Origin of the sequence: Saccharothrix sp. (assembly GCF_031180885.1) — a bacterium.
GTDB lineage: Bacteria > Actinomycetota > Actinomycetes > Mycobacteriales > Pseudonocardiaceae > Actinosynnema.
In genome coordinates this window covers 57,672-115,342 of the sequence record NZ_JAPSLK010000018.1, presented here as the reverse complement: position 1 = coordinate 115,342, position 57,671 = coordinate 57,672, and the positions used below count along the sequence as shown (strand labels likewise).

The 57,671-nt window shown below is 71.1% G+C and carries 50 protein-coding genes and 1 tRNA gene (1 of these 51 only partly in view); 22 read left to right on the top strand and 29 right to left on the bottom strand.

The features are described 5' to 3' along the window. Positions 1 to 131: 131 nt before the first annotated feature. Together RIN75_RS21825 and RIN75_RS21820 are read left to right on the top strand one after the other, a co-directional pair. On the top strand, positions 132 to 875 hold the full coding sequence (locus RIN75_RS21825) for a DUF5919 domain-containing protein (protein WP_309113845.1): 744 nt from the start codon (positions 132 to 134) through the stop codon (positions 873 to 875). Positions 876 to 887: 12 nt separating this feature from the next. Further along, a complete protein-coding gene (locus tag RIN75_RS21820) occupies positions 888 to 1,358 on the top strand; it encodes an NUDIX domain-containing protein (protein ID WP_309113844.1) in 471 nt (156 codons plus the stop codon). Here the strand turns inward: RIN75_RS21820 and RIN75_RS21815 are convergent. Together RIN75_RS21815 and RIN75_RS21810 are read right to left on the bottom strand one after the other, a co-directional pair. Beyond that, complete coding sequence (locus RIN75_RS21815; protein WP_309113843.1) at positions 1,351 to 1,911, bottom strand: HD domain-containing protein; 561 nt, start codon at positions 1,909 to 1,911, stop codon at positions 1,351 to 1,353. The two genes, RIN75_RS21820 and RIN75_RS21815, sit on opposite strands and share 8 nt — an antisense overlap. A 400-nt stretch (positions 1,912 to 2,311) precedes the next feature. Further along, on the bottom strand, positions 2,312 to 3,088 hold the full coding sequence (locus tag RIN75_RS21810; RefSeq protein WP_309113842.1) for a hypothetical protein: 777 nt from the start codon (positions 3,086 to 3,088) through the stop codon (positions 2,312 to 2,314). A gap of 628 nt (positions 3,089 to 3,716) precedes the next feature. On the opposite strand from RIN75_RS21810, the gene RIN75_RS21805 reads away from it, so the two are divergent. From RIN75_RS21805 to RIN75_RS21795, 3 genes are all read left to right on the top strand, one after another. Beyond that, on the top strand, positions 3,717 to 3,983 hold the full coding sequence (locus RIN75_RS21805; RefSeq protein ID WP_309113841.1) for a PLD nuclease N-terminal domain-containing protein: 267 nt from the start codon (positions 3,717 to 3,719) through the stop codon (positions 3,981 to 3,983). Positions 3,984 to 3,986: 3 nt separating this feature from the next. Further along, entirely contained in the window at positions 3,987 to 4,325 is a 339-nt protein-coding gene (locus RIN75_RS21800; RefSeq protein WP_309113840.1) for a VOC family protein, read from the top strand. 145 nt (positions 4,326 to 4,470) lie between these two features. Further along, positions 4,471 to 4,809: a histidine triad nucleotide-binding protein gene (locus RIN75_RS21795; protein WP_309113839.1), complete on the top strand. Its 339-nt coding sequence runs from the start codon at positions 4,471 to 4,473 to the stop codon at positions 4,807 to 4,809. A gap of 22 nt (positions 4,810 to 4,831) precedes the next feature. Here the strand turns inward: RIN75_RS21795 and RIN75_RS21790 are convergent, their stop codons facing one another. Then, on the bottom strand, positions 4,832 to 5,551 hold the full coding sequence (locus tag RIN75_RS21790) for a maleylpyruvate isomerase family mycothiol-dependent enzyme (protein ID WP_309113838.1): 720 nt from the start codon (positions 5,549 to 5,551) through the stop codon (positions 4,832 to 4,834). Between the two features lie 91 nt (positions 5,552 to 5,642). On the opposite strand from RIN75_RS21790, the gene RIN75_RS21785 reads away from it, so the two are divergent. Together RIN75_RS21785 and RIN75_RS21780 are read left to right on the top strand one after the other, a co-directional pair. Next, positions 5,643 to 6,851, top strand: coding sequence for a GNAT family N-acetyltransferase (locus RIN75_RS21785; RefSeq protein WP_309113837.1), 1,209 nt, complete (start codon positions 5,643 to 5,645; stop codon positions 6,849 to 6,851). 75 nt (positions 6,852 to 6,926) lie between these two features. After that, positions 6,927 to 7,670, top strand: a complete 744-nt coding sequence (locus tag RIN75_RS21780) for a hypothetical protein (RefSeq protein ID WP_309113836.1) — start codon at positions 6,927 to 6,929, stop codon at positions 7,668 to 7,670. Positions 7,671 to 7,733: 63 nt separating this feature from the next. On the opposite strand, the gene RIN75_RS21775 is transcribed toward RIN75_RS21780, so the two are convergent. The 7 genes from RIN75_RS21775 to RIN75_RS21745 are packed head-to-tail and all read right to left on the bottom strand — an operon-like array spanning position 7,734 to position 12,903. Then, on the bottom strand, positions 7,734 to 8,372 hold the full coding sequence (locus RIN75_RS21775) for a pentapeptide repeat-containing protein (RefSeq protein ID WP_309113835.1): 639 nt from the start codon (positions 8,370 to 8,372) through the stop codon (positions 7,734 to 7,736). Continuing rightward, entirely contained in the window at positions 8,347 to 9,987 is a 1,641-nt protein-coding gene (locus tag RIN75_RS21770; RefSeq protein WP_309113834.1) for a hypothetical protein, read from the bottom strand. The genes RIN75_RS21775 and RIN75_RS21770 overlap by 26 nt, the downstream gene beginning before the upstream one ends. Next, positions 9,984 to 10,289, bottom strand: a complete 306-nt coding sequence (locus RIN75_RS21765) for a type VII secretion target (RefSeq protein ID WP_309113833.1) — start codon at positions 10,287 to 10,289, stop codon at positions 9,984 to 9,986. The genes RIN75_RS21770 and RIN75_RS21765 overlap by 4 nt, the downstream gene beginning before the upstream one ends. Before the next feature lie 9 nt (positions 10,290 to 10,298). Next, complete coding sequence (locus RIN75_RS21760; RefSeq protein ID WP_309113832.1) at positions 10,299 to 10,793, bottom strand: YbaB/EbfC family nucleoid-associated protein; 495 nt, start codon at positions 10,791 to 10,793, stop codon at positions 10,299 to 10,301. A gap of 56 nt (positions 10,794 to 10,849) precedes the next feature. Beyond that, positions 10,850 to 11,653: a DNA-formamidopyrimidine glycosylase family protein gene (locus tag RIN75_RS21755; RefSeq protein ID WP_309113831.1), complete on the bottom strand. Its 804-nt coding sequence runs from the start codon at positions 11,651 to 11,653 to the stop codon at positions 10,850 to 10,852. Next, complete coding sequence (locus RIN75_RS21750) at positions 11,646 to 12,422, bottom strand: hypothetical protein (RefSeq protein WP_309113830.1); 777 nt, start codon at positions 12,420 to 12,422, stop codon at positions 11,646 to 11,648. Before RIN75_RS21750 ends, RIN75_RS21755 begins: the two co-directional genes overlap by 8 nt. Before the next feature lie 13 nt (positions 12,423 to 12,435). Further along, on the bottom strand, positions 12,436 to 12,903 hold the full coding sequence (locus RIN75_RS21745) for a ribose-5-phosphate isomerase (RefSeq protein WP_309113829.1): 468 nt from the start codon (positions 12,901 to 12,903) through the stop codon (positions 12,436 to 12,438). Between the two features lie 28 nt (positions 12,904 to 12,931). On the opposite strand from RIN75_RS21745, the gene RIN75_RS21740 reads away from it, so the two are divergent. Continuing rightward, entirely contained in the window at positions 12,932 to 13,645 is a 714-nt protein-coding gene (locus RIN75_RS21740; protein ID WP_309113828.1) for a 2-phosphosulfolactate phosphatase, read from the top strand. Between the two features lie 2 nt (positions 13,646 to 13,647). On the opposite strand, the gene RIN75_RS21735 is transcribed toward RIN75_RS21740, so the two are convergent. The 3 genes from RIN75_RS21735 to RIN75_RS21725 all read right to left on the bottom strand — a co-directional run bounded on the left by RIN75_RS21735 (position 13,648) and on the right by RIN75_RS21725 (position 18,228). Continuing rightward, the gene (locus tag RIN75_RS21735) at positions 13,648 to 15,927 is read right to left on the bottom strand and encodes a LuxR C-terminal-related transcriptional regulator (protein WP_309113827.1); all 2,280 of its coding nucleotides are present in this window, start codon (positions 15,925 to 15,927) and stop codon (positions 13,648 to 13,650) included. A 280-nt stretch (positions 15,928 to 16,207) separates the two neighbouring features. Beyond that, positions 16,208 to 17,563: an aldehyde dehydrogenase family protein gene (locus RIN75_RS21730; RefSeq protein ID WP_309113826.1), complete on the bottom strand. Its 1,356-nt coding sequence runs from the start codon at positions 17,561 to 17,563 to the stop codon at positions 16,208 to 16,210. 56 nt (positions 17,564 to 17,619) lie between these two features. Beyond that, the gene (locus tag RIN75_RS21725; RefSeq protein ID WP_309113825.1) at positions 17,620 to 18,228 is read right to left on the bottom strand and encodes a DsbA family protein; all 609 of its coding nucleotides are present in this window, start codon (positions 18,226 to 18,228) and stop codon (positions 17,620 to 17,622) included. Between the two features lie 219 nt (positions 18,229 to 18,447). Between RIN75_RS21725 and pepN the strand changes: the two genes are divergently transcribed. Continuing rightward, complete coding sequence (gene pepN, locus RIN75_RS21720; protein WP_309113824.1) at positions 18,448 to 21,009, top strand: aminopeptidase N; 2,562 nt, start codon at positions 18,448 to 18,450, stop codon at positions 21,007 to 21,009. Between the two features lie 142 nt (positions 21,010 to 21,151). Here the strand turns inward: pepN and RIN75_RS21715 are convergent, their stop codons facing one another. From RIN75_RS21715 to RIN75_RS21705, 3 genes are read right to left on the bottom strand one after another with little or no spacing between them, the layout of a single operon-like run. Continuing rightward, on the bottom strand, positions 21,152 to 21,631 hold the full coding sequence (locus RIN75_RS21715; RefSeq protein ID WP_309113823.1) for a DUF5130 family protein: 480 nt from the start codon (positions 21,629 to 21,631) through the stop codon (positions 21,152 to 21,154). Next, positions 21,618 to 21,860, bottom strand: coding sequence for a hypothetical protein (locus RIN75_RS21710; RefSeq protein WP_309113822.1), 243 nt, complete (start codon positions 21,858 to 21,860; stop codon positions 21,618 to 21,620). The genes RIN75_RS21715 and RIN75_RS21710 overlap by 14 nt, the downstream gene beginning before the upstream one ends. A 27-nt stretch (positions 21,861 to 21,887) precedes the next feature. Continuing rightward, positions 21,888 to 23,084 carry an MFS transporter gene (locus RIN75_RS21705; RefSeq protein ID WP_309113821.1) on the bottom strand — a complete coding sequence of 399 codons (1,197 nt, stop codon included), beginning with the start codon at positions 23,082 to 23,084 and terminating at the stop codon, positions 21,888 to 21,890. A gap of 372 nt (positions 23,085 to 23,456) precedes the next feature. Here RIN75_RS21705 and RIN75_RS21700 point away from each other — a divergent pair, with 372 nt between their 5' ends. Then, a complete protein-coding gene (locus RIN75_RS21700) occupies positions 23,457 to 23,978 on the top strand; it encodes a hypothetical protein (RefSeq protein ID WP_309113820.1) in 522 nt (173 codons plus the stop codon). A gap of 16 nt (positions 23,979 to 23,994) precedes the next feature. Here the strand turns inward: RIN75_RS21700 and RIN75_RS21695 are convergent, their stop codons facing one another. After that, entirely contained in the window at positions 23,995 to 24,651 is a 657-nt protein-coding gene (locus RIN75_RS21695; RefSeq protein WP_309113819.1) for an HNH endonuclease, read from the bottom strand. A 186-nt stretch (positions 24,652 to 24,837) separates the two neighbouring features. On the opposite strand from RIN75_RS21695, the gene RIN75_RS21690 reads away from it, so the two are divergent. The 4 genes from RIN75_RS21690 (at position 24,838) to RIN75_RS21675 (ending at position 29,966) form a co-directional block, all read left to right on the top strand. Next, on the top strand, positions 24,838 to 26,928 hold the full coding sequence (locus RIN75_RS21690; RefSeq protein WP_309113818.1) for a prolyl oligopeptidase family serine peptidase: 2,091 nt from the start codon (positions 24,838 to 24,840) through the stop codon (positions 26,926 to 26,928). Positions 26,929 to 26,952: 24 nt separating this feature from the next. Beyond that, a complete protein-coding gene (locus RIN75_RS21685) occupies positions 26,953 to 27,849 on the top strand; it encodes a mechanosensitive ion channel family protein (protein WP_375295999.1) in 897 nt (298 codons plus the stop codon). A 67-nt stretch (positions 27,850 to 27,916) separates the two neighbouring features. After that, the gene (locus tag RIN75_RS21680; RefSeq protein WP_309113817.1) at positions 27,917 to 28,300 is read left to right on the top strand and encodes a globin; all 384 of its coding nucleotides are present in this window, start codon (positions 27,917 to 27,919) and stop codon (positions 28,298 to 28,300) included. A 70-nt stretch (positions 28,301 to 28,370) separates the two neighbouring features. Further along, positions 28,371 to 29,966 (top strand): glycoside hydrolase family 13 protein, encoded by a 1,596-nt coding sequence (locus RIN75_RS21675; protein ID WP_309113816.1) that lies wholly within the window; start codon positions 28,371 to 28,373, stop codon positions 29,964 to 29,966. A 53-nt stretch (positions 29,967 to 30,019) separates the two neighbouring features. Here the strand turns inward: RIN75_RS21675 and RIN75_RS21670 are convergent, their stop codons facing one another. The 5 genes from RIN75_RS21670 to RIN75_RS21650 are packed head-to-tail and all read right to left on the bottom strand — an operon-like array spanning position 30,020 to position 34,605. Next, complete coding sequence (locus RIN75_RS21670; protein ID WP_309113815.1) at positions 30,020 to 30,646, bottom strand: hypothetical protein; 627 nt, start codon at positions 30,644 to 30,646, stop codon at positions 30,020 to 30,022. Beyond that, the gene (locus tag RIN75_RS21665; protein WP_309113856.1) at positions 30,639 to 31,070 is read right to left on the bottom strand and encodes a thioesterase family protein; all 432 of its coding nucleotides are present in this window, start codon (positions 31,068 to 31,070) and stop codon (positions 30,639 to 30,641) included. The genes RIN75_RS21670 and RIN75_RS21665 overlap by 8 nt, the downstream gene beginning before the upstream one ends. A gap of 48 nt (positions 31,071 to 31,118) precedes the next feature. Further along, complete coding sequence (locus RIN75_RS21660) at positions 31,119 to 32,060, bottom strand: DNA glycosylase AlkZ-like family protein (RefSeq protein ID WP_309113814.1); 942 nt, start codon at positions 32,058 to 32,060, stop codon at positions 31,119 to 31,121. Then, positions 32,057 to 33,043 (bottom strand): LacI family DNA-binding transcriptional regulator, encoded by a 987-nt coding sequence (locus tag RIN75_RS21655; protein ID WP_309113813.1) that lies wholly within the window; start codon positions 33,041 to 33,043, stop codon positions 32,057 to 32,059. The genes RIN75_RS21660 and RIN75_RS21655 overlap by 4 nt, the downstream gene beginning before the upstream one ends. Positions 33,044 to 33,054: 11 nt before the next feature. Next, the gene (locus RIN75_RS21650) at positions 33,055 to 34,605 is read right to left on the bottom strand and encodes a glycoside hydrolase family 13 protein (RefSeq protein WP_309113812.1); all 1,551 of its coding nucleotides are present in this window, start codon (positions 34,603 to 34,605) and stop codon (positions 33,055 to 33,057) included. A 113-nt stretch (positions 34,606 to 34,718) separates the two neighbouring features. On the opposite strand from RIN75_RS21650, the gene RIN75_RS21645 reads away from it, so the two are divergent. Next, the gene (locus RIN75_RS21645; protein WP_309113811.1) at positions 34,719 to 36,368 is read left to right on the top strand and encodes a carbohydrate-binding module family 20 domain-containing protein; all 1,650 of its coding nucleotides are present in this window, start codon (positions 34,719 to 34,721) and stop codon (positions 36,366 to 36,368) included. A 457-nt stretch (positions 36,369 to 36,825) separates the two neighbouring features. On the opposite strand, the gene RIN75_RS21640 is transcribed toward RIN75_RS21645, so the two are convergent. The 4 genes from RIN75_RS21640 to RIN75_RS21625 all read right to left on the bottom strand — a co-directional run bounded on the left by RIN75_RS21640 (position 36,826) and on the right by RIN75_RS21625 (position 48,402). After that, positions 36,826 to 41,790, bottom strand: a complete 4,965-nt coding sequence (locus RIN75_RS21640) for an NAD-glutamate dehydrogenase (RefSeq protein WP_309113810.1) — start codon at positions 41,788 to 41,790, stop codon at positions 36,826 to 36,828. 207 nt (positions 41,791 to 41,997) lie between these two features. Continuing rightward, positions 41,998 to 45,624 (bottom strand): hypothetical protein, encoded by a 3,627-nt coding sequence (locus tag RIN75_RS21635; RefSeq protein ID WP_309113809.1) that lies wholly within the window; start codon positions 45,622 to 45,624, stop codon positions 41,998 to 42,000. A 17-nt stretch (positions 45,625 to 45,641) separates the two neighbouring features. Further along, complete coding sequence (ettA, locus tag RIN75_RS21630) at positions 45,642 to 47,318, bottom strand: energy-dependent translational throttle protein EttA (RefSeq protein ID WP_309113808.1); 1,677 nt, start codon at positions 47,316 to 47,318, stop codon at positions 45,642 to 45,644. Between the two features lie 463 nt (positions 47,319 to 47,781). Continuing rightward, entirely contained in the window at positions 47,782 to 48,402 is a 621-nt protein-coding gene (locus RIN75_RS21625; protein ID WP_309113807.1) for a single-stranded DNA-binding protein, read from the bottom strand. Positions 48,403 to 48,570: 168 nt separating this feature from the next. On the opposite strand from RIN75_RS21625, the gene RIN75_RS21620 reads away from it, so the two are divergent. The 3 genes from RIN75_RS21620 to RIN75_RS21610 are packed head-to-tail and all read left to right on the top strand — an operon-like array spanning position 48,571 to position 50,919. Further along, on the top strand, positions 48,571 to 49,179 hold the full coding sequence (locus tag RIN75_RS21620; RefSeq protein WP_309113806.1) for a TetR/AcrR family transcriptional regulator: 609 nt from the start codon (positions 48,571 to 48,573) through the stop codon (positions 49,177 to 49,179). Beyond that, positions 49,176 to 50,105: an ATP-binding cassette domain-containing protein gene (locus tag RIN75_RS21615; protein ID WP_309113805.1), complete on the top strand. Its 930-nt coding sequence runs from the start codon at positions 49,176 to 49,178 to the stop codon at positions 50,103 to 50,105. The genes RIN75_RS21620 and RIN75_RS21615 overlap by 4 nt, the downstream gene beginning before the upstream one ends. 13 nt (positions 50,106 to 50,118) lie before the next feature. After that, a complete protein-coding gene (locus tag RIN75_RS21610) occupies positions 50,119 to 50,919 on the top strand; it encodes an ABC transporter permease (protein ID WP_309113804.1) in 801 nt (266 codons plus the stop codon). Positions 50,920 to 51,336: 417 nt separating this feature from the next. Here the strand turns inward: RIN75_RS21610 and RIN75_RS21605 are convergent, their stop codons facing one another. Next, positions 51,337 to 53,289 (bottom strand): cytochrome c oxidase assembly protein, encoded by a 1,953-nt coding sequence (locus RIN75_RS21605; RefSeq protein WP_309113803.1) that lies wholly within the window; start codon positions 53,287 to 53,289, stop codon positions 51,337 to 51,339. Positions 53,290 to 53,369: 80 nt separating this feature from the next. On the opposite strand from RIN75_RS21605, the gene RIN75_RS21600 reads away from it, so the two are divergent. Next, positions 53,370 to 53,939: a DUF3558 family protein gene (locus RIN75_RS21600; protein ID WP_309113802.1), complete on the top strand. Its 570-nt coding sequence runs from the start codon at positions 53,370 to 53,372 to the stop codon at positions 53,937 to 53,939. On the opposite strand, the gene RIN75_RS21595 is transcribed toward RIN75_RS21600, so the two are convergent. Then, positions 53,905 to 55,086 (bottom strand): MFS transporter, encoded by a 1,182-nt coding sequence (locus tag RIN75_RS21595; protein WP_309113801.1) that lies wholly within the window; start codon positions 55,084 to 55,086, stop codon positions 53,905 to 53,907. The two genes, RIN75_RS21600 and RIN75_RS21595, sit on opposite strands and share 35 nt — an antisense overlap. Positions 55,087 to 55,148: 62 nt before the next feature. Here RIN75_RS21595 and RIN75_RS21590 point away from each other — a divergent pair, with 62 nt between their 5' ends. Next, positions 55,149 to 56,201 carry a LacI family DNA-binding transcriptional regulator gene (locus tag RIN75_RS21590; RefSeq protein WP_309113800.1) on the top strand — a complete coding sequence of 351 codons (1,053 nt, stop codon included), beginning with the start codon at positions 55,149 to 55,151 and terminating at the stop codon, positions 56,199 to 56,201. Positions 56,202 to 56,324: 123 nt separating this feature from the next. Further along, positions 56,325 to 56,397, top strand: a tRNA-Arg gene (locus RIN75_RS21585). 98 nt (positions 56,398 to 56,495) lie between these two features. Here RIN75_RS21585 and RIN75_RS21580 read toward each other — a convergent pair. Continuing rightward, complete coding sequence (locus RIN75_RS21580; RefSeq protein WP_309113799.1) at positions 56,496 to 57,089, bottom strand: TetR/AcrR family transcriptional regulator; 594 nt, start codon at positions 57,087 to 57,089, stop codon at positions 56,496 to 56,498. A 102-nt stretch (positions 57,090 to 57,191) separates the two neighbouring features. Between RIN75_RS21580 and RIN75_RS21575 the strand changes: the two genes are divergently transcribed. Beyond that, positions 57,192 to 57,671 carry the 5' portion of an SDR family NAD(P)-dependent oxidoreductase gene (locus tag RIN75_RS21575; RefSeq protein WP_309113798.1) on the top strand. The gene runs 309 nt beyond the window's last position, so only the first 480 of its 789 coding nucleotides appear in the window; it begins with the start codon at positions 57,192 to 57,194; its stop codon lies beyond the right edge, outside the window.

The following is a 57,671-nucleotide window of genomic DNA, read 5'->3' as shown; positions in this document are numbered from 1 at the left end:
CCGTCTGCCCGGCATCTCGACAACGACCACTCTCCGCAAATCAGCGGGACGCAAGCACCGCATAGCGGGACTTCCAAGGACGTCTGAGGTACGTTGAAGACGTCCCTACTCGTCTCCACCTGGGGGTCTACATGGCCAACGAACGTCTACGCGAAGCCCTCCTCCGCAACGGCCTGGACCTCGACCACGTCGCCCGCGCAACCGGCGTAGACCCCAAGACCGTCGAGCGCTGGATCACCAAAGGCCGCATCCCCTACCCGCGCCACCGCCACACCATCGCCTCGATGGTCCGCGAGACCGAGAACTACCTCTGGCCCGACGCAGTCGCCACCGAACGCAAGGCCGAGATCGCCGAATCCGAGGTCGTCAAGGTCTACCCCCACCGCAACAACGTTCCCGCGGACCTCTGGGACCGCCTCCTCAACGACGCCACCGAGCACATCGAGGTCCTGTCCCTAGCGGCCCTGTTCCTGGTCGAAAGGCCCACCTTCGCCAAGGAGCTACGCACCAAAGCCGAGAACGGCACCCGCGTCCGCCTCCTCTTCGGCGACCCCGCCGCACGCGAAGCAGCCCGCCGCAGCGAGGAGGAGCAGCTAGGCAAGGGCACCGTCGCCGCCCGCATCCGCAACGCCCTGGCGTTCGTACGCCCGCTGGCCGAGGTCCCAGGCATCGAGGTCCGCCTACACAAGACGACCCTCTACAACTCCGTCTTCCGCTTTGACGACGAGATGATCGTCAACACCCACGTCTACGGTTTCCCCGGTGCCCACGCCCCGGCCCTACACCTGCGCCGACTGTCTGCCGGCGACCTCTTCGAGACCTACTCCGAGAGCCTGGAGACCGTCTGGGCCGGCGCGAAGCGCGCCACCTTCTGACAAGGTCGAACCATGAGCCGGACCGACTACCTCAACGACCCGAACGCCCCGAAGCCCAACAGCATCCGGGTAGCCGTCAGCGCCATCGTCCAGGACCCCACCGGCCGCCTCCTGATGATCCGCCGCACCGACAACGGCAAGTACGCCATCCCCGGTGGCGGCCAGGACGTGGGCGAAACCCTCGCCCAAGCTGTCGTGCGCGAGGTCGAGGAGGAAACCGGCATCCACGTAGAGGTCACCGGCCTGGTCGGCCTGTACTCCAACCCCAACCACGTCATCGCCTACGACGACGGAGAGGTCCGCCAGGAGTTCTCCATCTGCTTCCGCGCTCAACCCACCGGGGGCGAGCTGCGCACAAGCAACGAGTCCAAGGAAGTCCTCTGGGTCGAACCCGACCGCCTACCCGACCTAGACATCCACCCGTCGATCCGCCTACGCATCGAACACGGCCTAAGCAACCACACCGAGCCCTACTTCACCTGACCTCAATCCCAGCGGCCCGCAACCGAGCCTCCGTACGCTCCACCGCCGCCACCAACTCAGGCTCCGCCTGGCGAATGAAGAACGTCACCAGGTCTTCCGGCCCATACCGCGCCTGAATCTCCGCGATACGCTCACGCACCCCGGTCGTGTCCCCGTCTGGCCCGGTGGTCATGTCCGCCCACCACAGCGCATCCCGCAGCGGTGTCTGCTCGTCCACCCAACGCGCCAGCTCAGCCGAGCACCCTCTCAACTCTGCCTCCCGATAGGCACAGGAGTGATGAGCCACAAGCGCACACAACCGCTCAGGAAACCCCTGGTCTTCGAGGTACCGCGCCCCATCAAGCGGATGAAATCCAGTCTCTGCGATCTCCGGCGCGTACCCCATATCGTGAAGAACAGCCGCAGCCGTCAACAGCTCCCGTTCCGCTTCCGGAACGATCCCAGCCGCCACCCCAGCCCGCTTAGCAACCCCCTGCACATGCGCCCACCGCCGAGGCAACGACAAGGCAAGCCGACCTTCAGCCACCGAGGAGGCCCGCGCGACCAGATCCACACCCACACCCTAGGCAGACCGTTCGCGCTGCAACACTACGACGGCACCCAACCTGCTGCGTTGCCGAATTCCGCTCTACGGGATCAAGGCGCGCCGCCTGCGGCAACGCGCAGCCAGTCCCGCCCCACGTCTGCACCGACTCCCGCATCGCGGCACGCCGGGCTCCCGCTCCGCTCCGCCCGTCGGCCGCGCGCGGAGTCGGTGCACGTGGCCGGGAAGGCGACGCGCCACACAGACCCGAACTGCCCCCAGGCTACTTCCAGCCACCAGGCTCCGGACGATCGCGCGGTCACACAGCTTCCAGCGCTGGGCACGGCGATCGGCTGCCGCGACGGCTTCGCCATCTTGCCAACGGGCCGTGCTCATACCGGCCCAATCCAGCCGAGAGCGCGAACAGCAGCTAAAACAAGTTCTTCGTCAAAGCCCTCACACCTTCGAGGAGCTCCTTAACGTCCTCCCCCTTAGGCTCCACATCTTTACTGTGACTGCACGCATTACGAACATCTGCCAAATATTGAACTTTGCGCCAATGTGCAACACTGATCACATCTGCCGACTTAAGCGCATCATTGTAGTCCGCAATAGTGGGATTTTTCTTGGAAGGCTTGAGATCATGACGTTGAACAACAACCTTCAAATGGGACTCAAGAACGACTCCGGCCAAGGCCCCTGCAGCGCGGACGAATCCGCGCTTCAACAGCTCCCCGGCCGCATCGATTTCATTATCGAACAGATCAGCCTGAAGCACTGTCTTTAGGTCATACAACGAACTGTCGAACCTATTCACAAGCGACTCGACAATGCGCACCTGTTGTTGGAACTTTCCGAACGCGGCATCGAGCCCCACAACCACCTCGCCCAGACGACGGACTTGCAACCGCTGCAGGTAGTCACTTACAGTGTAGTTTTCGTAATTTACTTCCTTTCTTGCTCGACGAGGCTTGTAGTAGTCGATGAAGTCCTCGACCCTGGACGGCAGAAGCTGCATCAGCGTTACCAGCGCCTCCGAATACCACGATTGATAGCCCCTACTGAACTCAACCTTGTCCTTGAGGTTCAAATGTTCACGAACCTCTTTCACTTTCTCCGGGTGAATTTCAACAAGAAGCGCGATCTCTAGTCGCACTCCCGTCTTCACAAGTTTTTTCACATCTTGTTGAAGCTTTTCTACGTTCATGCCCTCAATCTACAACAGAAGATTCCGAACCGAGGCGTGACACGGCGACCTTGGGAACGAATGCAGCCACACATCTGCCCAGCCCGCCAACAGACGAGGGCGCGCGACGGCTCCAACCGCAGGGCGCTTCGACCGCTGACAGTCCCACGACGTCTGAGCAGCTACCCACCCTGGATGTCAGGCCTGCCAACAGTGCCCGCCCGCCAATCATGCGATTAGCGTGCGATAGGCCCAGGTCGAACAGGGTCATTGGCGGTCAACCACAACCCGCTTGAACGCAGGTGAGCGGCCGTGGGCTGGGGTTGACGCCGCACTTCCAAGCTGGTCATGCGGGTTCGATTCCCGTCACCCGCTCTGTCTCGTCACCGCTGGTAGTCACCTCGTAGACCGTCCTTTGTGGACGGTCTTTTGCTTGTCCCGACCCCCGCTTTCCCGAGTCCGGTCGGTGGGGAGTTGGGCAGGAGCTCGGGGTCGCGCCGCTCGTCGATCAGGCCAAGGGCGCCGAGTGCCAGCGCCGGGGTGGTTCGGTGGCCGGTCTGGAGGGATGGGGCCGTCCGGTTGGGATCGCCTTCACTCGGGTGGGTGGCTTGGCGGGCGGAATGGGGTGGGGGTCGTAGCGTGGGGTGGCATGGTGACATGGGTTGCGCAAGAGACCGCTGACGACGCCCTTGGGATTGGGGTGTTGTTGTTCCTCGTCGGGCTTGCGGTGGCGTTGTTCGTGTTGTGGGTGGCGGCCGTGGTGTCTGTGTTGCGGCATCCCCGGTTGACGGGCGGGGGCAAGTTCCTGTGGATCGTGGTGATCTTCGGGTTCCCGCTCCTTGGCAGCATCGGGTGGTTCGTGGCGGGTAAGGACGCTCAGTTGGTGAAGACGCCGGTGGCGCCGCCGATGATGTGAGCCATGAGACTCGACCAGTTTGTCGTGGACTGCCTTGAACCTGCCAGGCTCGTCCGGTTCTGGGCGGGGTTGTCGGGTGGCGAACCGGTGCTGCGGGGGCAGGGGTGGGCGCATGTCCAACCACCCGGGTGGCCGCGGATCTCGTTTCAGCCGGTGCCGGAGGGGAAGGCCGTGAAGAACCGGCTGCACCTGGACATCCTGGTGGACGACATTCCGGCGGCCGTGGCCAAGGCGGAGGGGTTGGGGGCGCGAGCGGTGGGGGGCGTGGTGACGGACGAGCAGGGGAGTTTCCAGGTGTTGCAGGACCCCGAGGGGAACGAGTTCTGCTTCGTCCACCCTTAGGTGGTGACGGCGCGCCACAGGGCCTCGCCGAAGCGGATGGCCAGCAGCACCATGAGGAACCCGATCCCGAACGTCACCAGGCATCTCACGATCAGTCGCAGCTTTCCGCGCGTCATCGGCACAGTGTGCGCCCTACGATGTCGCCGTGACCGCGGATTGCCTGTTCTGCCGCATCGTCGCGGGCGAGGTGCCTGCGAAACCGGTCCTCGAAACCGACACGGTGTTGGCGTTCCACGACATCAACCCCCAAGCCCCCACGCACGTCCTGGTGATCCCCAAGGAGCACTTCCCGGCCGCGGGCGACATGGACCCGGCGACCGCCGGCGAAGTGCTGCGGGTGGCGCACCTGGTGGCCAAGGCGGAAGGGGTGGCCGAGGACGGGTACCGGCTGGTGTTCAACACCGGGCGCAACGGTGGGCAGACGGTCTTCCACGTGCATTGCCACGTGTTGGGTGGTCGCCAGTTGAACTGGCCGCCGGGGTGACCAAGCCGGGGTGACCGAAGGGTCAGCCCGTCGCGGCGGCTACGGCGGTCCGCAGGGCGCGGACCACGGACAGGTCGCCCTCGACGGACAGCTCCGACTCCGGCACCCTCCCCCACAGCCACAGGTCCACCGCCGACGCCGAACCGGACACCACCGCCGCGGGATCGGCCGTGGCGCAGAAGTCCACGACGTGTTCGTGCAGGGCGACGGTCCACTCACGGCCCGGCACGCGAAGCGTGATGGCCAGGCCGTCGCGGTGCGCCGCGGGCGGTAAGTGGCAGCCGAGCCACAGGCGCAGGACCTCCTCGATGCCGTCCACGGCCAGGGCGTGGTCCAGCGGCGCGGCCAGTCCTGCCGCCGCCTGGGCGTCCACGCGGTGCACGGCCGTCTCGTGCGCCATGCGCCGCAGCCAGAACCCGAGCGTGCGGTCCCAGGGACACCACGTCGCGGCGGGTTCCGAAGCGCGGGCCGGGTCGAGCACGGCGATCAGGGAGGCCGCCCCGATCCGGTACCAGTCCACGGGGTCGGCGCCGTTCGGGTCCCGCGGCCACTCCCTCGGCCGGCTCCCCCGCGTCACCCACCGGGTCACCAGGCGGTGCACCGAGCCGACGTGCCGGACCAGGTCGTCCACGGTCATCCCGGGGCACCCCGGCACCGGCCGGTCCCACGGCACGAGGTCCGCCGCCACCGCGAGCGCCGCCGCCTCGGTCCGGAGTGCGCCGCCCAGCGCGTGCGGGTCCACCCGTGCAGCATGTCCGAGCCCGTCCTCCCGACGCGACCCCTGAAAGAAACCCGTTCGCGCGGACGGACGGGTCGGCGTATGAAGAACGGTCATGGCGCTCACCCTCCGCACGCTCCGGCACGACGAGCTGGCCACCTACCAGCACGTCTTCAACCAGGCGTTCCTGTCCGACGACCGCGAAGGCTTCATGGAGCGCTGGCGGGACATCTTCGAACCCGACCGGCACCACGGCGTCTTCGAGGACGGCGAGATGCTCGCCGGCGCGGGCATCCAGACCCGGGAGATCACCGTCCCCGGCGGCGGACCGCGGCCCGTAGCGGCGGTGACCGGGGTGTGCGTGCGGCCGGGCCACCGCCGGCGCGGGCTGCTGACCCGGCTGATGACCGCCCAGCTGCACGGCCTGCACGAGGACGGCCGCGAGGCGATCGCCGCGCTGTGGGCGTCGGAGGCGGGCATCTACGACCGGTTCGGCTACGGCCCGGCGGCCGAGTTCGCCCGGCTGTCGGTGCCCCGGGGCGCGGCGTTCCGGCCGGACGTGGTCACCGGGGACGTGAGGGTCCGCGAGGCGCCCGCCGCCGAGGCGATGCCGCTGATCAAGGCCTGCCACGACCGCATCCGGCCGACCCGGACGGGCTGGCTCAGCCGCACCGACGGCATGTGGAACGCCCACCTCGCCGACGAGGAGCACGACCGCGGCGGCCTCACCGCGTACCGGTACGCGCTGCACCCGCAGGGCTACGCGGTCTACCGGATCAAGGGCGACTGGCAGGACCGCGGCCCGCGCAACGAGCTGCACGTCCGCGAGATCGCCGCCGAGACCGACGAGGCCTACGCCGCGCTCTACCGCTACCTGCTCGACCTCGACATGGTCGGCGAGCTGAAGTTCTTCACCGCCTCCGACGACCCGGTGGTGCACCTGCTGGCCGACCAGCGGCTGGCGCTGCGGTCGCGCACGGACTCGCTGTGGGTGCGGCTGGTCGACGTCGACCGCGCGCTGCCGCTGCGCCGCTACCTGTCGGACGTGGACGCGGTGCTGGACGTGCGCGACGCGTTCTGCCCGTGGAACGCCGGCCGCTGGCGGCTGACCGTGAAGGACGGCGACGCGTCGGTGCGCCGGGTGGACGACGAACCGGACGTCGAGCTGGACGTGCAGGCCCTGGGCGCGGCCTTCCTCGGCGGCACCCGCCTGGCGACCCTGGCCCGCGCGCAGCGGGTGCGGGAACTCACACCGGGCGCCCTCAACGCCCTGTCGCACGCCTTCCTGGGCGACCGCGAGCCGCACTGCCCGGAGGTGTTCTGACCCGGGCCGGGAACCCGGAGCGGCGGTGGGTTCGTTGACAGGGTCGTAACGCCGTCGCTCCCCCGGGAGGCCCCTGTGGACGCCACCATCGTGGTGCTCGTGCTGATCGTCCTGGTCGTGGGCGGCGGTTGGTACCTCGCGAAGACCCGGGCCGCCGCGCGCCAGCGGGAACTGGAAGACGCCCAGGCCGAGGCGCGGCGGTGGGTGGAGCGCCTGGGCGGCCAGGTGATGAGCCTGACCGGCACCGACGTTGCCTCCACCCAGGCCCTGGCCGACGCCTCGGAGCGCTTCACCGCCGCCGGTTCGCAGATGGAGCAGGCGAAGACCCTGGAGCAGTGCCGCCTGGTCACCCAGACCGCGATGGAGGGCCTGTACTACGTCCGCGCCGCCCGGACCGCCATGGGCATGGACCCCGGCCCCGAACTCCCGGACCTCAACGGCCAGGGCCGCGCGGGCAAGGTCTCCGAGGACCGGCAGGTCACCGTGCAGGGCCACAACTACGCGGCTTCTCCCCACCCCGGCGCGGGCACGCCGCACTACTACCCGGGCGGGATGGTCGCCGGCCGGCCGGTGCCGCAGGGCTGGTACAGCGAGCCGTGGTGGAAGCCCGCGCTGGTCGCGGGTGTGTGGGGCGTGGGCACGTTCCTGCTGTTCGACGCCATGTTCACGGGCATGGCTGGGGTCGCCATGGCGGACGCCTACTCGGACGGGTACGCCGACGGCATGGCCGCGGACGGCGGGGACGCCGGTGGCGACGTGGGCGGGGACATGGGTGGCGACTTCGGCGGCGGCATGGACTTCGGCGGCTTCGACATCTAGCCCGATCCAGCCGAACGCCCCGCTGCCGACACACCGGCAGCGGGGCGTTCGTTCAAAGCGCGACTAGACGGACTGGGTGCGCAGGACGGAGACGGCGGCTCCGCGCGCGCCGAACCACTGCTCCAGCTCCGACCCGTCCAACTTCACTCCCGGCACGACCTCCACCGGCCCCCGCACGGTCCCCCGCATCCCCGTCACCGTCGCGTCCACCAGCACCGCGTCCAGCAACGACGTGGACTCCACCACCGCGTCGGACAGGTTGGCGCGGCTGAAGTCGGCGCGCAGGAACGTGGCGCCGGCCAGGGTGGCGCGGGTCAGGTCGGCTTCGGTGAACCTGGCGTCGGTCGCGTCGGCCTTCCTCAGGTTCGCGCCGACCAGGGTGGCCCGGACGAAGCTCGCGCCCCGCACCACCGCGCGCACCAGGTCCGCGTCGGTGAGGTCGGCGCGGATGAAGCGGGTCCCCTCGCAGTGGGCGGCCCACAGCTCGATGCCGCGCAGCGTGGTGTCGGCCAGGTTGGACCGGCTGAACCACGACTCCACGAACGGGCCGCCGGACAGGTCCGCGCCGCGCAGGTCGAGGTCCAGGGCGTACAGCGGCTGGGACGGGTCGCCCAGCCAGTCGCGGAACGCCTCGGCGCCCTCGGCGGAGGTGGGCCAGCGCGGCGGCTGCCACTGGTCACGGGTACCAGATGATGCGGTCACCCCAGCCCTCCTTCGCGACGACGGCCTTCATGTTCTCGATGTCGGCGGCGCTGGCGTTCCGCGTGTCCATGATGACGTTACGCCCATCGTTGAACTGGCCCTGGACGGTCTCGCGGAACCACTGCTCGGTGTAGGCGTTGGGGAACGGGCCGCTGTTGCGGACCTTGTCCGGGACGCCGGGGGGCCAGTCGGAGTGGGCGCCCTTCATGTCCCACTTCTGGCCATTGGCGTCCACGAAGTCGCCCCGGTCGGGGATCAGCTTGCCGTCCGCGTCCTTCGGCCGGTCGAACGGGCCGAAGCCGCGTTCCTCCAGGTCCAGCATGACCCGGGCCTCGTCCTGCGAACCGGGGCGGACCTTGCCGTTGTGGTCGGGGTCGCGGGCGACGTCGGCGAAGCGCTCCGAGTTCTTCGCCTCCAGCTCCCTGAGGTGCCGGTCGAGTGCCGCCTTCTCGGCGGGCGTCAGCTCCGGGTGGGGCTGGGACAGGTCCGTGGGCCTGCGGGGCAGGGCCGGGTGCGGGTCGCCGCCCGGCGTCGGGGGCGGCGGGTTGTTGTCGCCGGGGGGCTTGCCCGAGCCCCCGCCGCTGCCGCTCCCGCTGCCGTCGGTCGGCGGGTTGCCCGAGGTGGGCGGGTTGCCCGACGACGGCGGCGGGTTGCTGCCCGAGGTCGGCGCGTCCACGCCGGAGGTGTTCGTGGTGCCGCCGTTGACCTGCGGCGGCTGGGACACGGGGGCACCGGACGTGTTGGTGTTGCCGCCGGTCGGGGTCCCGTCCGTGCCCTGGGGCTTCACGTCGGTGTTGCCGGGCTTCTTCACCGGGTCCGGCGTGCGCGGCGCGCCGGGGCCGTCGGGGGCCTTGCGCAGGGCCTTGAGGCCGCGCTTGATCAGGTCCCACAGCTCGTCCAGCCGGGACAGCAGCGGGCGCAGCTTCGCGATCGACCGCATCAGCAACGTGATCTTGTCGGCGATCTTCGCGACCCACTTGGCGATGATCGACGTCGCCGCCGCCACCACGTGCGGCGTCGCGAAGCCCAGGGTCACCGCCTCCTCGGCCAGCCACTGCGGGATGCGGGCGAGCAGGGTGGCCACGCACTCGGCGATCAGGTCCCGGACCAGGCCGCGGACCGTGCCGACCAGCACGCCGCTGACCTCCACCACCGCGCTGACGATCCCCGCGCAGTTGGCGGCGGCGGTGATGTGGTGGGACTGGTTGGTCACCGAGGCCCGGTAGGCGTCGGCGGCGGGGCCGGTCCAGCCGGCCGTGCCGCGGGTCGCCTCGGCGGTCAGGTCGCCGCCCGCCCGGTTCACCGCCTGGGACACGTTCTGCCACGTCCGCGCGTAGGCCGCGATCTGGTCGCTGTCGCCGGCCAGCCAGTTCAGCGCCTGGCGCAGCGGGCCGACGTGCTCGATCAGCCACGACACCGCGGAGGCCACGATCGAGCCCAGCGGGTCGAGCACGAACGACAGGGCCTCCAGGCCGGTGCCGGCGAGACCGAGCCCGGCCTCCACCCAGGAGCCGTTGCGGACGCCGTTGTACAGGTCCACGGCGGATTCGACGATGCCGATGCCGGTGTAGGACTGCGTCGAGTCCTGGCGCGGCGCGACCAGCGGGTTGTTCATCGGGTCCCGTCCCGGAACGGACGGGTGTTGGTCTGCTCGACGGCGTCGTAGTCGGCGGCGGTGCGCCGGACGCCCGCGATGGTCTCGCCCACCGACCCGGCGACCTCGGTCAACGAGGCGACGCCGGCGTTGGCGATGAACATCATCATCGGCGGCAGCATCGAGCAGGTCTTGCCGTAGGCACTTGCCGACAGGCTGACCTGCCGCGCCGCGTCCACCGCCTGGTTCAACTGGTCCTCCACGCCGCGCAACCGGTCGGCGTGGCCCCGTAACTCGTCGGCGACGACCTCGTAGCCGCTCACGCACACCCCCTACTCGGTGACGGCGGGACCATCCCAGTCCTCGTCGTCCTGGACGGGCCGCCGCGCGGGCGGCGGAGGCGCCGACGGCCGCACCTGGTCCGCCCAGGGCGGGGTGTCGGGCGCAGGCTCCGGGAAACGCTGCCGGTACGACGACACCAGGGCGTCCGCGGTTCCCGGGTCGTCGACGCCGACCGACGTGACGATCGCGGACACCTCGTTCGCGATCCTCGACTGGGCGCGGCGGATGGTGGCCATGATCGAGGCGGCGAGCGTGGCGCCGGAGACCTCGCGGGCCTTGTCGGAGATCTCCAGGTGCTGCAACGCCCCCGAAGCGCCGACGCTGAGCCGCACCAGCCCGTCGCGGGACACCTCGTGCACGGCGACCTCGGCCACCTGCGCGCTCACCTGCTGGTACTTCTCCGCCTTGGCCGCGACGCCGGCCGCCCACCGGGCGATCTCCTGCTCCGTGCGCACCTCGTCGCCGCCGAACACGGGTTCGGTCACCACGGGCCCCCTCTCCTGCACCGGTGATCGTTCCGGGTCCGGCTCGCGTTAGCAGGCTAGGACGGCTGGCAGCCCGGGCACCAGAACAGGTTGCGCCCCACCAGGTCCGCCATCGCCACCGGTGTGCCGCACACCAGGCACGGCAGGCCGGCGCGCCGGTAGACGTAGACCTCGCCGCCGTGCCGGTCCTTGCGCGGCGCGCGGCCGGTGACCTCCGGCAGGTGCTCGGGGCGGACGGTGTCGATGCGGCCGACCTTCACGCCGGCGCGCATGAGCACGACGAGGTCGGCCCACAGGACGCCCCACAGCGCGCGGTCGACCTCGCTGCCCGGCGTGAGCGGGTGAACCCCGTGGCGGAACAGGACTTCCGCCCGGTACACGTTGCCCACGCCGGCCAGAACGGCTTGGTCCATCAGGAGCACGCCGATGGGCTGACGGGACTTGGTGATCTTGGCGAACGCGCGGTCCGGATCGGCGTCGCGGCGCAACGGGTCCGGGCCCAGCCGGCCGCGCAACGCCTTCACCTCGGCGTCGGTCAGCACCTCGCAGCGGGTCGGGCCGCGCAGGTCGGTCCAGTGGGTCTCGCCGACCAGGCGCATCCGGACCTGGCCGACCGGGTCGACCACCGGGTGCGCGAATTCGGTGAAAGTCCCGTACAGGCCCAGGTGTACGTGCACGGTGGCGTCGGGGCCGTAGACGTGGAACAGGTGCTTGCCGTGCGCCTCGGCCTTCTTCAGCACCTGACCGTCCACAGTAGACGCGAGGAACCGGCCCTGCGGGCTGGTGACCTCGACGGCGCGACCGGCGTAGCGGCGGTGGTGCAGGCGGGCGAGTCGGTGGAGGGTGTGGCCTTCAGGCACGGAACGGCACCACCGAACACAGGTGGGTGCGCACGACCGTCCGGGAGTCGCGGCGCAGCAGGCGTTCGGCGAGGTCCACCGCCCGCGCGCGGTCGTGCTTGGCCAGCACGGCGCACAGGTCGGCGAGTTGCAACGCGAGGTCGAAGCCGTGGTCGCCGAACCGGGGGACGGCCGGGGCGCGGAAGGTCTTCATGCGCCGAAGCGCGACCGGGATGGTGGACGGCGGGGACACGACGGTGCAGACGGGCTTGCGCGCAGCCGGCAAGGCCCAGGCGTCGGCCGGGCGCGCCAGGCCGCGCTCGATCGCCTCGACGAGATCCCGCGTCCACTCGGGGGCGTCCACCGCATGGCCGAGCTGCCAGCCGAAGTAGACCTCGTCCGCCCGGCCGAGCATGGCCCGCAGCACGCGCCGGCGGTCCGGCTCGCCGGCCTCGGCCACGAACCGCGCGCCGTCGGCGACCGCGCCGGCCAGCGCCGGGAACGTGCGGTCGCGACCCTCGTTGTCGGTGAGCATCCCGTGCCACGGGGAGTTCCGGCCCTGCTCGACCGTCGCCGCGACCACCGGGTACACCGGGGCGTGGCCCCACGACGTGAGCGCCAGCAGGGCCAGGTAGCGGTGGTAGCGGCCGGCGGCGTCGTCCACCAGCACCGACCGCAGCCCCGGCACCCGTTCCAGGTACCGGGGCTCGTCGGCCGCCGCCTCGATGACCGTCTCGGGGTCCGCCAACCGCGCGCCGTCGAGATCGGTGAACAGCAGGTCTCGGATCATCGGTGTCGTCGGCTCAGGGCAGCGGCGGGGCCTCGCGGGTGCGCTCGTACTCGCTCATGATCGCGATGCGGCGAGCGTGGCGGGGCTGGCCGGAGAACGGGGTGGCGAGGAACGCCTCGACGATCTCCACCGCCTCCTCGGTGCTGTGCATCCGCGCGCCGAGGCCGATGAGCTGGGCGTCGTTGTGCTCGCGGGCGAGCTTCGCGGTCTCCACGCTGTAGGCCAGCGCGGCCCGGGCGCCGGGCACCTTGTTGGCCGCGATCTGCTCGCCGTTGCCGGAGCCGCCGATCACGACGCCCAGGCTGCCCTCGTCGGCCACCACGCGGCGGGCCGCGTCGATGCAGAACGGCGGGTAGTCGTCCTCGGCGTCGTACTCGTCGGGGCCGACGTCCACCACGTCGTGGCCGGCGGCGGCCAGGTGCTTCGCGAGGTGGGCCTTCAGCTCGAAGCCCGCATGGTCGGATCCCAGGTAAACACGCACGTCCCGGGAGTCTGCCATCCTTGTTCGAGTGTTCGGACAAGAGGGTTCCCAGCTCAGGCTGGAGTGGGGTGACGAGGGCGTCACGGCGCTCGGCGGGCTTTGCGCCGTGCTGGTGATCGTCGACGTCCTGTCGTTCAGCACCGCCGCCGACATCGTGGTGAGCCGGGGCGCCGCACTGCGCCCGGTGCGCTGGACCGACCGCGAACAGGCCGCGCGACCCGCGGACCCGAGCTGGTCACTGCGCCCGTCGTCGCTGGTGGACATGCCCGCGGGCACGCTGTTGGAGCTGCCGTCGCCCAACGGGGCCACGCTGTGCGACCTGGCCGTGTCCACCGGTTCGGTGGTCCTGGCCGGCTGCCTGCGCAACGCCCGCGCGGTCGCCCTGGCCGCCCGCGAGCTGGCCCAGGGCGGCCCGATCGGGGTCATCCCGGCCGGGGAACGATGGGGTGTGGACATCAACAGCCCGAAGACCGCCCACCGCGGACCGCTGCGGCCTGCGATCGAGGACCTGGTCGGCGCGGGTGCGGTGATGGCCACACTGCTCGGCTACGGGTCCGCGTCGGTCGAGGCGTGCGTGGCGGCGGAGGTGTTCGCGCGGGCGCCGGTCGAGGACATCGTGGCGGGGTGCGTGTCCGGGCGTGAGCTGGTCGCGGCGGGGCACGCGGGGGATGTGGAGCTGGCGTCGCAGGTGAACGTGAGCACCGCCGTGCCGCGTTTGGTGGACGGTGTGCTGCGGGCCTGAAATCAGGTGTTGCGGGCTATCCAGGCAGCCAATTCCACTCGATTGGCGACGCCCGTCCTGGTGAAGATGGCGGTCAGGTGGTTCTCCACGGTCGACACCGACAGGTGCAGCCGGGTCGCGATGACGTGGTTGGGGTGGCCGGCCGCGACCAGTGATGCGATTTCCCGCTGCCTGGTGGTGAGGTTCGGTAAGGCGGCTCGGCGGATTTGTGGGCGTAGGGCGAGGGCGTAGACCTCGTCTCTGTCGTCCATGGCGGTGCCGCGTTCGAATGCCTGCTGGAAACGGGTTTCGCCGAGTTTCGCCACCACGGTTTCGCGGGCCTTTTCGCGTTGCCCGCGGAACGGCACCAGGCCGCCGATCGCGACACCGGTCGCCTCCTGCAAGCCCACGGCCGCGCCCAGCAGCTCCGCGATCGACTCCAGCACACCCGCCGCCGACGTGTCGCGTTCGGCCACGGCCGCCAACGCCCAGGCGATCGCCTCGGTGGACCACGTGCTCCCCCACTGCTCGCGCAGTCCGACCTGGGTCTCCAGGCTCTCGCGGAACCACGCGACAGCCTTCGACGGATCACCGTGGCGCAGCGGGACCAGGCCACACGCCCACCGGGCCCAACTCGTGGCCCACGCCGCACCTGCGGCCTGGGCGTCGGCCAGGCAGTCCTCGGTGGCGGCGGTGCCGGTGGGTTCGTCGCCGTGGAAACCGGCGGCCAGGGCTCGGATCAGCTTGAACTGGCCGCGGTCGCCCGGGGCGTCGGCGAGGTCGACGGCCCGGGTCAGCAGGGCTGTGCCGCGCGGGTCGTCGTCCACGAGCATCGCCCACGCGCCTTCGAGGAAGACCACGGGCGCGACCTCCGCCGGGCCGACCAGTTCCCGGCAGTGGTCCAGGGCGGCTCGGGCGGTGTCCTGCGAGCCCTGGCACAGGGCGATCCAGCCCAGGGTCGCGGTCGCGCCCACGCGTTCCGGGGACGGCCGGACCGGGGCCAGGTCCAAAAGCGTCGACAGCCAGGTGCGGAACTCGCCCAACAGGGCGTGGAAGAACTGGGCGCGGAGGCGGCCGAGGTCGGTGAGGAGGCCCAAGCCGAGTTCGGCGCGGTCGGGGGCGGTGGCGCAGTGGTTCAGGGCGGCGCGGAAGTTGGGCAGCTCGGCGTGGGCGGCGCGGAGCAGGGTCACCTCGTCGGGCGAGTACCAGTCGGCGGCGTAGCGGGCGGCGAGGGCGCGGAAGTAGCCGAGGTGGGCGTCGCGGACCCGGTCCTGCTCGCCCAGGGCGGCCAGCCGGCGGCGGCCGTGTTCGCGGATCGGTTGGAGCTGGTGGTAGCGGCCGTCGTGGCCGGTGTCGACCAGGGACCGCGCCACCAGGTCCGCGAGCAGGTCCATGACCTCGTGCTCCGCGATCCCGTCGCCGGCGCAGACCTGTTCGGCGGCGTGCAGCGTGAACCCGCCCGCGAACACCGAGACCCGTGCCAGCAGCCGCTGCTGCTCGGGCGAGCACAGGGCGTAGGACCAGTCCAGGGTCTGCTCCAGCGTCCGGTGGTGGCTGCGGACGCGGCGGGTGCGGGTGGCCAGGAGGCGGCCACCGTCCAGGCGGTCGAGGACGTCCCGGGGCGCCATGCCGCCGCCGAGTCGGACCGCGATCAGCTCCAGCACCAGGGGCAGACCGCTGGACCACTCGACGAGTTCGGCCAGCGCGTCCCGGGTGGCGGGGGTCGAGGGGGTGATGTGGCGGCCGGCGGACTCGGCGCGGCGCAGCAGCAGGCGCATGGCGTCGGAGATCTCGTCGGAACCGCCGTCCAGCGACAGCGGTGGCACGACGACCGTCCGCTCGCCCGCGATGCCCAGGTGGTGCCGGCTGGTGGCCAGCACCCGCACGCCCGGGGCCTCCTCCAGCAGCACCGCGCACAGGTCGCCCGCCGCCTCGGCCAGGTGCTCGCAGTTGTCCAGCACCAGCAGCAGCTCGCGGTCCCGCAACTGGTCGACCAGCACGTCCACCGGGTCGGCGCTGGACTGGTCGGTGATGCCCACCGCGTGCACGACCGCCCGGTGCAGCTCCTCCGCGCGGGTCGCGTCACCCAGTCGGGCCACCGCGACGGTCCAGGGGCGCCGGTCGCGGCACTGCCGGGCGACCTCCAGCGCGAGCACCGTCTTGCCGACGCCGCCGGGGCCGGCGAGCGTCACCACCCGGTCCGGCCCGAGCACGTGGCCGGTGGTCTCGGCGACCAGCGCGTCCCGGCCGACCAGCTCGGTCACGGGTGCGGGCAGTCCGGTCCGCGTCCGTCCTGTCGTCATCGTCCCCCCACCGCCTCCCAGGAGGCCGACGCCGAAGCTTAGGGGACCCCCGGTTCGCGGGACTGCGGAGTTCCCGGGTACCGGCCGCGCGGCGGTCGCGGGAGAGTGGGCCGCGTTCCTCTCCCGAGGACAACGCACGGTCGTGCCATCCGGACTGCTCTCCCCTAGCGCTCTCCCGGTGGCCGACCGCGGGGGGCTGTGATCGGGGTCTCGCGGGCCGTCCCAACCCGCTGAGACCCCGATCGACACGTCACCGCCGGCTCGAACCGACGGCGCGCCGTCACCTCTGGACGGACTTGACCTCGGTGAACTCGTCCAGCCCGAACCGCCCGAACTCGCGGCCGTTGCCGGACTGCCGGTACCCGCCGAACGGCGCGCTGGTGTTGAACGCCGCCCCGTTGACGTCCACCTGCCCGGTGCGCAAGCGCTTGGCGACGGCCAGCGCCCGGTCGGTGTCGGCGGAGAACACCGCGCCGCCCAACCCGTAGACGGTGCTGTTGGCGATCCGCACGGCATCGCCCTCGTCGGTGTACGGCATGACCGACAGCACCGGCCCGAAGATCTCCTCCTGCGCGATCGCCATGTCCGGCGTCACCGAGCCGAAGACGGTCGGCGTGACGTAGAAGCCGCGTTCAGCGGGCGCGCCCGGCCCGCCCTGGGCGAGCGTGGCGCCCTCCTCGACACCGCGCCGGATGTAGCCGACGACGCGGTCCCGCTGCGCGGCGGACACGGCCGGGCCGAGGCGGGTGGTGGCCAGCGCCGGGTCGCCCGGCTCGTACTTGGCTGCGGCCGCGGCGGCGATCTCCAGGGCCTCGTCGTGCCGCTCGGCGGGCACCAGCAGCCGGGTCCACGCGCTGCACGCCTGGCCGTTGTTCATGAACGCGTTGGCCACGCCGATCTTCACCGCGCGCGTCAGGTCGGCGTCGTCCAGCACGACGTTGGCCGACTTGCCGCCCAGTTCCAGCGCGACCCGCTTGACCGTCTCGGCGGCCAGCGCCGCCACTCGCCGGCCCGCCCGCGTGGACCCGGTGAACGACACCATGTCCACCAGCGGGTGCGCGGCCAGCGCCTCGCCGACGACCGGCCCCGTGCCGTGGACCAGCGAGAACGCCCCGTCCGGCACGCCCGCCGCGCGCAGCACCTCGGCCAGCAGGTCCGCGGTGAACGGCGCCAGTTCGCTGGGCTTGAGCACGACCACGCTGCCCGCCGCGAGCGCCGGCACCACCTTGGCCACCATCTGCTGGAGCGGGAAGTTCCACGGCGTGATCGCGCCGACCACGCCGACCGGCTCGCGCAGCACCAGCGAGTTGCCGATCTCCTCGCCCGCGAAGTACCCGTCGTCCAGCGCGTCGGCCACGCCCCGGGCGATGCCGACCGGGTTCGGGACCTGCACCTTCCGGGCGAACGTGATGGGCGTGCCCATCTCCGTGGTCATGGTCGAGGCCAGGTCCTCGGCCCGGGCCTCCAGCTCGTCGGCGATCCGCCGGACGATCTTCGCGCGCTCCTCGACCGGGGTCGCCGACCACCCGTCGAAGGCGGCGGAAGCCCTGGTCACGGCGTTGTCCACGTCCTGCGGGGTGCCCGCGCGGACGGTACCGACGACCTCTTCGGTGGCCGGGTTCACGACCTCGATCATGACGCTCCTGTGACACTCTGAGGCGATTTTTGCCCCAGAGTGTCACATCGGCCGGGTCAGGAGAAGTCCAGGCCCCCGGTCCGGGTGCGCTTCAGCTCGAAGAACTTCGGGTAGCTCGCCAGCGCCACCGCGCCGTCGAACACCTTCAGCGCGTCCTCGCCGCGCGGGATCGCGGTCAGCACCGGGCCGAAGAAGGCCACGCCGTCGATGTGGATAGTCGGGGTGCCGACGTCCTCGCCCACCGGGTCCATGCCGCGGTGGTGGCTGGCCTTCAGGTCCTCGTCGTAGTCGGTCGAGTGGGCGGCCTCGGCCAGCTCGGCGGGCAGGCCGACCTCCTCCAGCGCCTGCTTGATGGCCACGTCGTAGTCCTTGACGCCCTCGTTGTGGATGCGGGTGCCGAGGGCGTTGTAGAGGTCGCGCAGGACGCCGTCGCCGTGGTGCTTGGCGGCGGCGATCGCCACCCGCACCGGGCCCCACGCCCGGTCCAGCAGCTCGCGGTAGCCGGGGTCGAGGTCGCGACCGGCGTTCAGCACCGAAAGGCTCATCACCCGGAAGTTCAGGTCCAGGTCGCGGTGCTTCTCGACCTCCAGGATCCACCGGGACGAGATCCACGCGAACGGGCAGACCGGGTCGAAGTAGAAGTCGACCTTGGTGGGTGCCGACATGTTGGGTGTCTCCTCTGGGTTGCTCGTGCGGCGGTCCGCCGCGGCGGCGTCGTCTGAGTGCAACCCGTGGACCTGACGGAGTCTTCCCTCGGACGCCAGTCCACTTCTCCCCGTCCCACGTGATTGGATGCGACTGTCGTGTTCACCGACACGACACTTCTCCCCGTTCCGACGACGTCGGCGCCCGGGCAACGTGGGCGTCGGCAGACGAGGTGACCAGTGGCGGCACCCAACCTGACCCGCGACCAGGCGCAGCAGAGGGCTGCGCTGCTGGAAGTCGACTCCTACCGGATCGAGCTGGACCTGACCGACGGCGGCGGCAAGCCCGGCTCGGAGGTGTTCCGCTCGACCACGACGGTCAACTTCCGCAGCCGGACGCCGGGCGCGTCGACGTGGGTCGACGTCGTGGCCGCCACCGTGCACCGCGCCGTCCTCAACGGGGTCGAGCTGGACGTGTCCGGCTACCGCGAGGAGGACGGCATCGCGCTGCCCGACCTCCGCGACGTCAACGAGCTGACCGTCGAGGCCGACTGCCGGTACATGAACACCGGTGAGGGCCTGCACCGGTTCGTGGACCCGGTCGACGGCGGCGTGTACCTGTACTCGCAGTTCGAGACGGCCGACGCCAAGCGCATGTTCGCCTGCTTCGACCAGCCGGACCTGAAGTCCGTCTACACCATGACCGTCACCGCGCCGGCGGACTGGAAGGTCATCTCCAACGCCCCGGTCGAGTCCACTGTGGACGGTGTCGGCGGCGCGGACAAGCACGTGTTCGAGACCACCAAGCCGATGTCGACCTACCTGGTCGCACTGGTCGCCGGCCCCTACGCGGAGTGGCGCGACGAGTACACCGACGGCGACACCACGATCCCGCTGGGCATCTACTGCCGGGCGTCGCTGGCCGAGCACATGGACGCCGACCGGCTGTTCACCGAGACCAAGCAGGGTTTCGGGTTCTACCACCAGGCGTTCGGGGTCAAGTACCCGTTCGGCAAGTACGACCAGTGCTTCGTGCCGGAGTTCAACGCGGGCGCGATGGAGAACGCGGGCTGCGTCACGTTCCTGGAGGACTACGTCTTCCGCAGCCGCGTCACCCGGTACCTGTACGAGCGGCGCGCGGAGACCGTGCTGCACGAGATGGCGCACATGTGGTTCGGCGACCTGGTCACCATGCGGTGGTGGGACGACCTGTGGCTGAACGAGTCGTTCGCCACGTGGGCGTCGGTGCTGGCGCAGGCCGAGGCCACCGAGTACCGGCAGGCGTGGACGACGTTCGCCAAGATCGAGAAGTCGTGGGCGTACCGGCAGGACCAGCTCCCGTCGACGCACCCGGTGGCCTCGGACATCCCGGACCTCCAGGCGGTCGAGGTCAACTTCGACGGCATCACCTACGCCAAGGGCGCTTCCGTGTTGAAGCAGCTCGTGGCTTACGTGGGGCTGGAGAACTTCCTGGCGGGCCTGCGGGTGTACTTCGCCAAGCACGCGTGGAGCAACGCGACCCTGGCGGACCTGCTGTCCGCGCTGGAGGAGGCGTCCGGCCGCGACCTGTCGTGGTGGAGCGCGCAGTGGCTGGAGACCACCGGCCTGAACCTGCTGCGCCCCAAGTTCACCGTGGACGCTTCCGGCAAGTTCACCGAGTTCGCGGTGCTGCAGGGCGGCGCCCGGCCGGGCGCCGGTGAACTGCGCACGCACCGCTTGGCGATCGGCATCTACGACTCCGACGCGTCGGGCAAGCTGGTCCGCACCCACCGGGTCGAGCTGGACGTGGACGGCGAGCGCACCGAGGTGCCCGAGCTGGTCGGCGTGCCGCGCGGCAAGCTGGTGCTGGTCAACGACGACGACCTGACGTACTGCACCATGCGGCTGGACAGCGACTCGCTGGCGTCCCTGATCGACCACATCTCCGACATCGCCGAGCCGCTGCCGCGGACGCTGTGCTGGTCGGCGGCGTGGGAGATGACCCGCGAGGCCGAGCTGAAGGCCCGGGACTTCGTGAACCTGGTGCTGGGCGGGCTGCACGCGGAGACCGAGGTCGGCGTCGTGCAGCGGCTGCTGCTCCAGGCGCAGACGGCGTTGTCGTCGTACGCGGACGCGTCGTGGCGGGACGAGGGCTGGCGGCGGTTCACCGCGAAGATGCTGGAACTGGCGCGGGCGGCGGAGCCGGGGTCGGACCACCAGTTGGCGTTCGTCAACGCGCTGGCGGGTTCGGTGCTGGAGGCCGCTGATCTTGAGGTCGTGCGCGGCTGGTACGACGGCACCGACGTGCTGCCCGGCCTGGACGTCGACACCGATCTTCGCTGGCGCCTGCTCCAGGCTCTCGTGGCGCACGGTGCCGCGGACCTCCCGGAGATCACCGCCGAGGAGGAACGCGACCCCACCGCCACCGGCCGCCGGCGCGCCGAGTCCGCTCGGGCCCTGCGGCCGACGGTCGAGGCGAAGGAAGAGGCCTGGGACCGGGCGGTGAACGACGACGAGCTGCCGAACGCGGTCAGCGAGGCGATCGTGGCGGGCATCCAGCACCCGGGCCAGAAGGAGCTGCTGCAGCCGTTCGTGGCGCGGTACTTCGAGGACGTGGCGGACGTGTGGGAGCGGCGGTCTTCGGAGCGGGCGCAGTCGATGGTGATCGGCCTGTTCCCGTCGTGGTCCATCGCCCAGGACACGGTGGCGGCGGCGGACACGTGGCTGGCCGAGGAACGCCCCCCGGCCTTGCGCCGCTTGGTGTCCGAGGGCCGCGCGGGCATCGTCCGCGCGTTGGCCGCCCAGGAGTTCGACCGGTCCTGACGTGGTGCGCAGGACGCGGGTGGCACAGCTCGCCGCCACCCGCGTCCTGTGGCCGAGGTGGATGCCGCCCTGCACGCTCGACCTCTAGACGAAACGAAGGCCGCGTCCCGGAGTGGGGCGCGGCCTTCGGCGTGCAGAGGGGTCAGGAGCGCGGAGCGCTGCCGGCCTGGTCGGTCAGCATGCGGAGGCCGCTGAGCAGGCCGCCGGCGATGTCGCCCTCCTTGAAGGACGCCACCATGCTCATCACCGCGAGCTTGGCGCCGCGGTCCGCGAGCCGGCGGTGGGACTCCTCGCCGGTCACGATCTCGACCGCGCGCTCGCCCGGGGACACGGCCACCAGGACCGCGTGCGACGGGCGCGGGGTGGAAGCGTGCAGCTCCTCGGCCCGGGCGCGGGTGTCCGAGCCCAGTTCGCCCAGGTACACGCTGAAGTCCAGGCCGGTGGTCCGGCTGGCCAGGGTCAGCGCCTCGTCCAGGCTCGCCAGCTGCACCGGCGTGAACGGCAGGCTGGGCGCCTGCGGCTCGTACATCTTCGCGGCGGAGACCCGGCCGCTGTTGGTCACGACCGCGCCCACCGGGAGGGTGGCCGGGTCGACCTTGGCGACGTGACTACCAGTTGCCACGGGCACCTCCCCTTGCGGTCGGGCCCGGCACGGGGCTCGACTCGGCGTGGTGGTCTGCGTTCAGCCCCGCGGGGTTCGCGCTCCACCACACGGGCGCGTAGTTCCACTCCTGGCCCGGGCGGTACCGCGGGATGCGGGTGGCCTTCGGCCTCAGCGTCAATAGCGTGATCACGCCGTAGATGGCCAGCGGGATCAGCGCGAAGACGAGCACGGTCTCCACGATGGTCACGGCGGTTACGGTAACCGATCCACCCGGTCACGTCCGGGCGAGGGGGCGTGCGAGCACCACCGCCGTCAGCACGACCACCCCGCCCGCCACCAGGTACACCGCGCCCAACGTCGTCGCGGCGGCCAGCGGACCGGCCAGACCGGCCCCGATCGGCGACAGCCCCCACGCCAGCACCCGGTACGCGCTGGTCACCCGGCCCATCATCGGCACCGGCGTCAACCGCTGCCGCCGGGTCGCCGACAGCACGTTCCAGCCCGCCGACGCCAACCCGAAGCAGAACGCCGCCACGACCGCCACCGGCACCCACGGCACCCCGCCGAACACCGCGAACGCCACCCCGAGCAGCGCCAGCGCCCCCACCATCACCGGCGCGCCGCCCAGCCGGGCCGCGAGCACCGGGCTCAGCCGCGCCCCCGACAGCGCCCCCAGCGACATCACGACCACCAGCCACGGCACCCACTCCTCGGGCAGCCCCAGCACGGTGATCGAGTACAGCGCCAGCATCGCGTTGACCGCCGCCGCGCACACCGCCGAGATCCCGACCGCGAGCACCAGCACCCGCAGCCCCGGGTTGCGGAACAGGTACCCCAGGCCCTCGGTGAACTGCCCGCGCAACGTCCCCGACCGGCCCTGTCCCGCCACCTCGGGCAGCCGCGCCACGAACGCCGCCGCCACCACGAACGTCAGCGCGTCCAGGGCGAAGCACGCGGCCGGGTGCCACCAGAACAGCAGGCTGGCCGCGAGCGGGCCGACCAGGTCCATGCCGACCGTCTCCGCGGTCACGAACCGGCTGTTGGCGGCCTCCAGGTCGGTCGGACCGGCCAGCGCCACCAGCAGCACCTGCGACGCGCTGTCGGCGAAGGTCTCCGCACTGGTGAGGAGGAACCCCAGCGCGCACAGCAGCGCGACCCCGGCGCTGTCTGTGAACACGGCCCACGCGAGCAGTCCCGTTACCAGAGCCCGGAAGACGTGCGCGACGGCGACGACCAGCCGGGGCCGCCACCGGTCGACCAGGACGCCCGCCGGGAGCGCCACCACCAGCCACGGGAGCACGACGGCGACGGCCACGGCGGACGCGGCGAGCGGACTGCGCGTGCTGACGGCCGTGTAGAGCGGGAGGGCCACGGTGCGAACCCCGTCGCCGACCAGTGACGTGATCCACGCGCCCGTCAGCAGCCGGAACGCCGGCGTGTGGACGCCCTGGATGCCGATCGACCGCTCCACGTCTGAAGACCCGTCTGTGATCTGAACGACTCTCAAGCAGACGTCACGTTACGCACGGTGTCCACAGTGGCGGAAAGTAGCAACCGAACGGTTCTACTGTCGCAGTGAGTACACCCGTCCGGACTTCCCCCGGAAGGAGGCGAATGGCGGCCGGTTTGGCGTCTTGTCCTCCGCCCACTCGGCTTCTAGCTTTTCACCTGTACGGGTCTTGCGCATCCGTTTCCGGATACTAATTCCCGCCCGATGAGTCTCGGAGGACACGACATGTACACCGCGAACCGCGCCCAGGCTGCCTCCCTCACCCTTTCGTCGTACACCCGAATGGACGAGCCGGTTACGCCTGTTCAGCTGCCCACGGTTACCTCCGAGTCGGTGCGCATCACCGGCCGGGACTCCGTCCGCATCACCGGTCTGCTCGACTCGGTCCGCATCACGGCCCGGGACAGCGTGCGCATCACCGCGCGGGACTCGGTCCGGATCACGGCCCGGGACTCGGTCCGGATCACGGCCCGGGACTCGGTCCGGATCACGGCCCGGGACTCGGTCCGGATCACGGCCCGGGACTCGGTGCGCATCACGGCCCGGGACTCGGTGCGCATCACGGCCCGGGACTCGGTCCGCATCACGGCGTCGGTCCGCATCACCGCCCGCGACTCGGTCCGCATCACCGCGCGGGACAGCGTGCGCATCACGGCGCGCGACTCGGTCCGCATCACCGCCCGCGACTCCGTCCGCATCACGGCCCGCGACTCCGTCCGCATCACGGCCCGGGACAGCGTCCGCATCACCGCACGGGACAGCGTCCGCATCACCGCACGAGACAGCGTCCGCATCACCGCACGAGACAGCGTGCGGATCACCGCGACCCAGGACGACCTCGCGCTCGCCGCCTGACCCGCCCCCGCCCGCCCTACGCCGCCGGCTCGCCCAGGTAGGGCAGCCACAGCGGATCGGCCTCGGTCACGCCCGCCAGCAGCCGCCAGTGCGGCCCGCGCGGCGCGGCCGGCACGACCCGCAGCCGCCAGCCCAGTTCGGACAGCAGCTTGTCGGCCTTGCGGTGGTTGCACTTGGCGCAGCAGGCCACGCAGTTGGTCCACGAGTGCGCCCCACCCCGACTCCGGGGCACCACGTGGTCGATCGTCTCGGCACGTCCGCCGCAGTACGCGCAGCGGTACCGGTCCCGGTGCATCAGACCGGCCCGCGTCAGCGGCACCCGCCCCCGGTACGGCACGCGCACGTAGTTGCTCAACCTGATCACTGACGGTACGACGACCTCGGACGTGGAGGAATGGACGACGGCGCCCGCCGGGTCGCCGTGCACCACCTCCGCCTTGCCGCACACCACGAGCACCACCGCGCGCCGCAGCGGCAGCGCGGTGAGGGGCTCGAACGTGGCGTTGAGCAGCAGGACCTTCCGTCTTCCCCAGGGGAAGGCCTTGGGCGCCGGACCGGCCCCTCCCCCGTCCACCACGGCGTGCACGACAGCCTGTTTTTGGCCGGACGGGGCCAACGACGCGATCCCGGCGTTCGCCAGGGCGCCGATCGGGGTGGGTTGTCGGTCTGGCACGCGACCACCTCCACCGGTTCAGCCATAGCAGACCACACTTCACCCCCAAAAATCACGTGTGATACGTGACGCGTCATGGAGCCGAGATCAAAACTTCGGTGAACCCGGGCGTCCAGGACGACTCGCGCGGTGGTCGAGGCGCAGCCCTAACGCACATGGTTTTCATCCCGCGCTAACCTCGGCGAGGTGACGCACCCCTCACCCGCGGCCCCGCCCGCGACGATCGCCTACCCCGCCGCGGCACGCCTCGACCTGGTCGAACGGCTGCACGGGCACCCGGTGCCCGACCCCTACCGCTGGCTGGAGGACCCCGCCGACCCCCGCACGGCCGAGTGGTCGGCCGCCCAGGACGTGCTCACCCGCGCCTGGCTGGACGCCCAACCCGGCCGGGACGCCCTCGGTGAACGCCTGGCCGAGCTGATGCGTACCGGTTCAGTGGGCACGCCGGTGTGGCGGGCCGGGCGGGCGTTCTACACCCGGCGCGGGCCGGAGCAGGACTTCCCCGTCCTCTACGTGCTGGAGAACGGGGAGGAGCGCGTGCTGCTGGACGTCACCGCGCTCGACCCGTCCGGCCGCACCACGCTGGACCGCTGGTCCCCGTCCCTGGAAGGCACGCGGCTGGCCTACCAGGTGTCGGTGGGCGGCGACGAGCACTCGTTGCTGCACGTCCTGGACGTGGCGACCGGCGAGCTGGTCGAGGGCCCGATCGACCGGTGCCGCTACTCCCCCGTCGGCTGGCTGCCCGGCGGCGAGGAGTTCTTCTACGTGCGCCGCGTCGACCCGGAGCTGGTGCCCGAGGACGAGCGGCAGTTCCACCGGCGGGTCTGGCGGCACCGCGTGGGCACCGACCCGGCGCAGGACGTGAACGTCCACGGCGACGGCCTCGACCACACCTACTACTACGGGCTGTCGCTCACCGACGACGGCCGGTGGCTGGTCGTCAACGGCGCGCCCGGCACGGTCCGGCGGGACTCGGTGTGGATCGCCGACCTGCACGGCGACGGCGAGCTGCGCGAGGTGATCTCCGCCGAGGCGGGCGCCCAGTGCTCGGCGTGGGTCGAGGGCGACCGGCTCTACCTGCGCACGAGCCTCGACGCGCCCCGGTTCCGGCTGTGCGCGGCCGACCCGGCGCGGCCGACCGAGTGGACCGAGCTGGTGCCCGAGCAGCCGGACTCGGTGCTGGACGGCGTGACCTGGCTGGACGGGTCGCTGGTCCTGCTGCGCACCCGGCACGCGGTGTCCGAACTGCACCTGCACGCGCCCGACGGCAAGTGGCTGGGCGAGATCCCCCTGCCCGGCACCGGTTCACTGCACGGCTGGTCCACTGTGGACGATCGCACCGAGGTCGCCCGGGACGTGCTGTGGTTCGGCTGGTCGGACTTCGTGACGCCGCTGTCGGTCTACAAGTTCTCGAAGTCGAGCGGCGAGACGGTCCTGCACGCCGCCGCGCCGGGCGCGGTCCAGCTGCCGGAGCTGACCACGCAGCAGGTCGAGTACACCTCCGCGGACGGCACGACCGTGCGGATGTTCGTGGTGTCCGGCCGCGCCACGCCCGACCTGCCCCGGCCCGCCCTGCTGACCGGCTACGGCGGCTTCGCGGTCGGCCAGGGGCCCGGCTACCGCGCCACGGCGCTGGCATGGGTCGAGGCGGGCGGCGTGTGGGCGCTGCCTTCGCTGCGCGGCGGCGACGAGGAGGGCGAGGAGTGGCACCGGGCCGGGATGCGCGAGCGCAAGCAGAACGTGTTCGACGACTTCCACGCGGCGGCGGAGAAGCTGATCGCCGACGGGTGGACCTCGCCGCAGCAGCTCGCGATCATGGGCGGCTCGAACGGCGGTCTGCTCGTGGGCGCGGCCCTGACCCAGCGGCCGGAGCTGTACGCGGCCGTGGTGTGCTCAGCGCCACTGCTGGACATGGTGCGGTACGAGAACTTCCTGCTCGGGCGGCTGTGGGCGGAGGAGTACGGCAGCGCGGCGGTCCCCGAGGAGCTGGCGTGGCTGCTGTCCTACTCCCCGTACCACCGGGTCCGGCCCGGCGTTGAGTACCCTTCGGTGCTGTTCACGGTGTTCGAGTCGGACAGCCGCGTGGACCCCAACCACGCCCGGAAGATGTGCGCCGCGCTCCAGCACGCGACGGCGAGCGATCCGACCAAGCACCCCGTGCTCCTGCGCCGGGAGACCGAGGTGGGGCACGCGGGCCGATCGGTGAGCCGGTCGCTCGGCCTCGCCGTGGACCAGTTGACCTTCCTGGCCGGTGCGACCGGGTTGGAGTTCGCCTGAGGTAGATCGAGGAGGAATGAGCCGGTGGTTCTGTCGGTGGACGTCGAGTCGACGCTGGCAGTCGATTGGTGGGTGGAGAACGGCCCGAAGATCGCCGAAGGGGCGCTGCGGATCGCGCTCACGGTGCTCATCGCGGTCGTCGTCCGGTTCGTGCTGCGGCGACTGATCGATCGGCTGACCAGGGGCTCGTCGGAGGGCCGCAAGCCCAAGCTGCTCAAGCCCCTGCGCGAACGCGCCCCCCAGGCCCTCAACGGGCTGGTGTCCGAGCGGCGGGAGCAGCGCGCCAAGACCATCGGCTCGGTCCTCAAGTCGGTCACCACGATCGTGGTGTTCGGCATCGCGTTCATCCAGGTCCTCACCGAACTGGGCATGAACGTGGCGCCGATCCTGACCTCCGCCGGCATCCTCGGCGTCGCCATCGGTTTCGGCGCGCAGAACCTGGTCAAGGACTTCCTGTCCGGCATGTTCATGATGCTGGAGGACCAGTACGGGGTCGGTGACGTGGTCGACCTGGGCCCGGCGACCGGCACGGTCGAGTCGGTGGGCCTGCGCATCACCACGATTCGCGACACCAACGGCACGGTGTGGTACGTCCGCAACGGCGAGATCCTGCGGGTCGGCAACTCCTCGCAGGGCTTCGCGGTGGCCGTGGTGGACCTGCCGCTGGCGTACGGGGCGAACCTGGCGTCGGCGACCGAGGTGCTGACGTCGGCGGCGCTGGCGGCCGTGGCGGAGGAGTCGCTGGAGAAGGACACCATCGACAAGCCGCAGGTGCTGGGCGTGGAGAAGGTGACGCCCGAGGGCATCACCATGCGGGTGACGGTCAAGGTGCGGCCGGGTCGGCAGTGGGCGGTGCAGCGGGCGCTGCGGGCCAAGCTGATGCCCGCGCTGGAGGACGCCGGCATCTCGCTCAAAGCGTGAGCGCCCCCGGGAGGCGGCATCCCGCCCGAGGCGTGAGCGCCCCCGGGACTTGAGGCAGGATGGAAGCGTGACCAGTACCGAGAACTTCTACGAAGCGGTGGGCGGGTACGAGACGTTCCACAAGATCGTCGCGCGCTTCTACGAGCTGGTCGCCGACGACCCCGTGCTGCGCCCGCTCTACCCGGAGGAGGACCTCGGCCCCGCCGAGGAGCGCTTCCGCCTGTTCCTCATGCAGTACTGGGGCGGCCCGCACACCTACTCCGACCAGCGCGGCCACCCGCGGCTGCGGATGCGGCACGCCCCGTTCGTGATCGGTCCCGTGGAGCGGGACGCCTGGCTGCGCTGCATGCGCGTCGCGGTGGACGAGGCCGACCTGTCGCCGGAGCACCGCGACCAGCTGTGGGCGTACCTGGAGATGGCCGCGAACAGCCTCATGAACGCCTGGGTGTGATCGTCGACCCCCACCGTGATCACCCGAACGGGGACGGGTGACGGCTCGTCGGGTGGCAGGATGACACCTCGTGCGACGATCCTCCGACCTCCAACCAGAGATCGCCGACGAGTCCGCCTGGTGGCGTGACGCCGTCTTCTACCAGGTCTACGTGCGTTCCTTCGCCGACTCCGACGGCGACGGCGTGGGCGACCTGGAGGGCATCCGCTCCCGGCTGGGTTACCTGGAACTGCTCGGCGTCGACGCCCTGTGGCTCACGCCGTTCTACACGTCCCCGATGGCCGACCACGGCTACGACGTGGCCGACCCGCGCGACGTCGACCCGCTGTTCGGCGACCTGGCCGCCTTCGACCGCCTGGTCGCCGAAGCGCACGAGCACAACATCCGGGTCACCGTCGACCTCGTCCCGAACCACACCAGCGACCGCCACGAGTGGTTCCAGGCGGCGCTGCGGGCCGGTCCGGGGAGCGCCGAGCGGGATCGGTACTTCTTCCGGGACGGGCAGGGCTACGACGGCTCCCAGCCGCCGAACAACTGGACCAGCGTCTTCGGCGGCTCGGCGTGGACCCGGGTCGCGGACGGCCAGTGGTACCTGCACCTGTTCGCCCCCGAGCAGCCCGACCTGAACTGGGAGAACCCGGACGTCCCCGCGGACCTGGCCCGGACCCTGCGGTTCTGGCTGGACCGCGGTGTGGACGGGTTCCGGATCGACGTCGCCCACGGCATGGCCAAGCCCTACGGCCTGCCGAACATGGACCCGCGCGCGGCCCAGGGCTCGGGCGTGATGCACGACAACGTCCTGGACCCGCGGTTCGACAACGACGCCGTCCACGACGTGCACCGGATGATCCGGAAGGTGCTGGACGAGTACCCGGGCCGGATGGCGGTCGGCGAGATCTGGGTCAAGGACGACGAGCGCTTCGCCCGCTACATCCGGCCCGACGAGCTGCACCTGGGCTTCAACTTCCGGTTGGTCGAGGCCCCCTTCGACGCGGACGCGGTGCGTTCGGCGATCGAGCACTCCCTGGCCGCCGTGCAGCCCTACGACACGCCTCCGACGTGGACCCTGTCGAACCACGACGTCGTCCGGCACGTGACCCGCTACGGCGGCGGGGCGCTGGGGACCAAGCGGGCGCGGGCGATGGCGCTGGTGGAGCTGGCCCTGCCCGGGGTGGTCTACCTGTACAACGGCGAGGAGCTGGGCCTGCCCAACGTGGAGCTGCCCGACTGGGCCCTCCAGGACCCGACCTGGCTCCGCTCGGGGCACGCGGAGCGTGGCCGCGACGGCTGCCGGGTGCCCCTGCCGTGGGAGGGCGCCGTCCCTCCGTTCGGCTTCACGACCGGGGCGGGGACTTGGCTGCCCCAGCCGAACGAGTGGGGCTCGCTGACGGCCGAGTCGCAGCTGGAAGACCCGGAGTCGATGCTGTCGCTGTACCGGCACGCGCTGGAGCTGCGGAAGTCGCACCCGGCGATCGGCGGGGACGAGGTCGAGTGGTACGGGGCTCCGGCGGGGTGCTTCGCTTTTCGGCGCAAGGGCGGTGGGTTGATCTGCGCGCTGAACACGTCCGGTGGGCCGGTGCCGCTGCCGCCCGGGGAGATCTTGTTGGCCAGTGGGCCGATGGACGGTCCTCAACTGCCGCCTGACACCGCGGTGTGGCTGGTCTGAGCACACCATCCCGGGGTTGTCGCAGGATGTCCTGCGACAACCCCGGATAAGAGTCAGACCAGCAGCGGCAGCATGGAGTGGCGGCGGCGGACGACGGCGCCGAAGCGGGCGTCGATGCGGAGCCAGGAGTCCGTCGCGGTCACGCGGACGTCGTCGCCGCCCAGGAAGCCCATGCCGGACAACGCGAACAGGCAGCGCAGCGGGACCTTCACGTCCAAGCCCGACCCGCTCACCGTCAGCACCGTCTGGTCCAGCAGCGACGCCGGCGGGGTGCCGTGGGGACCGGTGTTCTCGCGGGCCACCGCGACGCCCTGCTCCGCCAACTCCGAGACCACGTTCCCCGGCAGGCGGTCCACCTGCTGCCAGCCCTCCGCCGGCGGCAGCGCCGAGCGCCACATCAGGTCCTTGGGTGCGCCCGGGTCGATGGTCTCGCTGCGGACCACCGCCAAGCCGGTCAGCAGGTCGGTGCCGGAGACCGTGACGTCCCCGGGGCTCACCTGGCCGGCCACGGTGCGGGTCGCCAGGGTGTCGAAGGGGGTCGCCACCCACGCGTCCAGCAGGCCGCCGGACGGGCGGTTGCGCAGCCGGACGACGGTGTTCGCGTCCAGGCGGACCGCTCGGGCCACGAAGGCACCGAGGTCGTCGCGCTCGGACGGGTCGGCCAGGACCAGTTCAGGCACCGTTGCCTCCGGCACGCCAGCCCGCGAGGAAGTCGCGTTCGGCTTCGAGTAGACGGCGCGGACGTCCGGCCGTGAGGTTGTAGGGCACCATCAGGGTCTCGGCGGTCGCGACCACCGGGCTCCCCTCGCGGCGCCCGTTGCGTACGAGGTAGTCCAACGTGAAGGAGGCCGACTTCAATTCCCGGACCGACACCTCCACCACGATCTCGTCACCGGTGAACACCAGCGGCGTCAGGTAGTCGACCACCAGGCGGGCCACCACCATGCCGCCCGCCATGTCCGGCACGCCGTGCCGCGCCGCCTCGGTGAACAGGAGGTCTATCCGGGCCTCTTCCAGCAGGGTCACCGTGTTGGCGTGGTTGACGTGGCCGTACGCGTCCATGTCCGACCACCTCGGACGCACTCCCGTGACGAACACACCCAACTTGAACGCGCCTCCCACTGTCGGGACCCTGTGTGGATCCACGAGACCTTATCTCGCAGGCACCAGGCCCCCGTCCCAGGTTAGTTCCCCGTCGACGCCGAGGAACCGCGCGAGGTCGGCGACCTCCGCCGCGACGTCCGGGCGGTCACCGAAGGGGTGAACCGCGAAGCCGGTCGCGGTCCGCCGCCACGTCGCCACGACGCGGCCGTCCACCACGACGTGCGGGGTCAGGAAGCCGCCGCCGGTCTGGATGAGCCGTGCGTGCGCCGGATCCAGCGCCAGGCTGCGGTCCTTGTAGCCCAGCAGGTAGGTGTCGAAGTGGCCCAGCATCCGGGTGGTGCCGCCGGTGGGCGGGGCCGGTTCGTCGGCCAGCTCGGGCAGGTCGCGCGCCTGGGACTTCGGCAGGCCGCTCCACGCGACGAAGTCGTCCACGGTGGCCGGGCCGTACGCGCGCCGGTAGCGACGCCAGAGCTGTTCGACGGTGCCGGGCTCGGGGAGGTCCGGGAGGAGCGCGTACTCGTCGTCGAGCGTGCGGTACAGGACGCCGTTGGCCGCCGCGTAGGCCATCAGGTGCGCCGGGGCCTGGGACTTGGGGTCGAGCGCGATACCGACCACGGCCAGGCGGGTGACGACCGCCGACCGGGTCAGCGGCTCCGTGAGGATCTCGCGCAGGGCGGGCAGGGCGCGGGCGCAGAGGTCGTCGGTCAGGCCGAGTTCCAGGCGCCTGCGTTTGCCGCGCTGGACGATGAGTGTGGAAAGGGGACCCAAAACCCACAGATCGTCCAACAGCATCAGGTGCAGGGTTCCCCGCATGGCCCACGTGCGGACGATCGGGCCGGTCAGCGACTGCACGCCCCGGGCTCGGGCGGCGAGCCTGAGGGCGTTGACGTCCTGGGCTTGCAGGGCCAGGACCGAGTCGAGGAGTTCCTCGGTGGTCGCGGCCCGGTCGGAGAGGCGTTGGGCGCGCATCCGTTGCGCGAGGACGGTCACCGGTTGGCTCCGGTGGAGCCCCTGACCACCAGTTCCGGCTGGAAGACGAACTCCGCGTGCGGGGCCGGGGTGCCGCCGATCTCCTCCAGCAGGGCGTGCACGGCGGCCTGGCCCATGGCTTCCACGGGCTGGCGGATCGTGGTCAGCGGCGGGTCGGCGAAGACGATGAGCGGGGAGTCGTCGAAGCCGACCACGGAGATGTCGCGGGGCACGTGCAGGCCCCGGCGGCGGGCCGCCCGGATCGCGCCGAACGCCATCAGGTCGCTGCCGCAGACGACGGCCGTGCAGCCGCGGTCGTAGAGGGTGTCCGCCGCCGCCTGGCCGCCTTCGACGGTGAACAGGGAGTGCTCGACCAGCTCCGGGTCGCGGTCCAGATCGATGAACTCCTCGACCATGCGCTGCGCCGGCACGAACCGGGACGGGCCGACGGCCAGGCCGATGCGGTCGTGGCCCAGGTTTTGGAGGTGGGTGACGGCCAGGCGGACGGCGGCGCGGTGGTCCACCGAGACGAACGGGGCCTTGATGCGGTCGGTGTAGCCGTTGACCATCACGAACGGCACGCCGCGGCCGGCCAGCTTGACGTAGCGGTCGGTGTCGGCGGTCGTGTCGGCGTGCAGGCCGGACACGAACACGATGCCGTTGACGCCCCGGTCGACCAGCATCTCGGTCAACTGGTCCTCGGTGGAGCCGCCCGGGGTCTGCGTGCACAGCACCGGGGTGAACCCGTCCCGGCTCAGCACCTGCTCGATGACCTGCGCGAACGCCGGGAAGATCGGGTTGTTCAGCTCGGGGGTGATGAGCCCGATCAACCCGGCGCTGCGCTGCCGGAGGCGGGGTGGGCGCTCGTAGCCCAGGACGTCCATCGCGGCGACGACGGCCTGGCGGGTGGCGGGCGAGACGCCCGGCTTGCCGTTGACCACCCGGCTGACCGTCGCCTCGCTCACGCCTGCCTGGGTCGCGATGTCACTGAGCCGCGCTGTCACACCGGGTGACTCTACGGCCGGTGCCACCACACCGTCGTGTCAGACGGCACCACCAGCGCGCCGTTCTCGGCGGTGCAGTCGCCCGAGGCGAGCAGGACCTCGCCGTCGAACGGGACCTCGACGTCCTCGGCGCCCAGGTTCACCACGCAGGTGAAGTCACGACGGGTGAAGGCCAGGACGTTCGCGGGGGTGTCCAGCCAGTCGACGTGCGCGCCCTGCCCGAGCGCCGGGTGGTTGCGGCGGATGCGCAGGGCGTCGCGGTACAGGTGGAAGGTCGACGACCGGTCCGCCTGTTGGGCGGCGACGCTGAGGTCGCCCCAGGTGGCGGGCTGCGGCAGCCAGGAGCCGCCGTCGCCGAAGCCGTAGGACGGGCCGTCCGGCGTCCACGGGATCGGCACGCGGCAGCCGTCGCGACCCCGGTCGGTGTGGCCCGAGCGCTCCCACACCGGGTCCTGCAGGACCTCCTCGGGCAGGTCCAGGACCTCGGGCAGGCCCAGTTCCTCGCCCTGGTAGACGTAGGCCGAGCCGGGCAGGGCCAGCATGAGCAGCGCGGCGGCGCGGGCGCGGGCCAGGCTGCCGTAGCGGGTGACGTGGCGCTGCACGTCGTGGTTGGACAGCACCCAGGTGGTCGGGGCCTGCACCGGGGCCATCGCGGCCAGGGAGTCGTCGATGACCGTCTTGAGGGCTTCGGCGTCCCACTCGGCGGTCAGGTAGTGGAAGTTGAAGGCCTGGTGCAGTTCGTCCGCGCGCAGGTAGCGGGCGGTGCGCTCGGGGCTCGGGGTCCACGCCTCGGCGACGCCCACCCGGACGCCCGGGTAGGAGTCGAGGACCTTGCGCCAGTCGCGGTAGATCTCGTGGACGCCGTCCTGGTCGAAGAACGGCAGCGCCTCGGTGCCCAGCAGCTTGAGCTGCTCGGTGCGGCCCACGTCGGGCAGACCGTCCGCCTTGACCAGGCCGTGCGCCACGTCGATGCGGAAGCCGTCCACGCCCAGGTCGAGCCAGAAGCGCAGGACGTCCAGGAACTCCTCGCGGACCTCCGGGCGCTCCCAGTTCAGGTCGGGCTGCTCGGGGGCGAACAGGTGCAGGTACCACTGGCCGTCGGGGACGCGGGTCCAGGCCGGGCCGCCGAAGATCGACTCCCAGTCGTTGGGCGGCTGGTCGCCGTTGCCGTCGCAGAAGTGGTAGCGGGCGCGTTCCGGGGAGCCGGGGGCGGCTGCCAGGGCCTGCTTGAACCACTCGTGCTCGCTGCTGGTGTGGTTCGGGACGAGGTCGACGATGATCCGGATGCCCAGGTCGTGGGCGTCCGCGATGAGCGCGCGGGCGTCCTCCAGGTCGCCGAACATCGGGTCCACCGCGCGGTAGTCGGCGACGTCGTAGCCGCCGTCGGCCTGCGGCGACGAGTAGAACGGGGTGATCCACACCGCGTCCACGCCCAGGTCGGCGAGGTACGGGAGGCGGGACCGGATGCCCGGCAGGTCACCGACGCCGTCGCCGTTCGAGTCGGCGAAGCTGCGCACGTAGACCTGGTAGATCACGGCCTCGCGCCACCAGTCCTGGCTCATGGTGTTCCGTCCTTCCTCCGGGAGTGGCGGCACCGATGAAATACTTTGCAAAGGTTTTCAGCAAGTCCAGCAGGTGGTATGACCTAGAGCACATCCCTGCCGAAGGAGACATCGTGGTTTCCTCAGCCAAGCGCGCCTTCCTGCTGTGCGCGACCCTGGTGTTCAGCCTGCTGACCGTTCCGCAAAGTTTTGCAACACCCCCTGGTCCGAAGGACGTCACGGCGACCCTCTTCCAGTGGCCGTTCGACCGGGTGGCGGCCGAGTGCGCGTCCACCCTGGGGCCTGCGGGGTACGGGTACGTCGAGGTCTCTCCCGCCACCGAGCACATCCAGGGCAGCCAGTGGTGGACGTCCTACCAGCCCGTCAGCTACCGGATCGCGGGGCGGCTCGGTGACGAGACCGCGTTCCGGAACATGGTCAACACTTGTCACGCGGCCGGTGTGAAGGTCATCGCGGACGCGGTGATCAACCACATGAGCGCCGGGTCCGGGGTCGGGACCGGCGGGTCGTCCTACTCGAAGTACAACTACCCGGGCTACTACAGCGACTGGGACTTCCACTCCTGCCGGTCGAACATCACCGACTACCGCAACCGCGACAACGTCCAGAACTGCGAACTGGTCGGGCTGTCCGACCTGGACACGGGCAGCGAGTACGTGCGGTCGACCATCGCGGCCTACCTGAACCGGCTGATCGCGATGGGCGTGGACGGGTTCCGGGTGGACGCGGCGAAGCACATGTCCGCGGCCGACCTGTCCGCGATCAAGGCCAAGCTGACCAACCCCGGGATCTTCTGGGTGCACGAGGTGATCTACGGGGCGGGCGAGGCCGTGCAGCCCGGCGAGTACACCGGGTCGGGTGACGTGGACGAGTTCCGCTACGCCTACGACCTGAAGCGGGTGTTCCAGAACGAGAACCTGGCTTACCTGAGCAACTTCGGGCAGGCGTGGGGGTATCTGCCCTCGGGTCAGGCGCGGTCCTTCGTGGACAACTGGGACACCGAGCGGAACGGGTCGACGCTGTCGTACCGCGACGGGTCGACGTACACGCTGGCGAACGTGTTCATGCTGGCGTGGCCCTACGGTGCCCCGAACGTGTACTCCGGCTACGAGTTCACCGACCACGACGCCGGGCCGCCCGCCGGCTCCGAGTGCTACGTGGGGTGGAAGTGCCAGCACCGGTGGACGCAGATCGCGGGCATGGTGAAGTTCCGCAACACCGTGGCCGGGACGTCGGTGGTGAACTGGTGGGACAACGGCGGTGACGCGATCGCGTTCGGGCGGGGGACGCGCGGGTTCGTGGTGGTGAACCGGGAGACTTCGGCGTTGACGCGGACCTTCCAGACATCGCTGCCGGCCGGGACTTACTGCGATGTGCAGCGGTCCGGGTGTGCGCCGGTGACGGTGGACTCGGCAGGCCGTTTCACCGCGACCGTGGGCGCGGGTGAGGCGTTGGCGTTGCACGTCGGTGCCACGTCGTCCGTTTCGGCCACGTCGTTCGCGGTTCAGGCCACGACGTCGTTCGGGCAGAACATCTTCGTGGTCGGCGACCACCCGTCGCTGGGCGGGTGGAACACGGCGAACGCGGTGGCGCTGTCGTCGGCGTCCTACCCGGTGTGGCGGGGTTCGGTGGCGCTGCCGGCCGGGACTTCGTTCCAGTACAAGTACATCCGCAAGGACTCATCAGGTGCGGTGACCTGGGAGAGCGGCTCGAACCGCACCGCCACCGCACCCGCGACGCTGAACGACACCTGGCGCGACTGAGGACCGCGTGGCCGGAAGCTGTCGCGGTGCGCACGGCTTCCGGCCGCGGTGCTTTCGTGGGTGCATGGTGAGCTTCGCCGCGCTCCGCGACGCCGACCCGACCGCCTGGAAGTCCGCCGCCGACGACTGGGTGAGCCTGGCGCGGCACTGCGAGCAGTCGGCGGCCGACATCCACCGGCGGGGCAGCTCCGCGTTGGACGACAGCCGGAAGGACGCCGCCGGCGATCTCGCCGCCGACCGGTTCGAGGACAACTGCGCCAACTTCGTCTCCCACACCCTGCACCAGGGCGGCGGGCTGCCGATGAAGACCGATGCGTTCGGCGGGACGCTGAACGACGAGAACCGGGCGAGCGACGCGGGCACAGCCATCGACGAGATCGACCGGTACGCCTACCTGAACACCCCGAGCTGGGCGCAGGGGGCCGGGGCTCCTGCGGAACCCCGGCCCCGACCGGTGCTACCGGATCATGCTGCGCACCTGGCGGGCGGCCACCGAGAGGGTGGCCAGGTCCAGGCGGCTGGCCCGGTTGATCTCCTCCAGGGCGGCGCGGGCGCGGCCCAGCCTCGACGCGTTGGCCTGTTCCCAGGTGGCGATCTTCTCGGCCGGGGTGTCGCCCGGCTCGCTCGACCGCAGCACGTCGATGGTGATCGACCGCAGCGACGAGTAGAAGTCGTCACGCAGGGCCAGGCGCGCCAAGGCGTGCCAGCGGTTGACGCGTTCCAGGCCGCTCACCGAGCTGAGCATCCGGTCCACGTCCAGGTGGTCGGACAGCGCGAAGTACAGCTCCGCCGTCTCCAGGTGCGAGCGCTCCGGTCCGACGCCGTGGCCCTCGCCCTCGCGTTCGGCCAGTTCCGCCACCTCGGTCACGTCCAGCAGGCCGTAGGTGAACAGCAGCACCGCGACCCGGCGGGCCAGGTCCTCCGGCACGCCTTCGCCCGTGAGGCGGGCGACGTGCGCGAGGACGGACTCCTTCTCCCGGCCCTGCAACATGTCCAGCGTGCGCGGCGCCAGTTCGCCCACCACGCCGGCGAACCGGGCGATGGTCGAGCCGACGGCCAGCGGCTGCGGGCGGTTGGTGAGCAGCCACCTCGACGCGCGGTCGAGCAGGCGGCGGCTCTCCAGGACCATGTCGTCCTGGACGTCCGTGGGGATCTTGGTGTCCAGGGCGCGGATGTCCCGCCACAGCGACGGGAGGTCGTAGATCGCCGTGACGACCGTGTAGGCCCGGACGGCGTCCGTCGCGGACGCGCTGATCTCCTCGGCCAGCCGGAACGCGTACGACACGCCGCCGCCGTCCACGACCTCGTTGACCAGCACCGTCGTGATGATCTCGCGGGCCAGCGGGTGGCTGCCGATCGCGTCGGCGAAGCGCTGCCGCAGCTCGCTGGGGAAGTAGTCGGGCAGCTTGCGGGCGATCACGTCGATCGTCGGCAGGTCGCTGGCCAGCACCTCCTCCTTCAGCGCGAGCTTGACGTGCGCGAGCAGCGTCGCCAGCTCCGGCGAGGTCAGGCCGTCGCCGGCCTTCTCCAGCGCCCGGAACTCCGCGGGCGACGGCAGCGCCTCCAGCGCCCGGTCGAGGTGACCGCGCTGCTCCAGGTCGGCCACCAGGCGGGCGTGCACCGACAGCATCGGCGACGCGTGCGCCCGGGACACGCCCAGGACCTGGTTCTGCGAGTAGTTGTCGGCCAGCACCAGCTCGCCGACCTCGTCGGTCATCTGGCCGAGCAGCTCGTCGCGCTGCTGCCGGTCGAGCTTGCCCTCGCGGACCAGTTCGTCGAGCAGGATCTTGATGTTGACCTCGTGGTCGGAGCAGTCGACACCGGCCGAGTTGTCCAGGGCGTCGGTGTTGACCTTGCCGCCGGCGCGGGCGAACTCGATGCGGCCGCGCTGGGTCAGGCCCAGGTTGCCGCCCTCGCCGACGACCTTCACCCGCAGGTCGGCGCCGTTGACGCGGATGGCGTCGTTGGCCTTGTCGCCGACCTCGGCGTGCGACTCGGCGCCGGCCTTGACGTAGGTGCCGATGCCGCCGTTCCACAGCAGGTCCACCGGGGCCAGCAGGATCGCCTTCATCAGCTCCTGCGGCGACAGCTTCTCCACGCCCTCGGGCAGGCCGAGCGCCTCGCGCGCCTGCTCGCTGATCGGGATGGACTTCGCGGTGCGCGGCCACACGCCGCCGCCGGGGCTGATCAGCGAGCGGTCGTAGTCGTCCCACGAGGAGCGCGGGAGGTTGAACAGCCGCTTGCGCTCGACGTAGCTGGTCGCCGCGCCCGGGTTGGGGTCGATGAAGATGTGCCGGTGGTCGAACGCGGCCACCAGGCGGATGTGCTCGGACAGCAGCATGCCGTTGCCGAACACGTCGCCGGACATGTCGCCGACGCCGACCACGGTGAAGTCCTCGGCCTGGGTGTTCACGCCCAGCTCGCGGAAGTGCCGCTTCACGCTCTCCCACGCGCCCTTGGCGGTGATGCCCATGGCCTTGTGGTCGTAGCCGACCGAGCCGCCGGAGGCGAACGCGTCGCCGAGCCAGAAGCCGTAGGACTGGGACACCTCGTTGGCGATGTCGGAGAACGAGGCCGTGCCCTTGTCCGCCGCGACCACCAGGTAGGTGTCGTCGCCGTCGTGCCGGACCACCTGCGGGGCCGGGATGACGGTGCCCGAGCTGAGGTTGTCGGTCAGGTCCAGCAGGCCGGAGATGAACATGCGGTAGCACGCGATGCCCTCGGCCAGGAACGCCTCGCGGTCCAGGCCCGGGTCGCCGGTGGGGGTCGGCGGGCGCTTGACCACGAAGCCGCCCTTCGCGCCGACCGGCACGATCACGGAGTTCTTCACCGCCTGCGCCTTGACCAGGCCCAGGATCTCGGTGCGGAAGTCCTCGCGCCGGTCGGACCAGCGCAGCCCGCCGCGCGCGACCGGGCCGAACCGCAGGTGCACGCCCTCGACGCGCGGCGAGTACACGAAGATCTCGAACCGGGGCCGGGGCTGGGGCAGGTCCGGGATGGCCCGCGGGTCGAGCTTGACCGCCAGGTACGGGCGGGGGTTGCCGTCGGCGTCGCGCACGAAGTAGTTGGTGCGCAACGTGGCCTGCACCAGGGTGAGCAGGCTGCGCAGGATGCGGTCCGCGTCCAGGCTGGTCACGTCGTCGATCATCGCGGTGATGTCGGCGACCAGCGCCTCGGTGCGCGACGCGCGGTGGGCGTCGTCCAGGACCGGCGTGAACCGGGCCTCGAACAGCCGGACCAGGGCCGTGGCGACCTCGGTGTGGCCCAGGACGGCGTCCTCGATGTAGTCCTGGCTGTAGGCGACGCCGGCCTGGCGCAGGTACTTGGCGTAGGCGCGCAGCATCGCGGCCTGCTGCCAGGTCAGGCCGCCCTTGAGGACGAGGGTGTTGAAGCCGTCGACCTCCGCCTCACCGCGCCAGGCGGCGGCGAACGCGTCCTGGAAGCGGGTGCGGACCGACTCCAGGTCCTCCTGGGACAGCCGGTCGAGGGTCACCTGGTCGATGCGCAGGCCGAAGTCGTAGATCCAGCACTCCGTGCCGTCCTCGCGGACCAGCTCGTACGGGCGCTCGTCGGCCACCACCACGCCCATGCGCTGGAGCATCGGCAGCACGTCCGACAGCGTGATCCGGGCGCCCGCGAGGAACAGCTTGAACCGCCGCTCCCCCGGCTCCGCGTCGCGCGGCACGTAGAACTGCATGTCCAGATCGCCCTGGCCCAGCGCCTCGATGCGCCGGAAGTCCGCCAGGCCCTCGGCGGCGGTGAAGTCCTCCTTGTAGGCCTCCGGGAACGCCGCGGCGAACCGCTGGCCCTGCTCGGAGGCCGATTCCGCGCCCAGTCCGTCGCCCTGCGCCTCCAGCACCGCCTCGACCATGCGGTCGTCCCACGAGCGGACCGCCTCGGCCAGCAGGTTCTGGATGTAGCCGGTGTCCGGCTCGACCTGGCGGTTCGGGTCGGTGTGCACCATGAAGTGCACGCGGGCCAGCGCGGACTCGCCGACGCGGGCGCTGTACTCCAGGTTGACGCCGCCGAGTTCGGCGATCAGGACCTCCTGCATGGCCAGGCGGGAGGTCGTGGTGTACCGGTCGCGCGGCAGGTAGACCAGGCACGAGTAGAAGCGGCCGTACGGGTCGCGGCGCAGGAACAGCCGCAGGCGGCGGCGTTCGGCGAGCGCGATGACGCCGGTGACGGTCTGGTAGAGGGTGTCCGTGTCGACCGAGAACAGCTCGGTGCGCGGGTAGTTCTGGATCACCTCCAGCATCCGCTGGCCCGAGTAGGAGTGCAGCGGGAAGCCGGCGCGGTGGATGACGTCGCGGACCCGGCGCTCGATGGCCGGGATGTCCAGGACGTCTTCGTGCAGGGCGGTCGTGGAGAACACGCCGAGGAACCGGTGCTCGCCGGTGACGTTGCCCTCGGGGTCGAAGGTCTTCACACCGACGTAGTACGGGTACACCGACCGGTGGACGCTCGACTGGGCGCTCGCCTGGGTCAGCACCAGCAGCTCGGGCGAGAGTGCCTGCGCGCCCGCGTCGGGGCCCGCGGTGAGACTGCGCGCCGCGAGGCTGTCCTGTCTGAGCACGCCCAGCCCACTGGCCAGGACCGCGCGCAGGGCGGGTTCGCCGCCGGTCGCCGGGTCGTCGCGGACCAGTTCGTACTGGCGGTAGCCGAGGAAGGTGAAGTGGTCGGCGGCGAGCCAGCGCAGCAGGCGGGCGCCGTCGTCGACCTCTTCGCGGTTGAGGGGCGGAGGGCTGGCCTGGAGCTGGTCGGCCAGCTGGAGGGCCGTGTCGGTCATCTTCTTGGTGTCCTCGACGACCTCGCGGACGTCGTTGAGGACGGTGTGCAGCTTGGTCTCCAGCTCGCGCGCCCGGTCCGGGTCGGTGAGCAGGTCGACCTCGATGTTCATCCACGACTCCGCCATCGCGTCGCCCGGCGGGTCGGCCGGGTCGGCGGTCGGCAGGACCTCGTTGAGCGCGCCGGTCACCGGGTCGCGGCGGACCACCACGATCGGGTGGACCACCCGCTGCACCTGGACGCCGCCGCGGGTCAGCTCGGAGGCCACCGAGTCGACCAGGTAGGGCATGTCGTCGGTGACGACCTGCACCACGGTCGCGGGGCACGTCCAGCCGTCGTGGGCGCGGGTGGGGTTGAGGATGCGCACCACCGGGCGACCCGGCACGCGGGTCTCGGCGAGCTGGTAGTTCGAGCGCACCGCGCCGACCAGGTCCACCGGGTCGTCGTCGTTGACTTCCTCGGCGGGCACGTGGCGGTAGTACAACCGGATCAGGTCGGCGAGCTCGGGGGCGCCGGCGGCGGCCCGTTCGATCAATTCGTCACGCGCTTGTTCGGGACTGGCCTGGGTGCGGCCGGCACCGGCGTCGTGGCGAGTGGGGAGGTCCGATCGGGACGGGACTCCAGTCGAGGTCATGTTCAGGCGACTCCACGCTATCCGGCACCTCTGTGTGCCGGGTCCGCGCACCACTTAACCAGACTCGCTCCACCCTGTCGGAGCAACCCTGGACACTGAATCGAGCCACTTGCCGTCAAGTGGAAAATTCAGGCCGCACGGACTATTTTCGGCGTCCCCGGTTGTGTTACCCGCGGGAAACCTCAATAAAACCTCAATTCCTTTTCGTCAGCTTTCGGGCAGGGTCCACCGGGGTGGTTCGACGGTGACCCGGGCGATGGGCGCCGTGGTCTCGACGTCGGTCGGCGGTGGTGCCACCGGGGTGATCGGGACCGTGGTCTCGGCGCTGTCGTCGTGGCTGTGCTGCTGCTGGGCTTGGGCGGCTTCGTCCTCGCGGCGGCCGGCTTCGTAGGCGACGAGGGCTTCGGCGAGGAGTTCGGCGAGGCTGAGGTCGCTCTTGGGCCGGCGGGAGGCGCGGGTGGCGCTGGGCGAGCCGTCGGTGAGGTCCACCGTCCGCCCACCGACGACCACGGTCCGCACGAACGGCTCACCCCCTTCGGTCTCCACTTCCGCCTCACCCTCGCCCTTCGCCTCCACCGGCGCCGGCTCCGGCGTCACCGGGGTTTCGGGCAACAGCGGGGTTTCGGCCGCCGTCTGCGTGACTTCGGCGGTCGGAGCGGGTTCGGCCGTCGGCGTGGCTTCGAACGTCGGTGTGGCTTCGAACGTCGGAGACGTTTCGGACATCGGGGTGGTTTCGGGATCGACCGAAGTCGGTTGCGCCGGGGTGGGCTGGGCCGGGGCTGCCGGGGGCTCGTCGCGCTCGACGTCCCCGAACCCGAGGAACCCCGTGGGCGTCCCGAGGTCCGACTCGACCGGCAGCTCGGGCACCCGCGCGGTGGGGATGACCGGCCCCTTGATGAACGCGGCCCCGAGCCCGACCGGCGGCAGGTCCTCGTCCCGCTCGGAGGGCTTGACCATGGCGGGCGAGTCGAACATGTCCACGTCGGCACCCTCCCGCAACCGCTGGGGAGCCTCGACCCGCCACTGGACCTCGACCTCGTCCGAAGCGGACTCCTCCACCTCCGGCGCCCGCCGCCGCCCACCGGCCCGCTGGGAGTCCAGCAGGCCGGCGGCCTTCAGGGTCTCCAACACACTCCCGCCGTCCGACCCCTGCGGAACAACGGCCTGCTCTTCCCCTTCAGCAGCCTCCCGAACCGCCCGCCGCCGCCCACTGCGCACGGCGCCGGCCGCGGCGATGAGCCCAGCCGCGGAAACCGTCCGCTCCCCGGCACCTTCCTGAGCCGCCGCTGCTTTCTCGGCTTCGGGCTGGGCGGGGAGGACGGGTGCTTCGGACTCGCTCGCAGAGGGCACTTGGGGAACGTCCGGTGCCTGGGGAACGTCCGGTGCCTGGGGAACGTCCGGCTGTGGCACGACGGGCGGGTTCACCGGCATTTCCGGAGTCGCAGGCTGGGCCGGCGGGATGGCCACACTAGACGGGACCTCTGACGCGGGCTCGATCGGCTGCATGGGCTCAGCGGGCGGCGTCACCTGAGGGGGCGTCGGCTCGGGTGTGGATGGTGGGAACAGCGTGTCCGAGGCGGCGAAGGCGGCCGACGTGATCGGGGTCGACACGAAGGGCGTCGCCGGGAAGGAGGTTCCCGGGAAGCGTGGCGCGGGGGGCGGGAGCTGCGGCGACGGGTCGGGCGTCGCGGCTGCCGGCTGTGGTTGGGGGGCTGCCGGTTGGGGGGTGGGCGGCGTCGGCGCGGCAGGCTGCGACGTCACCGGCACCTCGGGCGGCGTGGGCACAGCGAATGGCGCCTGCGCGGCGGGCTGCGACGTCACCGGGAGTCCGGGCGGCACCGGCGTAGCGGGCTGCGATGTCACCGGCGGTGCCGGCGTAGCGGGCTGCGACGTCACGGGCGGAGCGGATGGCGTCGGCATGGCGGGCTGCGACGTCACCGGGGGTGCGGATGGCGTCGGCAGTGCGGATGGCGTCGGCTGAGCCGCCGGTGGCGCGGGTGGGGTCGGGTGAGCCGTCGGTGGGGTGGGGGGCGTCGGCTGGGTGGCGGTGGGTGCCGGGGGTTGGGGTCGCAGGGCGGGCGGTAGGGGTGGGAAGAGGGGCGGGGAGGGAGGGTCGTGGGGGGCGAAGACCTGTTCCAGGTACGTGCCGGCGCGGGGGCGGGGGCGGGCTTCGGCGGTGCTGGTGTGTTGGGGGCGGCCCCGGGTGGTTTCGGGGTCCGGCGTTGCCAGGTCTGGAGTTGGCTGGGCCGGAGTCGAGGTCGGCGACGCTGAAGTCGCCGGGGGTGCGGTCGCTGCGGCCGGGGGTGCCGGGTTTGGGGTTGCCCGGGTGGGAGTCACCTGGCCTGGGGTTGCCTGGGTGGAGGTTGGGTCGGCGGGAAGGGTGGGTTCCGGGGCGCGGCGGCGGCCGGAGCGGGTGGGGGATGGGTCGGCTGGGCTCGCCGAGCCGGCTGGGGTGGCTGAGCTGGCTGGGCTCGCTGGGCCGGCTGAGCCGGTTGGGGTGCCCGAGTTGGCGGGGTCGCCGAAGGGGTGGACCAGGCGCCAGCGGTCGGCGGCGTGGGCCCTGGCGGCGGAGATGCCTTCCACCGTCATGTCCTCGGCCGCTCGGCGGGCTCGTTTCACGCGTAGGCCGTCCGTGCGGTGGACCTGTACTGGGCGCCACTGGCGCAATTGTTGCTTGGTTTCCGGGGTCAGGCCGGGCTCTGGGCGGGCATGTGGCGAGGTTGTCTGGCGGAGTAGTGCGGCCAACTGGTCGTGCAGGCCTGATGGCCGGCGGTGCACGCCGGAGAACTCGGCGGCCAAGCGGGCGCGCACGGCGTAAACAGCCCTGGCTCGCCGGCGTTCGGCGGCGTGGGCGGAGCGGAGGTTGGCCAGGGCCTCGGTCAGGTCGCCGGATACCTCGTGCACGTGCGCCAAAGCCAGCAGGCTCTCGGCTTGCAAGGTGTCCAGTTGGTGCCGTTCGGCGCTTTCGGCGGCCTCGCGGAGGAGATCGCGGGACTGGTCGACGCGACCTGCGGGGAGGTGGACTCGGCTCGCCAACGCCAAGCGCAGCCAACCGGACGCTGTTGCGGATGGGGCTCGGACAGGGCGTTCCAGGAACGGGGTGCCGGCCTCGGACGCCTCGGCGTGCTTGTCCGCGTCCATCAGGGCGCAGACCAGCTCGACGGTCAGGGCACCGCGCACCTGGCCGCTGTCGGACTCGGGGTCGGTGAGTTGGTCGATCAGCTCCACACCCTCGTGGGCCGCCGCGATCGCCGCCTCCAGGTCACCCCAGCGGCGGTGTTGGCCGGCCGCTGCGGCGCGGAGCAAGCCTCGCAGCAGCAGGGTGGTGTCGTGGTCGAGTACCGGGTCCGAGGTGTAGAGCTGGTCGGCTTCCTCCAGCGCCTGGGTCAGCGCGGAACCCCGCCCCACCGACACCAGGCACTCGCTCGCCTGGACCAGCGCCGAAGCCCGCAGGGCGTCCGGAACGCCCTCGGCCTCCAGCACCGGTCGGACGGCGGCGAACCCGGTCAGCGGCGCGCCCACGGCTCGGGCGATGTCCGCCAGCTCGACCCGCAGGCGCCACGCCGTCTCGTGCTCGGCCTCCGACTCGGCCGCCTTGAGGGCGTCCAGCGCCCGGTCGGCGACCCGCACGCCCCGGCCCATCCGGTTGCTCGCGAAGACCACCAACGACTCCGCGCGCAACCGGTCGACCTCGTCGCGGCGAGCGGAGGCGAGCGCCAGCGCGCGCTCGCCCAGCACCAGAGCCAGCTCCGGTGCCCGCCAACGCAGCCGCCAGGCGGGCACGACCAGCGTGCTCACCTCGACGTCCGCCTGCGCTTCGCCCCTCGCCGCCACGATGTCCCTACCTCGGCTCAGTCTCGTGTGAGCTTGCGGTAGGTGACGCGGTGCGGTCGGGCCGCCTCCGCGCCCAGGCGCTCCACCTTGTTCTTCTCGTAGCCCTCGAAGTTGCCCTCGAACCAGTACCACTGGGCCGGGTCCTCGTCCGTGCCCTCCCACGCCAGGATGTGGGTGGCGACGCGGTCGAGGAACCAGCGGTCGTGGGAGATGACCACGGCGCAGCCGGGGAACTGCTCTAGGGCGTTCTCCAGCGAGCCGAGGGTCTCCACGTCCAGGTCGTTCGTCGGCTCGTCCAGCAGGATCAGGTTGCCGCCCTGCTTGAGGGTGAGCGCCAGGTTGAGCCGGTTGCGCTCGCCGCCGGACAGCACGCCCGCGGGCTTCTGCTGGTCCGGGCCCTTGAAGCCGAACGCGCTGACGTACGCCCGCGACGGCATCTCGACGTTGCCGACGTGGATGTAGTCCAGGCCGCCGGAGACGACCTCCCACACGTTCTTCTTCGGGTCGATGCCCGCGCGGTTCTGGTCGACGTAGGACAGCTTGACCGTCTCGCCGATCTTGACGGTGCCGGAGTCCGGCTCCTCCAGCCCGACGATGGTCTTGAACAGCGTCGTCTTGCCGACGCCGTTCGGACCGATCACGCCGACGATGCCGTTGCGCGGCAGGCTGAACGACAGGCCGTCGATCAGGACGCGGTCGCCGAAGCCCTTCTTGAGGTTGTCGACCTCGACCACGACGTTGCCCAGGCGCGGGCCCGGCGGGATCTGGATCTCCTCGAAGTCGAGCTTGCGGGTCTTCTCCGCCTCCGCCGCCATCTCCTCGTAGCGGCCGAGACGGGCCTTGGACTTGGCCTGGCGCGCCTTGGCGCCGGACCGGACCCACTCCAGCTCGTCCTTCAGGCGCTTCTGGAGCTTCTGGTCCTTCTTGCCCTGGACGGCGAGGCGCTCGGCCTTCTTCTCCAGGTAGGTGGAGTAGTTGCCTTCGTAGGGGTGTGCCTTGCCCCGGTCCAGCTCCAGGATCCACTCGGCGAGGTTGTCCAGGAAGTACCGGTCGTGGGTGACCGCCAGGACGGCACCGGAGTACTGGGCGAGGTGCTGCTCCAGCCACAGGACGCTCTCCGCGTCCAGGTGGTTGGTGGGCTCGTCGAGCAGCAGCAGGTCGGGCTTGCTCAACAGCAGCTTGCACAGGGCGACCCGGCGGCGCTCACCGCCGGAGAGGTTCTTGACGTCGGCGTCGGGCGGCGGGCAGCGCAGGGCGTCCATCGCCTGCTCCAGCTGGGAGTCGAGGTCCCACGCGTTCGCGTGGTCCAACTCCTCCTGGAGGGCACCCATCTCCTCCATCAGCTCGTCGGAGTAGTCGACGGCCATCTTCTCGGCGATCTCGTTGAAGCGGTCCAGCTTCACCTTGATCTCGCCCAGGCCTTCCTGGACGTTGCCGAGCACGGTCTTCTCCTCGTTGAGCGGCGGCTCCTGCTGGAGGATGCCCACCGTGTAGCCCGGTGAGAGGTACGCCTCACCGTTGCCCGGTGTGTCCAGGCCGGCCATGATCTTCAGCACGCTCGACTTGCCGGCCCCGTTCGGGCCGACCACGCCGATCTTCGCACCGGGGTAGAACATGATCGTGACGTCATCGAGGATGACCTTGTCCCCGTGCGCCTTGCGCACCTTCTTCATGGTGTAGATGAACTCGGCCATGCCCGCGATCGTAGAGCGGTGCCGATCGGGCAAGTACCTCGGACGCCGGCAACGAAGGATGCGACAACGCAGAGTTAACGCGAACGTGGGTCACCCACACCTGTAACAGCGTGCGATGACCGCTCAGGTGGGGCGCTGTGACCAGCGGATCCGGCCTGATGCGCGAACTCGGTGCGGTGTCAAGCCCTGATGCCTGCACGGGACCCGCCGACGGACGCCGACCCCACGACCTCCCTCCTCGACAGCTCGGTGACGGCGACACTCGACGGGCATTGTGCAACCTGGGCCGGTGGTCGGACCCGTTTCGGGCGTTCATGCCCCGAACGGCTCAGGCCACGACTTCGGTTGCGCCGGCCCGCTGCCGAGCGTCACCGCCAACCGGCCGCCGACTGCTCCACAAGCGGCGGATTCGCGCCCCGTCCAGGTGGTGGGACGACTCGGGGACGGCTGGGACGGCTCGGGATCAGAACGGCACCTTGTCCACCTCCTTGGCGGGCGATTCGAGGGGTGACTCGATGGGCGACCCGCGTTTGCGGCGGGCGCGGGAGACCTCTCCTTCCTTGCGCTGGGTGGCGACGGTGGGTGGGCCGGCGGTGGGTGGGCCGGCGGTGGGTGGGCCGGCGGCGGGTGGGGTCGGGGCGGGTGGGGTCGGGGTGGCGGGGTTGTCGGGTTCGGGGGGTTTTGCGGGGCGCTTGCCGCGTGCCGGCGTGGCGGGTGTGGCTTGGGGCTTCGTGATCGCTGCCGCGCACTTCGTCAGGTCGATGCCGACGGCGTAGGCCTCGACGTCGATGAACTGGCGGTACCGACTGCCCTCCGGCAGTTCCTTGACCGTCAGCTTGCCCGCGACCACGACCGGGTCGTCCTTGGCCAGCGATGCCTTGACGTTGTCGGCCAGGTCGCGCCAGCAGGTGACCGACAGGAACATGTGGTTCCCGTCGACCCACTCCCGGTTGTCGGCGTCCCAACGGCGCTCCCGGGTCAGCATGCGGAAGTTGGCGCGGCTGTACCCCGGGCCCACCTTGGTGCACGTGACCTCACTGGCCACCGACCCGGCCAGCGTGACGCGCGTCTCGTTGTAAGCCATGACTTCCTCCCGGAACCAGTGATCTTCGTGAGTCCAGGTTCCCCAGTCCTGATGAGGGCGGAAAGGGTCGAACCCGGATCTGTGGACAACTCAGGGCCTGTGGACAACTTTGAATGAGTGAGTCCTCACTCGTTGACATGAGTGAGGACTCACTCATACAGTGGCCGCATGGCCGAGGACACGACGCAAAAGCGCAGGCGCGCCCCAGCGATGAGCCCCGAGGACCGTCGGGAGGCGATCGTCGCGGCCACCGTGCCGCTGCTGTACGACCACGGCGCGAACGTCACGACAAGCCAGATCGCCAAGGCCGCGGGCATCGCGGAGGGCACCGTCTTCCGCGCCTTCAAGGACAAGCAGGAACTGCTCGCCACCTGCGTGAAGTCCGTCCTCGCCGTGGACGCCGAGCTGCGGTTCCTCGAAGACGCCCGCCAGGCGGCCACCCTCCCGGAGCGGCTCTCATGGGCCATCAGCGCCGTCTCGGGCTACCTCGACCGGATGTGGAAGCTGATGAGCGTCCTGCGCGACTCCGGCTACCACCCCGACCACGAGAAGCAGAAAGGGCCGCCGGTCGAGATGCAGCGCATCTCCGAGGGCGTGGCGCGGCTGTTCGGCCCGGACGCCGACGACCTGCGCATCGACGCGTCCCTGGCCGCCCGGCTCCTGCTCGGCCTCGTGTTCACCAACCGCATGCAAGGCGACGGGTTCGGGGACTCCGCCGCCGACACCGACCAGCTCGTGGAGCTTTTCCTGCACGGCGTACTGAGGGGAGACCGGTGAACGACCTGATGATCGAGGCGAGGGACGTCGGCAAGGCGTTCGGCGCGCACAAGGCGCTGGAGGGGGTGAGCGTCTCCGTCCCGAAGGGCACCGTCCTGGGCCTGCTCGGCCACAACGGCGCGGGCAAGACCACCCTGGTCAACGTCCTCACCACCATGCTCCCGCCGGACGCGGGCACCGCCCGGGTGGCCGGCTTCGACGTGGTCCGCCAGGCCCACCAGGTCCGCAGCCGGATCGGGCTCACCGGCCAGTTCGCCTCCGTCGACGAGGGCCTGTCCGGGCTGGACAACCTGGTCCTCATCGCCCGCCTCCTGGGCGCGTCCACCAAGGAGGCCAAGTCCCGGGCGGGCGAGCTGCTGGAGCTTTTCGACCTCACCGAGGCCGCCAAGCGACCCTCCCGGACCTACTCGGGCGGCATGCGGCGCCGGCTCGACCTCGCCGCGGGCCTCGTCGGCCACCCCGAGGTGGTCTTCCTGGACGAACCGACCACCGGCCTCGACCCGGCCAGCCGCCTGGGCCTGTGGGAGATCGTGGAACGCCTGGTCGACGACGGGACCACGGTCCTGCTGACCACCCAGTACCTGGACGAGGCGGACCGCCTGGCCGACCGGATCACCGTGCTGGCCCAGGGCAAGGTCGTCGCCGCGGGCACCAGCGCCGAGCTCAAGGCGCAGGTCGGCCGGCGCACCGTCACCGTCACCCTGGCCGACGTCTCGGACGTGCCCAAGGCGCAGGACGCCCTGGAACGCGCCGGGATGCAGCCGGTGCCCGCGCTCAACACGCTCACCGCGCCCGTGACCTCGTCCCGCGAGCTGGCCGTGGTGGTCCGCGCGCTGGACGAGGTGGGCCTGGAGGCCACCGAGCTGGCCCTGGCCGAACCGACCCTGGACGACGTCTACCTGACCCTCGCGGCGCACGCGGCCTGACCGGAGGAGACCCATGACCGCCCTCACGGCCACGCGCTGGCGTGGCACGGACTTCGGCACCCAGGTCCTGGTGCTGACCCATCGGTCGCTGCGCACCCTCGTCAGCGACCCCCGGATGATCGTCTTCAGCGTCCTGCAACCGCTGATCATGCTGACCCTGTTCAGCCAGATCTTTGCCGGCATCGCCAACACCCCGGGCTTCCCCGCCGGCGTCTCCTACATCGACTACCTGATGCCCGCGATCCTGGTGAACACCGCCATGCAGTCGGCGCTCCAGGCGGGCGTCGGGCTGGTGACGGACATGAAGAACGGCGTGCTGGCCCGGTTCCGGTCCCTGCCGATCCGACTGGGTTCGGTGCTGGTCGCGCGCAGCCTGTCCGACCTGGTCCGCACGGCCGCGCAGCTGGTGCTGATGCTGCTGTTCGCGGTGACCATCTTCGGCTTCTCCCCCGCCGGCGGGGTCGCGGGCGTGACCGTGGCGCTGGGCCTGTCACTGGCCGTCGGGTGGGGACTGGGCTGGATCTTCCTCGCCGTCGCGACCTGGGTGCGCAACGCCGAGTTGATGCAGACCGTGGGCTTCCTGGCGATGTTCCCGTTGATGTTCGCCTCCAGCGCCTACGTGCCGGTGTCGGGTCTGCCGGGCTGGTTGCAGGCGGTGGCGAACGTCAACCCGTTGACCCACGCCGTCGACGCGGCGCGTGGGCTGGCCCTGGCGCAGCCGGTGAGCGGCGTGGCGGGTGCGCTGGTGACTAGTGCGGGGCTCGCGGTGGTCGGGTGGATCTTCGCGGTCCGGGGCTTCCGCAAGCCGCTTTAGGAGACCGACCAGGTGATGTCCAGGGTGTTCAGGACGCCCACCGCGTCGAACGCCTGGGCCGGGGCGAGCACGCCGGGTTTCGCCACACCAGCGGTGAGCCTGCGTGCCGCCTCGGCCAAAGCCGTGGCGGGAAATGGTGGCTATCTCCGGTAGGGCGAACTTCCCGACCGGAGAAGGGTTCTGGGTCGCCGGGGAACAAGAAGGACGACGTGCGGACCGGGCGCGATGGCGGCCCGAATCACTGGCTCTCCGTGCAGCTCGAACGGGGCCACGCAGTTCACCACCACGTCGCAGCCCCGCAGGACATCGGTCAGGCGGTCCCAATCGTCCAGGGTCGCCACCTCGAACGGTCCCAGCCCGCGCAGCCGCTCGGCGTCGCGTCCCACCCGGGGCTGTCGCGCCCGGCGAATACCGGCGCTACTCCCGTTCGGACAGCTTGCGCAGCATCGCGTTGTAGGCGGCGAGGTCCGCGTCACCGTCGGCGTCGGCCTTGCGGTCGGCGCGCCGAGCGTCCCGGTCGTCCGAGCGCGCCCACTGCACCAGCAGCGCCACCATCACCACGATCAGCGGCACCTCGCCCGCCGCCCACGCGATGCCGCCGCCCAGCCGCTGGTCCTCCAACTGCGAACTCACCCACGGCAGCGCCAGCGCGCGGTAGAAGTTCTCGCCGATCACGTTCTGCGAACTCATCAGCACGATGCCGAAGAACGCGTGGAACGGGATGGACGCGAACAGCAGCCCCAGCCGGCCCAGCGGCGGCAACCGCTTGGGCGCCGGGTCGATGCCGATGACCGGCCAGTAGAAGACGTACCCGACCAGGATGAAGTGCAGGTTCATCAGCAGGTGGGCCCAGTGGAAGTCCAGCGCCCAGTCGAACAGGCCGGAGAAGTACAGCCCGTAGAACGACCCGACGAACAGCGCCAGCGCCACGAACGGGTTGGTCAGCACCCGCGCCACCGGGGAGTGCACCAGGGCCAGGATCCACTCGCGCGGACCGGGCGGGTTGCCCTTGCCCGCGACCGGCAGCGCTCGCAGCGCCAACGTCACCGGGCCGCCCAGAACGAGCAGGATCGGGGCGAGCATGGAGAGCAGCATGTGGCTCTCCATGTGGATGCTGAACATCGCGGGCGAGTACCGGCCGATCCCGGACGAGGTTGCCACCAGCACGGTCAGGCAGCCCGCGACCCACGCGATCGTGCGCCCCACCGGCCACGCGTCACCGCGCCTGCGCAGCCGCCGCACGCCCAGCAGGTACACGACTGCCAACGCGATCGCGCCCGCGCCGAAGATCAGGTCGAACCGCCAGTCGAACAGCAGCCGGGTGATCGTGGGCGCGCCCGCGAGGTCGTAGCCGATGCGGATCTCGACCGTGCTGGGGAACACCCGGCCCTCGGGCGGCGGAGGCGTCCGGCTCAGCGCGCCGGCCAGCCCCAGGGTGAGGAACATCAGCAGGACCTCGACGCCCGCGAGCTTGAGCAGCGCGCGCCCGGTGCCGGTCGCCTGCACCTCCTTCACGCTCTTGGTGCGGTGCAGGTAGCCGAAGACGCCCAGGACGATCAGCGCCGCGACCTTGCCCAGCACGAGCAGGCCGTACTCGCTGGTGAACAGCACGCTCCAGGGCAGCCGGACCTTGGCGTTGATGACGCCGGAGACCGCCATGATCAGCCAGCACACCAGCGCGAGCTTGGAGAACCGCTCGGTGGCGAGCCCCAGGTGGGCGCCGCCGCGCCGGCCGTGCGCGAGCAGCGCGATGAGCCCGCCGACCCACAGCGCCGCCGCCACCAGGTGGTACAGCAGGCTGTTGGTGGCCACGTCGTGCGCGCCTCCGCCGGAGGAGTGCCCGGTCACCGCCACCGGCATCAGGGCGAACACGGACAGCAGGAACAGCACCACCGTCCAGTTCCACGACAGCACCAGCCGGCAGCCCAGCGCGAGCAGCGCCACCACGACGGCGGTGATCATCCACGCCTTGGCCTGTTCCATGAACCCGGCCAGCTGGAACAGGACGGACGGCTCGATGACCGCGCCCACCGGCTGGCCCAGCGCGTCGGCCACGGTGAACGGCACGGACGCCACCGCGCCCAACGTCCACAGCAGAGCCGTCCAGGCCGCCGTGCGCAGCGCCGCGTAGCCGTCGGCGGCCAGGGTGCCGTTCTCCTGGGGCGGGACGAGGAACGCGGCCAGCAGCAGTGAGCCGATCGTCACGGCCGCGGCGGACTCGGTCAGCACCCGCACCACGAGCAGGCCGACCCGGTCCGCGCCGGTGAGCGTCGCGAGACCCGCCGCCACCACCGCGGCTATGGCCGTGCCGACGACCAGCAGGGGGATCAGACCGGTGCGCTGCGTTCGGGTGGGCGCGTCGATGGGCACGTGTCCGAGCGTAGGCGGAGCGGTGGCACGACCACCAACCGCCGGACGTGCGGCGATCACACCGGCTACCGTTGCCTGTCGTGACCAGCACCCGCACGTTGCTCCTGGTGGCCCTGTCCGCGCTCGTCCTCTCGGGGTGCAGCTACACCATCAACGGCGACGCGCTCCCCGAGGCCGGTTTCACACCCTCGTCCACGCCGCCGTCCACCTCGTCCGGGTCGCCGGGCGGCGCGCCGAAGATCGCCAAGCAGCGGTCGGTGTCCGGGGTGGACCCGTGCAAGCTGCTCAGCGCCGACGACCTCAAGCCGGTCGGGTCCCTGGTCAAGGACCCGGCGCGCAAGGACGACCTGATCCAGGAGTCGTGCCAGTACGTGCTGCCCGACGGCAGCGTCGTGGCCGCGCTGTACCAGAAGTACGAGCACGTGCGAGACCGGCAGCCGAAGGGCCGCGAAGTGGTCGTGGAAGGTCACTCGTCCTGGGTGCTGTGCGAGCGGGACGGCAACGCCACCGTGTGCACGACCACCACGGCGGTGAACCCGAACCGCAGCGTCCTGGTCGCCATGTCGCTCAACGGCGGCAAGGAGGACCAGATGGTCGCGGTCCTCCAGCCCATGATCAAGGCCGCGGTGAACCGGCTCCCCGCGGGTTGAGTTCCCTGGTCCGGGCGGCGCGCGCGGCGAACACCGTGGGCACGATCAGGGCGATGATCACCGCCACGCAGCCCAGCGACACGCTCAGGTCGGTGGCGTGCGCGATGCCGCCGACCAGCGGCGGTCCGACCAGGAAGCCGGTGTAGGCGACGGTCGTCACCAGGCCGATCTCGCGTTCGCCGCCGGTGCCGTCGGCGCGCTTGCCCGCGTCGCCGGCGAGGTCCATGACCACCGGGAAGCAGAACGCGAGACCCAGGCCGACCAGCGCGAAGCCCGCGTACCCGGCGGCGGGGACGGGCACCGCGACGGCCAGCGCCAGGCCGGTCGCGGCGACGATCGCGCCACCCGCGAGCAGCCGGTACGGGCCGAGGCGGCGCTGAGCGGGTTCGCCACCCAGTCGGGCGATGGCCATGGCGATGGAGAACCCGGCGTAGGCCGCCGCGCCGGCGGCCTCGCTGACCTGGCGTTCCTGGACGAAGAACAGGGCGGACCAGTCGGAGGTGGCGCCTTCGGCGATGGCGGAGAACAGCGTGATGCCGGCCAGCAGCCACAGGACCGGGCGGCGCAGCACGGGTCGGCGGTCCTCGGCGGTTTCGGCGGTCTCCCCCGTCGCGCCCGGGATGTGCTTGATGAGCAGGGCCATCGTCACCGCGCCGATGGCGGCGGCGGTGAGGAGGTGGCGTTCGAGGCCCCAGCCCGCGCTGGCGGCGGCGGCCGCGCCGAGCGAGCCGAGGAGTCCGCCGATGCTGAAGCCCGCGTGGAACTGGGGCATCAGCGGCCGGTCGAGCGCGCGGGTGACGGCGACGGCGGCCACGTTCATGCCGACGTCGAGGGTCGCGCCGCAGGAGCCCAGGACGAACAGGATCAGGCCCAGGTGGAGCGGGGTGGCGGCGAGGGTGAGGGCGGGCACGGCGACGACCGTGACCGCGACGCCGGCGATCACCAGCTTGCGCGCGCCGAGCGTGGCGCAGGCCTTGGCGGCGAAGGGCGCGGTCAGGGCGAGGCCGATGCTCGCGCCGAGGAGGGCGAGGCCCAGGGTGCCCTCCGTCGCGCCGACCTGGGCCGCGAGCGCGGGCATCCGGGCAGCCCAGGACAGGAAGAGGGCGCCGTTGAACAGGAAGACGGCGAAGACGGCTGCGCGGGACACGCGTTCGAGTGTGGCTGAAGCGCTTCAGAACGTCCAACCGATTACCCGGTTAACCTCAGCACGTGGACCGTCCCCGGAAGCCGACCCTCGACACCGTCGCCAGTGCGGTGGGGGTGTCCCGTGCGACGGTCTCCAACGCTTACAACCGGCCGGACCAGCTGTCCGCGGCGTTGCGGGAACGGATCTTGGAGACGGCGGCGTCCCTCGGTTACGCCGGGCCTGATCCGGTCGCGCGGAGCCTGGCCACCCGGCACAGTGCGGCCGTGGGGTTCATGCTCGGGCAGCAGCTGTCGGCGGCGTTCTCCGACCCGGCGGCGTCCATCGTGCTGGACGGCTTGGCTTCGACCGTGGATGGCCACGACCACTGCCTGGTGCTGATGCCCGGCAACGAGACCGGCGGACCTCGTCCGTCGACCGTCGCGCGGGCCGCCGCGGACGTGGTCGTCGCCTACTCCCTGCCCGACAACGCGCCGGCTCTGGACGCCGTCCGCGCCCGCGGCCTGCCGCTGGTGGTGATCGACCAGCCTGTGCTGAGCAACACCGCTCGGGTCGAAGTGGACGACGAGGGTGGCGCTCGGATGGCGGCTGCGCATCTGCGTGGGCTGGGGCACACCCGGTTCGGCGTGATCACGTTCGGGCTGCAGCCGGACGGCTTCACCGGCTTGGCGAGCCCGTCCCGGCAGGCGTCGGGGGTGTTCCGGGTGAGCCGGGACCGGGTGGCGGGCTACCTCTCGGTGGTCGGGCCGTGCCCGGTGTTCGAGGTGCCCGGCAGCCGCCGCGACCTGGGCCGGACGGCGGCCCGTTCACTGCTGCGTTCTGCCGTGCGCCCGACTGCGTTGTTGTGCGCGTCGGACGAGCTGGCCTTCGGCGCCCTCCAGGCCGCGCACGAGCTGGGGTTGCGGGTGCCGCAGGACGTGTCCCTGGTGGGCTTCGACGACGTCCCGTTCGCGCAGTACTCGGACCCACCGCTGACTACTGTCCGTCAACCCTTGACGGAGAAGGGGCGGCGCGCGGGTGAGTTGGCCCTGCGGCTGCTGGACGGCGGTAGACCAGGCGAGCCGTCCAGACTGCCGGTCTCGCTCGTGGAGCGCGACTCGACAGCCCCACCGGAGTGATCCACCTCACTTTTAGGCCGTCTTGATCACTCTTCTGGTGCCTGGACGAAACGGTCCGCGCCTTCCGGACGATGTGTCCGATGGGGCAGCTACCCTGCTACTGCGTGTGGTCGCTGCCCTCAAGCCTCCGTAGCTCAGTGGAGAGAGCGAGGGACTTCTAATCCCGAGGTCGCAGGTTCGAATCCTGCCGGGGGCGCTCTTGCGCTGGTAGTACCGCTGGGTGCCGATCTCCACCAAGATCGGCCCAGCCTTTGTCCAGGGGTTTCCGCAACCTGCTGTGGCTTGAGACCGGCCTCAGGGATGCCGGCGTGGACCGCCCAGTGCTCCCACCACGGCCCGGACCACCAGTTCGGCCCTGGACCTTCCGGCCTCGACTAGGTCTGTGGTGTCGTCCGGGAGTTCGTGGACCTCGTTCAGGAGGGCCAGGTAGACCTGGCGGCACCAAGCCGGGCTGGTGGCGGTGATTTCGCCGGACTCGCGGAGTTGGGCGAAGATCTCCTCCAGGCCTGCCGCTACCTCGGGGCTCAGGGCGGAGCGGCAGTTGTCTTGGGCGCTTACCAGGTCCATCGCGTAGCGGTGGCTGACCTTCAGGTCGAAGACGATTTCGGTTAGGCGGCGGAAGGCCACCAGTGGGGGTGGGTTGCCGACCTTCGACTGGGCCAGGGCGCTGAGGTAGCGCTGGTTGAGTTGCTCGGTGAGCGCGTCCAGCAGCGCCTGGCGGGAGGCGAAGCGGCGGTGGACGGTGGCTCGGGTCAGGCCGGCTGCCTCGCCGATGCGTTCCAGGGACGCGGCCGGATCCGCGGCCAGCACCTCCTCGGCGGCGGCGAGGATGCGGGCGGTGTTGTGCTCCGCGTCTGCTCGTAGTCGGCGCGCGGCGGGCGTGGTCAATCGGGGCCTCCCTCCAACCCGACACAAATGATACACCGCAGTCTCACTTGTTGCGGTAAGTGCGACAGGTGTGTATCAGTTAGGGGGACCTAGGAGGGTGTCATGGATCTGGGGCTGGACGGCAAGCGGGTGTTGGTCACGGGGGCCAGCAAGGGGATCGGGCTGGCGATCGTCAGGTCGTTCTTGGCGGAGGGGGCGTCGGTTGTTGCCACGGCGCGTCGCTCTACGGCTGAGTTGGAGAGCACGGGTGCCGTGTTCATCCCGGCTGATCTGTCGACGGTGGACGGGCCGGGGCGGGTGTTGGAGGCCGTGCTGGCGCTGGACGCGCGGCTTGATGTGTTGGTCAACAACGCGGGTGGAGGTAACCGGGCGGACGGGATGCTGGGGGATCCATTCAGTGGTGACGATGACGCTTGGAGGGAGGTGTTCGACCTGAACCTCAACGCGGCCGTGCGCACTACGCGGGCCGCACTACCCGCACTGGCCGAGGCACGAGGGGCCGTCATCAACATCAGCTCCAGCAGCGCCCGCGACCCGCACACCGCGCCGCTGCCCTACGCGGCGGCCAAGGCTGCGCTCAAC

Excerpts from the sequence above, each read along its gene's own strand:
- RIN75_RS21625 (WP_309113807.1), bottom strand. The coding sequence starts at position 48,402 with ATGGCTTACAACGAGACGCGCGTCACGCTGGCCGGGTCGGTGGCCAGT.
- ettA (WP_309113808.1), bottom strand. The coding sequence starts at position 47,318 with ATGGCCGAGTTCATCTACACCATGAAGAAGGTGCGCAAGGCGCACGGG.
- RIN75_RS21800 (WP_309113840.1), top strand. The coding sequence starts at position 3,987 with ATGAGACTCGACCAGTTTGTCGTGGACTGCCTTGAACCTGCCAGGCTC.
- RIN75_RS21640 (WP_309113810.1), bottom strand. The coding sequence starts at position 41,790 with ATGACCTCGACTGGAGTCCCGTCCCGATCGGACCTCCCCACTCGCCAC.
- RIN75_RS21785 (WP_309113837.1), top strand. The coding sequence starts at position 5,643 with ATGGCGCTCACCCTCCGCACGCTCCGGCACGACGAGCTGGCCACCTAC.
- RIN75_RS21820 (WP_309113844.1), top strand. The coding sequence starts at position 888 with ATGAGCCGGACCGACTACCTCAACGACCCGAACGCCCCGAAGCCCAAC.
- RIN75_RS21620 (WP_309113806.1), top strand. The coding sequence starts at position 48,571 with ATGGCCGAGGACACGACGCAAAAGCGCAGGCGCGCCCCAGCGATGAGC.
- RIN75_RS21735 (WP_309113827.1), bottom strand. The coding sequence starts at position 15,927 with ATGACGACAGGACGGACGCGGACCGGACTGCCCGCACCCGTGACCGAG.
- RIN75_RS21810 (WP_309113842.1), bottom strand. The coding sequence starts at position 3,088 with ATGAACGTAGAAAAGCTTCAACAAGATGTGAAAAAACTTGTGAAGACG.
- RIN75_RS21750 (WP_309113830.1), bottom strand. The coding sequence starts at position 12,422 with ATGATCCGAGACCTGCTGTTCACCGATCTCGACGGCGCGCGGTTGGCG.
- RIN75_RS21770 (WP_309113834.1), bottom strand. The coding sequence starts at position 9,987 with ATGAACAACCCGCTGGTCGCGCCGCGCCAGGACTCGACGCAGTCCTAC.
- RIN75_RS21805 (WP_309113841.1), top strand. The coding sequence starts at position 3,717 with ATGGTGACATGGGTTGCGCAAGAGACCGCTGACGACGCCCTTGGGATT.
- RIN75_RS21725 (WP_309113825.1), bottom strand. The coding sequence starts at position 18,228 with ATGTCGGCACCCACCAAGGTCGACTTCTACTTCGACCCGGTCTGCCCG.
- RIN75_RS21730 (WP_309113826.1), bottom strand. The coding sequence starts at position 17,563 with ATGATCGAGGTCGTGAACCCGGCCACCGAAGAGGTCGTCGGTACCGTC.
- RIN75_RS21610 (WP_309113804.1), top strand. The coding sequence starts at position 50,119 with ATGACCGCCCTCACGGCCACGCGCTGGCGTGGCACGGACTTCGGCACC.
- RIN75_RS21650 (WP_309113812.1), bottom strand. The coding sequence starts at position 34,605 with ATGAGCCAGGACTGGTGGCGCGAGGCCGTGATCTACCAGGTCTACGTG.
- RIN75_RS21825 (WP_309113845.1), top strand. The coding sequence starts at position 132 with ATGGCCAACGAACGTCTACGCGAAGCCCTCCTCCGCAACGGCCTGGAC.